Below are 43,688 nucleotides of genomic sequence, written 5' to 3' on the forward strand. Positions count from 1 at the left end.
TCCTCGGCGCCGGTGTCCAGGTGCGGGTCCAGCGGGCGATCCGCGACCGGTTCGCCGGGAGTCTGCCGGTGGGCAGCGCGGTGTGCGTCCCCTCCGGGGCGGCCGTGCCCCGGTATCTGATCTCGACGCCGACCATGCGGGGGTCCTCGCAGAACGTCAGCGACACCATGAACGTGGCGCTGGCGTGCGCGGCCGCGTTCCAGGCGGTGCATCTGCAGAACCGTGCTGAGCCCGGCAGTATCCGGTCGGTGGCGCTCGTGGGGATGGGCGCGCGGACGGGGCGGGTGCCCGCGCGGGTGTGCGCCAACCTGATGTGGACGGGCTACACGCTGTTCCACGACCACGGGTTCGCGGACTACGACGAGTTGAGGGCCGCGGTACTGGGTCAGCTCGACGACATCGAGGGAGCGGGGCCCGCGCAGCGGGTGCGGATCAACGTGCCGCCGCCCCTCGCGAAGGACGCCGGCGTCCCCGCCGCGACGGGGCAAGGGTCTCCGGCGGGGGACCCGTTGGGCCTGGCCGAGCTGTTCACCGGGGGCGGTGAGCCGTGGCTGCCGTTGCTGGGGCCGGTCATCGAGGCGCAGCCGGGGGCCGCCGACGTCATCGGCCCGAAGCGCAGCCCGGAGGTGGTTCCGGTGCGCGAGCTGACGTTCCAGGCGCTGAAGCCGCATCCGCCGCAGAAGTGGAAGGTGGTCGTCTTCGGACAGAACCCTTATCCGCGGGCGGAGAGCGCGACCGGCATCGCGATGTTCGACAACACCTTCAACGACTGGCAGGACAGCCAGTTCGGCCGCGTGGTCAGCATCCGCTGCCTCATCAAGGCCGCCGCGATGTGGAAGTACGGCATAGCGAAGAAGACGCCGATCGCCGACATCCGGGGCCTGTTGAAGAAGGAGGACACGGTCCGGCCGCCGGAGTGGTTCCAGGCGATGCTGACCCAGGGTGTCCTGCTGCTCAACGCGTCCCTCACGGCGAGCGCGGACGGGGCGATGGCGACGGAACGGCACACGTCGTTCTGGCGGCCGGTGGCCGAGCAGATCGTCGAGGAGATCCTGCGGGCGAAGCAGGACGCCGACGAGGAGGACCGGGGGGTGGTGTTCGCCTGGTGGGGCGCCCACGCCCGGAGCCTGAAGCGAGTCGTCCAACGGCTCGAGAAGAAGTACCCGGGGGTCGAGGTCCGGCACCTGGACCACGCGAACCCGGCGGCGCAGGGCGACATCTTCTGCGAGGGGGACCATTTCTCCCAGGTCAACGACGCCTTGGCGGCGGTGGGAGCCGAGCCCGTCGACTGGTTGCCGCGGAAGGGCTGGGACCGGGACACGGCGGGGGCCGGCGGTCCCGGGAGCGGCGGTGGTGTCGCGGAGCGGATGGGGGCGTTCATCGCGTCGACGATGGAGCTGCACCAGCTGTACCTGGAGCGGCTCACCAGCGTCAAGGACGAGGGGCTCGTCCTGCCGCCGATCACCGGCGTGTTCGACACGCCGCTGATGGACTTCCGGAAGGCCGTCGAGCCGGTGTCACGAGTCCTCGTGAACCTGGACCGGCACATCGAGCGGTCCAGCCGGTTCGGCGAGGCCAAGGTCGCGGCGGCGCGGGCCGGAGGCGGGCCGGCCGGGGTGGTCGCGGACGGGTCGGCCGGAGAGGCGGCGGGCGTGGACGGCCTGTCCGCCGACGCGATCTCGGCGCTGTACCTCTACACGTGCGAGTCGGCGTTCTACCGCGAGATCAACGCCGTGCTGCGCTCCCCCGACCGGGAGCGGCTGCTGCCGTATCTGCCGTATCTGCGGCTGTTGTTCTCGGCGATGGCGGCGCTGCCCGCACGGACCGAGCCGCTGTGGAGGGGTGTCGCGCTCGACCTCCGGTCCCAGTACCCGGTGGGAGGCACGGTGACGTGGTGGGGCGTGTCGTCGTGCACGTCCGAGCTGGGTGTGGCCAAGGCGTTCCTCGGGAGCCGCGGCAAGCGGACGCTGTTCGAGGTGACGCCCGCGCGGGCCGTGGGGATCCGGCGGTTCTCCGCCTTCACGGGCGAGGAGGAGTACATCCTCGCGCCCGGCACGCAGCTGGAGGTGACGGAGGTGAAGGCCGAGCGCGGCGGCCTGTGCACCGTCCGGCTGGCCGAGCTGGAGGGGCCGGGGCCGGTGTCCTAGCCGCCGACACGGGAGGGGCCCGGACTCCATGGAGTCCGGGCCCCTCCCGTGTGCCGTGCCAGGCACGGTGTACGGGCCTTCCCGTGTGCCGTGCCAGGGGGTGACGTCTCAGATGAAACCGCCGGGGCGGTGGTAGTACGTGCCCAGCTGATCGCGGTAGTCGGCGTCGCCGAGGTGGGTCTCCCGGTGGAACTCGGGGGAGTCCTTCACCTGTTCCTTGGAGCAGTCGACGTAGATCTTCTGCTCCTGCGGGTCGACGCGGGAGACGAGGCCGGCCGGGAGGAGCACCTCCTTGCCGAAGATCCACACGCCGGTGTCGACCACCAGATAGGCGTCACCGACCTCGTCCGAGTGCTTGTCGACCTTGCCGATGCTGCCATCGGTCGCCTCGACCTTGTATCCGGTCAGGACCGTGCCGGCCAGGTGGCCCGAGGTCGAACCGTAGCTCCACACATGCTCAGTCACGCGAACAACAACTCCTCCGGTTGGTGGAGGACGACGAGGTGTTGCCTGTCGTCCTTCCCTTCTCCGTGTCGGTGCGGACGGACGTTCTGTCCCGCCCAGGGCCCGCCTGCCCTGCTCCCGCACTCCTATGCGTCCTGTGTACTTGTAGATACAGCCAAAGGGGGCGGAACGGCGGCGGAAGTCGGCCCGATGCGTCACGAGCATCGTCCGGTCGACGCGCAGGTGAACAACCGGCTGCCTGTACATACGAGGCCTTGACCGGGGGTGGCGGCGGCTGAAAACGTGCCGTTGCCGGACCGGAAAGGCCAGCAAACTGTTCCAGTTCGACGAGATGCTGACCCACATCCTCGTCGTCCTCGTCCTGATCATGGCGGTCGACCGCCTCTCGGCAGCCGTCCGCAAGCGCCTCTCCCGATCCACGCGCCGATCCCCGATCCGGGGGCCGACCTGCGAAGATCAAGAGATGTCACGAACTTTCGAGGATCTGGTCACCGAGGCCGAATCGGTCTCGGTGGAGGGCTGGGACTTCTCCTGGCTGCGGGGACGGGCCGACGAGCAGCGCCCGTCGTGGGGCTACCAGCGGGCGATGGGCGAACGGATGGCGCGGGCCACGGCCGCCCTCGACATCCAGACCGGCGGCGGAGAGGTCCTCGCCGGGGTGCGGAAGCTGCCGCCCCTGGTCGTGGCCACGGAGTCCTGGCCCCCGAACGTCACCAAGGCCACCCGCCTGCTGCACCCCCTGGGGGCGGTCGTCGTCGCCGACGAGGACGAGCCGCCGCTGCCGTTCGCCGACGAGGCCTTCGACCTCGTGGTCAGCCGGCACCCGGTCACCGTCTGGTGGGAGGAGATCGCACGGGTCCTCCGGCCGGGAGGCACGTACTTCTCCCAGCAGGTCGGCCCGGCCAGCGTCTTCGAGCTGGTCGAGTACTTCCTCGGCTCGCAGCCGCAGGAGGTGCGCCGCGCACGCCACCCCGACGACGCCCGCCGGGCGGCCGAGGCGGCCGGCCTCCAGGTCGTGGACCTGCGCTCCGAGTCCCTGCGCACCGAGTTCCACGACATCGGCGCGGTCGTCTACTTCCTGCGGAAGGTGATCTGGATGGTGCCGGGCTTCACCGTGGACCAGTACCGCGACCGGCTGCGGGAACTGCACGAACAGATCGTGAGCGAGGGCCCGTTCGTCGCGCACACCACCCGCTTCCTCATCGAGGCCCACAAACCGGTCTGACCCCCCTACTCCGCGAACCCCCGAAACATGGGGGACCGTCACCCATGCCGCGCGGGCGCCATCCGTACCAGGATCGGGGCAGGCGCCGAGCGGTCGGCCGGGTGACGGAGGAGGGACGATGGCGGCGGAGACGGGACACGGGCGGGCGGAGACTCCGCTGTCGGCGGTCGAACGGTGGTGGGAGGCCGGACTGATCTCCGGTGAAGGGGACGAACGGCGCCCGGACTGGGCCGCGTTCACCGAAGCAGTGACCGCCGCCGCACCCGCGGAGGCCGTCGCGCCCGAGGGGGAGTATCCGGGGCTCAGCGGTTTCGCGTGGGTACTGCGGCCGTTCACCGCCCGAGCGGGGGAGCGGCTCGAGCGCGGCCTGTCGCCGCGGGCACGGAACCTCGTGGACATCACCGCCGTACGGGGCGACCTGGAGCGGCAGCTCAGCGGCAGGCTCGCACGGGCGGCCGCACGGACGCTGGTCCTCGAACTGCACGAGGCGCGGACCGCCGAACGCCTCGACGGGGCCGACACACGGACCCGGTTCCGGGACTTCCTGGGGCGTACGGCCTCCCGACGCGGCCTCGCGGCCCTGCTGGCCGGACGGCCGGTGCTCGCACGGATCCTGGGACGGGCGGCGCTCGACACGGCGGACGCCGTCGCCGAAGCACTGGAGCGCCTCGCCGACGACCACGACCGGCTGACCGCCGGTCTCCTCCGGGCCCCCGGCGGGGGGCCGGGCCCGCTCGTGGGCGTCGAGACCGGCGCCGGCGACGGGCACCGGGGCGGCCGGAGCGTGCTGCTGCTGCGCTTCGCCGACGGCACCCGACTGGTCTACAAACCTCGCCCGCTCGCCGTACACCGCCACTTCAACGACCTCGTCACCTGGTTCAACGGACTGCCCGACGCCCCCGACCTGCACACGCTGCGCCTGCTCGACCGGGGCGGCTACGGCTGGGTGGAGTTCGTCGCCGCGCGCCCCTGCGCCACCGCCGCAGAGGTCGGGACGTTCTACCGGCGCCAGGGCGCGCTCCTCGCGCTGCTGCACCTGCTCGACGGGACCGACCTGCACCACGAGAACCTGATCGCCGTCGGCGCCCACCCGGTCCTCGTCGACGTGGAGACCCTGTTCCACCCGCCGCTGCCGGGCGCCGCCGCCACGGAGGACCCCGCGGCCCGCGCCCTCCACGACTCCGTGTACCGGGTCGGACTGCTGCCCCAGCTCCTCGTGGGCGACCACTGCGCCCTCGACGTGTCCGCCGTCGGCGGCGGCCACGAGGCCGTGTCGCCCGTGCCCCGGGCCGACTGGGCCGACGCGGGCACCGACCGGATGCGCCTGGTCCGCAGGGCGGGAACCTTCGGCGAGTCCGCCAACCGGCCCCGCCTGGCGGACGGCGGGCCCGTCGAGCCGGGCGCCCACATCGAGGCGCTCTGCGCCGGATTCCGCGCCGGGTACACCGCGATCAGCGCGGCACGGGAGGAACTCCTCGACGGTACGGGCCTGTTGACCGCCTTCGTCGAGGACGAGGTACGGGTGGTGGTGCGCCCCACCTGGATGTACTGCACGCTGCTCGACGAGTCCACGCACCCCGATCTCCTGAAGGACGCGGACGCGCGGCAGCGCGTCTTCGAGACCCTGCGGACCGACGCGTTCGGCACGGCTCTCGCGCCCGGCCTCGTCGACGAGGAACTCGCCCAACTCTGGGACGGAGACGTGCCGTTGTTCACCGCACGGCCGGGCCGGAACCTCCTGTGGGGAGCGCCGGAGCGACCGCCGGCCGGCCGCACCGAGCTGCCGGGGGCCGACCGCGTCGCCGCGAAGCTCGCCGCCCTGGACACGGTCGACCGGCAGGACCAGGAACGGATCGTACGCGCCGCGATGGCGACGACCTCCCGCACGCCCGCGCACCGGCCCGCCGAGGGCCGGCGCACCCGCACCGCGGACCGCGCCCCGGAGCCGGAGCGGCTGCTCTCGGCGGCCCGGTCCCTCGGCGACCAGCTGGTCTCCCTCGCGTACCGCGAAGGCCCCCGCAGCAACTGGATCGGCCTCGAGCTCCTCGACGACCGCTACTGGCGGATCGGCCCGATGCCGGCGGACCTGGCCGGCGGCTACACCGGACCCGCCCTGTTCCTCGCGCAGTTGGCGGCGCTCACCGGGACCGCGCACTACGCGGACGCGGCCCGAACGGCCCTGGCCCCGGTACCCCGCCTGCTCGACGTACTGACCGCCAGGCCCGAGGACCTCGGCGCCGTGGGATCGGGCGCCTTCTCCGGACTCGGCGGCATCGCGTACGCGCTCGGCGAGACGGCACGACTCCTCGACGACCCGGAGGTCGGCTCCTGGGCGTCCGCCGCACTCCGCCTCGCCGGGGAGGCGGCGCGGACCGAGCGGGAGTACGGGGTGGGCGCGGGCGTCGCCGGCGGGCTCGCCGCGCTCCTCGCGGCCCACGGGGCGGGCACCGGATCCGGCCATGAGACACAGGAGACCTGGCGGGCCGCGCGTGCCTGCGCGGACCGGCTGCTCACCGCCGGTCCCACGGCTGCCGGGCGGGGGTTCACGACGGGGGCGGCCGGGATCGGGTGGGCTCTGTTGCGGTTCGCCGAGGCCGCGGAAGCTGCCGGTGATGTGGACGGAGGCGGCGACGGTGGCCGGTACCGGATCGCGGGCCTGACCGCCCTGCGGGCGGCGGTCGACGGGGGCCACGGGGGAGCCTCCGTCGGTACGCCGGCCGGGGAACCCGGGGGAGGGACCCGGGCCTCCGCCTGGTGCCGGGGGCGCGCCGGAATCGCCCTCGCGGTGCTGGACGCGCCGGGCGCAATGGACGACCCACACCTGGCGGCCTGGACCCGGGAGGCCGTCGAGGGGCTGGGCCGGGACCGGCCGGCTCCCGACGACAGCCTGTGCCACGGCGAGGCCGGACTGTGCGAACTGCTCGGCCACCACGCCCTCCCGGAGGCACGCCCGCACTGGATCCGCCGGGCCGGGGCGCTCCTCGCGTCCGTCGAGGAGACCGGCGCCCGGAGCGGCGCGCCGGACGGCGTCGCACACCCCGGGCTGCTGACCGGCCTCGCCGGAATCGGACACGGACTCCTCCGGGCGGGCTTCCCGGAGCGCGTACCGTCCCTGCTCCTCCTGCGGATGTCCGCCGGCCCGGACCCGGGGCCATAGCGCCACGGCCGCCGCCACACCCCCAGAGCGCTCCACGGCACCACTCGCATCACCCCGCACATCGCTCCACCGCACCACCTGGCACGACCACCACTCCTGCGAACACCAAGGACGAGTGAGGACCCATGCAGATCAGCGACTCGGTGATGTACGTCGACGGCGGCGCCGGCGCGGAGACCTCGGCCCACGAGCACCCCGTGGGAGAGGTGACGTTCGGAGCGAGCGGAGCCCTCGGGCTGCGCAGCAGGCTGCTCGGCACGGGCCTCGACGCCGCCTCCTCCTTGGACATGCCCTACACCACCGGCACCGTCCCGCTGTCCTAGGGACTCACCAGGCGGTCGGATCCGTACGTCGCTTCATCCCCTGCGGCCCGCACGACGCGGCAAGCGGTTCGCAGGGGCTGTCCTCCCGGAACACGCGGACCTGCAAAAATGGGTGGACGAGCAAGAGAGTCGCCCTGTTAGGGTGCGCCGATGTCAACGATCAAGCAGTTCCAAGTCACCATCGACTGCGCGGAACCCGAGCGCCTCGCCCGTTTCTGGTGCGAGGTGATGGGGTACGTCATACCGCCGGCGCCGGAGGGGTTCGACACGTGGGACGACTACCATCGCTCGCTGCCGGCCGAGCATGAGGTGCAGTGGTTCGCCTGCGTCGACCCCTCGGGTGTGGCCCCGCGACTGCTCTTCCAGCGCGTTCCCGAAGGCAAGGTCGTCAAGAACCGGGTGCACATCTGCGTGCGGGCCGGCATCGGGCTCGTGGGCGAGGAGCGTCTCGCCACGCTCCAGGCCGAGTGCGCACGGCTGGTCGCGCTCGGCGCGGTACACCAGCGCACGCTGCTCGCCGACGACACCAACGAGTCGTGCATCGTGATGCAGGACATCGAGGGCAACGAGTTCTGTCTCGACTGAGCACTGAGCACTGAGCACTGAGAACTGAGAACTGGTCACGGGGGCAGTACATCGAGAACCCCCGTGCCGACGAACGCGACCTCGCCGCCGACCGTCACGGAGCCGATGTCTCCCCGCGACCGTGCACGCTGATCAGCATCTCGCTGGGGCGCCCGGTGAACCGTCCCTGCCGCAGGACCACGGCCGCGCCGTCGTCGATCCGGCCGTGGCGGCGCAGGTACGCGGCGGCGCATCCGGCGCCACTGCCGGTGGCCACGTCCTCCGTGATGCCGTCGTTGTTCCAGTCCCTCGCCTCCATGCCGCTGTAGGGGCGACCGCTGCAGACGTCGACGTGGAAGTAGTGCGTGGAGCCGACGTCACGAAGGCTACGGACGGGATTCACGTGTCCCCCGAAGAGGCGAGAGGAGCAGGGGGAGTACGGCGAGGAGTTCCCCCAGGGCCCCGACCCACAGGGCCGTCCGGGCGCCGAAGCGCTGTCCCAGGAGGGCGCCGGCGAGTGCGCCCAGAGGCATGGAACCCCACACCACGAAGCGGAACGTCGCCGTCATACGTCCCAGGAGCGGCTCCGGGCAGAGCCGCTGGCGCAGCGCGACCGAGGTGATCTTGAAGGTCATGAAGGCGGTCCAGCCCAGCCCCTGGAGGGCGACCGCGACCGCGAACCGCCAGTCGGCGTGGAAGAGCGGCAGGGCCGACACCCACAGCAGCCCGCTGGTGATCACGGACGCGGCCATCGCGCGGCCTTCGCCGAAGCGCGCGGCGATCCGCAGGGTGAGCAGACTGCCGAGGAATGTCGTCTTGGCGGAGCGTGCGGCGGCCGGGGTGTTCCCCGGCCCCCTGCCGTGAGCGAAAAGGACCAAGTAGCCTGCGCCCATGCGAGCGACGTCGTCGGTCATCGTGGGGCGGGAAACCGAGATCGGGCTGCTTGACGATGCCCTGGAGGGAGTCCGAAGGGGCGCCGGGCGGGCGGTGTTCCTCGTCGGCGAGGCGGGGATCGGCAAATCCCGGCTGGCCGGCGAGTGCGCCCTCCGCGCGTACGACCGGGACATGCCGGTGCTGCGCGGCCGTGCCACGTCCACCGGGCTCGTCGTGCCCTTCCGGCCGTTGATCGAGGCACTGTCCTCACGGTTCCGGGCGGCCGGGGCCCCCGACGACCCGGAACTCGTCCCGTACCGGCCCGCGCTGGCCGGACTCGTGCCGGAGTGGCGGGCCGGCGCGGTGGCTCCCGGATACGCGATCTCGCTGGTCGAGATGGCGGAGGCGCTGCTCCGACTCCTCGCGGTGCTCGGCCGCGAGCGGGGGTGCGTGATCCTCCTGGAGGACCTGCACGACTCCGACACCGAGACGATCGCCGTCGTCGAGTACGTCGTCGACAACGTGGCGGACCTGCCGGTGCTGCTGGTGGGCACGCTGCGGCCGGACCCCGGCCCCGCCCTCGACCTCGCGCTCGCCGCGGAGCTCCGTAACACCGCGTCCGTACGGGAACTGGAGCCGCTCGACGCGGCCGCCGTACGGGAGATGGTGGACGCGTGTCTGGACGCCGGACCGGGCGAGGTGCCCCCGGCCGCGCACCGGCACCTCGCGAGGCGGGCGGGCGGCAACCCGTACCTGGTGGAGGTCCTCCTCGCCGACCTCCTCGACACGGGCCGGCTGAGCAGGGCCGAAGGCTGGTGGCAGCTCGCCGATCAGGGCGAGGCGACGGTGCCGACGGGCGCGGTCCGCAGCTGGGCGCGCCGGCTCGACCGGCTCGACGAACCCGTGCGCGACCTGCTGCTCATCGCGGCGACGCTGGGCGGCCGGTTCTCCGTCGGGGCGCTCAGGGCGGTCACGGGGCTCGACGACCGCGCGCTCTTCGCCCATCTTCGGTCGGCCTCGGAGGCGGGGATCATCGCCCCGGACGGCGCCGCCCACGACGACTACACCTTCCGCCACGTCCTGACCGCGGACGCGCTCAGGGCGTCACTGCCGCCCGCCGAGCAGGCCGCGCTCGCCCGGCGGGCCGCCTCCGCCATCGAGGAGTCCGCCGGCGTACTCTCTGGCGAGGAGCGCCAGTTGGTGGCGACCCTCTGGCTGGCGGCGGGTGACAGGGCGACGGCCTCCCGGCAGTACGCCCAGGTCGGACGCCAGATGCTGGAGGCCGGAGCGTCAGGCTCGGCCGCCGTGCTCCTCGAACGCGCCCGGGGGCTCGCGGCCGAGGAGGAGCGGGACGCGATCACCGTACGGCTCGCGATCGCCCAGGCCGAGTCCGGGCAGCTCGACGCGGCCTCCACCCTGCTCGACGACCTGCCACCGGCGACCCCCGGTTCACGTGCGGCGGAGGAACGGGCCCAGGCGCACACCCAGGTCGCCTGGGTCGCGACCATGGAGGAACAGCAGGAGGAGGCACACCGCCGCATCCGGGCGGCCCGCGCCCTCTTCGGGGGCGCGCCGAGCCCGGAGCAGGAGGCGGCGCTCGTGGTGGTCGAGGGCCATCTCGCACTGCTGCCGGGCCGGGACGGCGCGTATGACCGGGGCGGTGCGTACGACCGAGGCGGCGAGGCGGGCCGAGACGACCGACGTGGCCAGGGCGGATCGGGCGGCCAAGGCGGCCAAGGCGGCCAAGGTGGCTGGGTCGGCCCGGGCGACCGAGGCGGGCGGCGCGACCCCTCCGACCCGGGCGAGGGGCGGCGTGAGCGGCTCGCGGAGGCGGAACGTTCCGCCAGTCTCGCCGCGCTCACCGCGGAACAGGGCGACCAGCCCGTCGTGGCCTGTCGCGCATGGCAGCTCCTCGCCCTGCTCTCCCGCGAGCGAGGCTTCGACGAGGCCGACGCCTGCCTGGTGCGGATGCTCGAAGTCGCCGAGAAGCACCGGCTCGCGGTGTGCAGGGCCGAGGCCCTGGTACGGCTCGGCACCAACGCGTTCATGCGGACCGGGGAGGCGACCCAGCTGGAGACCGCCCGCGCGGCGGCCCATGAACTCGGCTCGCTCGCCCTGCTCCAGACCGTCGACGGGCTGCTCGCCATGCAGAGCGTCCTCACCGGGCGCTGGGACCGGGCCCGGGCGATCGTCGAGCGGTCCGTGGACGCCAGCGCCCGCCTCCAGAACCTGTCCGCGCACCGCTATCTGCTCCTCGTCGACGCCATGCTCGCCGCCCACCGGGGCAAGGGCCGCGAACAGGAACGGGCCCTGCTCCGGTTCCGTCGCGCGGGCGGCGAGGAGTCGATGCTCGTCCCCGTGCAGCGCGGACTGTGCCAGGCCATCGGCGCGCTGATGGCGGAGGACCGGAGACGGGCGGCGGCCGAGCTCGACGCGGTGGCGGTCTGGGAACGGGAACACCCCAGCTTCTTCTACCTCAGTGGACGGTACGGGCTCCGCCCACTGCTGCGGATCCTCGACGGCGACGGCGACGGCGACGACGGCGGCCGCGAGGCGTACCACGAGGCCCTCGCCTCGCCCGGCGGGCAACTGGCCTGGAACCGGATGTTCCTCGGCATGGCGGACGCGGTGCTGCGCGGCCGCGACGGCGACCCGGACGGCGCGCGCCGCGCCGTGGAGGAGGCCGGCCGCGCGGCGGCGGTGTTCCCGCAGGCGTGGCATCTCGCCCTGCGGCTCGTCGCCGAGGCGGCGCTCCACGACTCCTGGGGCGAGCCGGTCGCGTGGCTCAGGACCGCGGAGGAGTACTTCCACGAGGCAGGCGTGCAGCCGGTGGCCGGGGCCTGCCGGGCCGTCCTGCGCCAGGCGGGCGTGAGCGTCCCGCAGCGCAGGGGCGGTCGGGAGCGGATCCCCACGGAGCTGCGCACCGCGGGCGTCACTCCGCGCGAGTACGAGGTGTTCGCCCTCCTCGGGGAGCGGCCGGGCAACCAGCAGATCGCGCAGCGCCTGTGCATCTCGCCCCGGACCGTGGAGAAGCACATGGCGAGCCTGATGGCCAAGACCGGCTGCGCGGACCGCTCGGCCCTGTGCGCGCTGTCGGCGGAACGGGCGGAGGACCAGGAGCCGCCACCCGGTGCCGCCTTACGGGCGCGGCAGGTCTGACCGGGACAGATGGGGGGCGGCGGGCCCGGCGCCTGGGGGCCGGCGGACCCGGGATGGGGGACGCCTCCGTCCGTATGGGGGTCCGTGCCCCCATGACCCGGTCGCCGGTCCCGCGACTCTGCGGGCCCGGCACCGATGCGCGACGGATCCGGTCGGCGGATCATCGAGCGGACCGATCAACTCCCGTCAGCCTACGGAGGTTCGCTCGATGCCGCGTCCGTCCGCGAGACCCGCAGCCCTACCCGGCACACTCCGGTTCTCCGTCCTCGGCCCGCTGGCCGTGCACCGGGACGACCGGGCGCTTCCCCTCGGCCCGTTGAAGCAGCGCGTCGTGCTCGCGACGCTCCTCGGTTCCGCCAACTGCCCGGTGTCCGTCGACGCGTTGACCGACGCGGTCTGGCCGGAGGAGCCCCCGCGGACCGCCCGCAAGAACCTCCAGGTGTACGTGAGCGCCCTGCGCGCGCTGCTCGGCGAGGACGACGGGGACCGGCCGCGGCTCGCCCACACGGGTGGGGGCTATGTGCTGCGCGCGACGGAGGACGAGCTCGACCTCCTGCGGTTCCGTTCCCTGGTGCGGGCCGCCGAGGGGCAGCGGCCCGCGCCCGCCGCCCGGCTCCTTCGGCAGGCCCTCGGCCTGTGGCAGGGCCCGCCGCTCGGCGACGACCTGCGGCAGTCGCCCCGGCTCGCCGAGGAGGCAGAGCGGCTCGAACTGCGCCATCTGACGGCGTACGAGAACTGGGCGGAGGCGGAGCTGGGACTCGGCGGCGCGCCGGCGGTGGCCGAAGGGCTGCGGGACCTGGTGGAACGGCACCCGTTGCGGGAGCGCCTCAGGTCTGCCTGGATGTGCGCGCTCCACGGGTCCGGCCGGCAGGCCGAAGCGCTCGCGGTGTACGACGACTACCGGCAGCTCCTCGCCAGGGAACTGGGCCTTGAGCCGAGCGCCGCCATGGCGGCCCGGTACCGGGCGATCCTCGCGGGTGACGGCCGCGCCGGGGCGGCGGTCGGCGCCGGCGGCCAGGCCGCTCCGGCCCCCGCCGCCCGTCGACCGGCCCCGGTCGTCCTGCCTCCCGATCTCGTCGACCTCACCGGCCACGGCGAAGAACTCCGGTACCTCGTCGACGCGTTGGAGGACGACGGCGCCGGTGGGGTCGTGCTGCTGTCAGGACCCGCCGGGGCCGGGAAGACCACGCTCGCGGTCCGCGCCGCCCACCTGCTCGGCGACCGGTTCGCGGACGGACGGCTCTGCGTGTCCCTGCGGGCGGCCGACGGGCGCCCCCGCCCGCAGGCCTCCGTGCTCGCGGAGCTCGGCGAACGGACGGGGCAACCCGGACTGTCCGGACCCGGGGCGTGGCGCGAGTGGCTCGCGGAGCACCGCGTCCTGGTGATCCTGGACGACGTGCCCGAGGAGCGCGCCGTACGGCCCCTCCTCCCGTGCGGAGGCCGGGGCAGGGTGCTGCTCACCGCACGCGGACAGCTGGGCGGCATCGCACCGGTCCACCGGGTGCCCGTCCCGCCGCTCGGCACCGCGGAGGCGCTGCAACTGCTCACCGGGCTCGTCGGCGGGAGCCGGGTGCGGGCCGACCGGGAGGCCGCGCTGCGCATCGTCCGTGCCTGCGGCGGGTCGCCGCTCGCGGTCCGGGTCAGCGGCATGCGGCTCGCGGTGCTCCGCCACGTACCGCTGAGGGAGTTCGCGGACCGGCTCACCGACCCCGCCGGGGCCCTCGACGAGCTGACCTCGGGGGACGTGTCCGTGCGGCGGTGGCTCGCCGACGGCTGGGAGGCGCTGCCGGAGGAGTGCGGCCGCGATGCGGGGCGCCTCGCGGCGGGCACGGGGGACGGCCCGTTCGGCCTGAGCGAGGCGGCCGAGGCCCTCGGGTGCGACGAGCGGCACGCCGTACGGGTGGTGGAGGCGCTGATCGACGCCGGAATGGTCACCTCACCCGGCGGCGAGGTCACCGCCCACGCGGCCCAGTACGAACTGCCGTACCTGATAAGGCTGTACGCCCGCGGCACCCGCACCGGAACACCGGTCCTGACCCCCGGCTGAGGGAGGGACCGGCGCCGCCCGGATATCCGGCGAGGGCCCGGGGCGGGCAGGGCCAGGTCCGCGCCCCCGCCCGCCCCTCAGGTCCCCGCCCCCGCCCCCCGTTCCGGAGCCCGGAGTCCCACCTGTCCCGCGAGGAACGCCAGGCACTCCGCCTGTAGTGCCACCGCGCGGGAGGCGGCGCGGTCTCCGTGGCCGACGCCGCGCTCGAGCCGCAGCAGAATCGGTCCGGCGCCCGACGTGGCGTGCTGGAGCGCCGCGCACATCTTGCGGGCGTGCAGCGGATCGGTCCTGGTGTCGCCGTCCGCGGCCGTGAGCAGCACCGCCGGGTACGGGGTCCCCGGTGTCACGCGGTGGTACGGCGAGTAGCCGAGCAGCGTCGGCAGCTGCGCCGGGTCCCGCGCGCTGCCGTACTCGGGCGTCCAGCTGGGGCCGAGGCCGGACAGCTCGTACCGCACCATGTCCAGGAGCGGGGCCATGCACACCACGGCCGCGTACTTCCCCGGCTGCTGGGTGAGGGCGGCGCCGACGAGCAGCCCGCCGTTGGAGCCGCCCATGATCGCGAGCCGGCCCGGTTCGGTCCAGCCCGCCGAGACCAGCCGGTCGGCCGCGGCGGCGAAGTCGTCGAAGGTGTTCTGCTTGTGCGGCCCACTGCCGGCCCGGTGCCACGCCTCGCCCTCCTCGCCGCCCCCGCGCAGCCCCGCCCAGGCGAACACCCCGCCCGCCCTGACCCAGGCGAGGACCTGGGCGCGGTAGCGGGGCGACATCGTGCGGCCGAAGCCGCCGTACCCGGTGAGCAGCGTCGGACGCGGCACGTCCGGGCTTCCGGTGGGGGAGATCACGAACATGCGGACCGTCGTCCCGTCGCCCGAGGGGAAGGCGACCTGCCGGGTGACCGCGCCGCCGACCGCCGGGCCGTCCGGGGCGTCGCGCTCCCAGCGCGTCACCCGGCACGTGCGCGCGTCGAACCGGAGCACCCGCGGCGGCGTGACGAAGTCGGTGTACGCGAACCAGGCCTCGTGACTGCCGGGCGGCCCGGCCGAGAAGTCGCCGACGGCGCCGGTGCCGGGCAGCGGGACCGTGGCCACCTGCCGCCCCTCGACCAGGTCGTGCACGGTCACCTCGGCGACCGTGTCCCGGGTCCAGGCGGCGAGGCCGAGCGGGTGGTCGAGCTCGGGCCCGGACAGCACGACGAGGTGGGTGAGCACCGCGTCCGGCCGTTCCGGGACGACCTCCTGCCAGGCGTCGGGGCCCAGGTGGAGCGCGTCGGGCCGGCAGGCGACGACGCGGCCCCGGGCGGCGTCGCGGTCGGTGCGCAGCCACACCCGGTCCTGGGGACCGGTGCCGGGCACGACGTGCAGCCGGGTGGCGGCCTCCCTGCCCTCCTGGACCGGCCGCAGCGGCGGACGCTCGGGCGGTCCCGCGGTCAGGTCGGCGAGGTAGAGGTCGGTACCGCGGCCGGTGCCGAGCGTGGCCGTGACGCCGAGCCACCGGCCGTCCGCTGTCACGGAGACGCTGTAGAACTGGGTCTTGTCCCGCCCCTCACCGAAGACGACGGCGTCCGCGTCGGCCGCCGTCCCGACCCGGTGCAGACAGACCCGGCGGTGGTAGCGCTCCTCGCCGGGGTGGAGCCGGGGGTCCAGACGTCTGACGTAGTAGAACGCCCCGCCCCCGGGCAGCCAGCCGACCGACGACTTCCGCACCCGGTCCACCGGCCCGTCGACGACCTTCCCGGTGGCCACGTCCATCACGTGGAGCAGCGAGTCCTCCGTGCCGTCCCGCGACACCTGAAAGGCCAGCAGATCGCCCTCCACGGAGGGTTCCCAGGCGTCGAGCACGGTCCGCCCGGACGGGTCGAGGACACCGGGGTCGAGCAGCACCCGCTCCACCGCGCCCGGGCCGGTCTCCGCGACCACGAGCACCGGATGCTCCTGGCCGGCGTCCTGCCGCAGCCAGAAGACCCGGTCGCCGCGGACCTTGGGCGACCTGGCGCGGTCGACGGCGTCGAGCGCCGCGACCTCCGCCTCCCACCGCTCCAGGCCGGGCAGGGCCGCGCGCTCCGCCTCGTACAGGGACTCCTGCTCCGCGCTCCACCGGAGCGTCGAGGGGGCGTCGGCGTCCTCCAGCCAGCGGTACGGGTCGGGGATCCGCAGCCCGTGGAGTTCCTCGACGATGTCCTGCCGCTCCGCAAGGGGATAGGGGCGCGGGGTCGGGAGCCGTCTCGGTCGGGCGTCGTCGGGGGTCACTCGCTGCTCCCTCTCTCGGGGCGGGGCGGACGGGGGTCGGGTGCCGCGGCCGTACCGACACCGGCCTTCTCGACGGCGTCCGCGTCGTCCCCGGCGTCCCCGGCCGCGCTCTCCGTACCGGGCAGGGACAGCCAGGCGTAGACGCCGGACACCACGACGATCAGGCCGGACACCGCGAAGATCGTGTCGATCGGGCCGAACCGGATGCCGCCGACCGAGCCCGCGAAGCCGTGCAGCACGGAACCGGCGAGCCAGCCGGACAGGACCGCCGAGAGCATCGACGCCAGCTTCGTCACCGGGTAGAACACGGCCATCACCCGCCCCCGGTACTCCGGGGGCGCCGCAGCGAGCAGCAGCGGAGCCATCGCGGTGTTCAGGACGGTGAGCGGCACGGTGAAGACGAACAGCACGGCGACGCCGGCGAGGAACCCGCTCTGACGGGAGTACGCGACGAGCAGTACACCGCTCACGAGCAGGCTGATCCAGGTGCTCCGCCGCGCCCCGAACCACTGCACCACCCGGCCCGCGCACAGCGCGCCCGTGATGCCGCCGACGCCCATGGCCATGCCGACGTACCCGTAGAGATGGGCCTCCGCGTGGAGGTTGTCGGTGGTGAAGAAGACGTTGAGGGTGCTCAGCGCGCCGATGCCGAACTGGCCGATGACGGCGAGCAGGAGCAGCGCCACCAGGAACCTGCTGCGGGCGAAGAAGCGCAGGCCGTCCGTGAACTCCCGCCGCAGACCGCCCTTCGGCCGCTTGGCCGCCTTCCGCGCGGCACCTTGCCCGTCCGCGCCCGAGGCCGCCGGTCCCGCTCCGATGGAACGGATGGCGAGGTACGACACCCCGTACGACAGCGCGTTGAAGAGCAGGGCCCACTGGAGTCCGGCGGTGAACAGCAGCGGTGCGGCGAGGGGCGGCCCGATGATCCACGCCGTCTCGCCGGTCGCCTGAGCGATGCCGGCCGCGCGGGCGCGGTCGGCGTCCCCGGTGACGAGGTCCGCGAGGATCGCGAAGCGCGCCGGCGAGAAGAACTGCCCGGCCGCGTGCAGCAGGAGCACCGTCACGTACACGAGGGCGAGCCAGACGCCCGTCGGCAGAGCGTCGGTCGGCAGGAAGGAGACGACGGTCAGGAGGGCCACGAGCGCGCCGCGGACCGCCTCGCTCAGCAACATCGTGGCGCGCTTGTCCCAGCGGTCGACGAAGACGCCCGCGAGCGGACCGATGACGAGGACGGCGGCGCTCGACGCCATCAGGACGCCGCTGACCGCCATCGGCGCCCAGGTCTCGTCCTTCGCCAGGACGGTCGCCACCCACAGCACCAGGGTGGTGCTGAAGACGGCGTCGCCGACGGACGAGACGGCCTGGCCGAACCACAGCCGGGTGTAGTCGCGGTTGATCAGCGTCAGCCGTGGACGCGGGCGCGGACGCGTTGTCATGACGGCCCCGGCGACGTGACGGCGAGCGCCATGAGGGCGGTGACCAGGGTCGTGTGGTACGCCTTCCGGAAGAACTCTTCTGCGGGGGCGGAGGGCGGCGCCGTGAGTGCCGCCGAGCGGCCGGGGATCGCGCCGTCGGGCCGCTGGGCCCGGGCCAGGCACTCCACGGCGGCGGCTCCCGAGGGCGTGCGCAGCGGATCGCTCCCCAGGATGAACTGGGTGAGGACGAGTTCCGCGGCCAGGTCCCACCGGTCGTGCGCGACGCAGTGCCGCAGCATCCGGTCGACCAGGTCCTCCGCGTGCGCCCGTTCACCCTCGGAGAGACCGGGCGCGGTCCGGCCGAAGTCCCCGAGATAGAACGCGGTGTGCGTCAGGGCGTACGCCTCCGGGGTGGTGAGCGGCGCCGCCTCGTCCTGCGAGCCCGCCTCTCCGGGGCCGGCGGCGCGGAGGGCGACCAGCGGGCTCCGCGGGACGAGTTCGGCGTACGGCTCGATGGTGTGGCGGACACCGGCCTTGTCCGCGTAGTGGCGGAGCTCGATGCGCCGGTACGGAGACCTCCCCGGCGACGAGAGGAACCCCGGGTCCAGCCGGGCGAGCGTGCCCCGGCACAGGGTGTCGTCGATCCCGTCGGGCGCCAGGGCGGCGAAGATCAGCCCGTACGTGGAGGCGTACGCGGGGTCCTCGTCGAACAGCGGGGGGAAGTCCGGGTGCTGCCACAGCTTCCGGACGAGGGCCGTCGCCCCGTCGAGCGCGCCGTCGAGCGCCTCGGGGGCACGGCCCGGGCGGGCCGCGCAGTGGCAGAGCAGTGCCAGCTCCAGCGCGGCCTTCGCCTGGCCGGCCTTCGTCCTGCCGGGCGTCGCGCTGTCGGGCGTCGCAGGCCCGGCGCTCGCCGAGAACGGATCGAAGTGGTCCAGATTCCTTTCCAGCCAGTCGAGCGCGCCGGCCGCGAGCTGCTCCAGGGGTGAGGCCATGGCTACAGGCGCCCCGTCTCCTGCATATGGTCGAGCAGGGCCGTGTCCACGACGTCACGGAACCGCGCGAGCGTCCGCGCGTTCTCGTCGTAGCGGTACAGGTCCTGGCAGGCGATCCAGCGGTCACGGGTCTCCGCACCGGGCAGATAGCCGTCGGCGACCGTACCGACCTCCCAGTCGGGCTTTCCCGCGGTCTCCCAGCAGCTGGCCAGAGTGCCGTCGGCGCTGACCACCGCCCCGTAACGGCCGTCGGCGTGACCGCAGGTGACGCAGGTCTTCCGGGCCCCGGGGCGGCTCACGGTGAAGCCGAGGTCGAGCGCCCTGCGCTGCCACCGGGTGAAGGCGGCCGACAGTTCACCGGTGTGCAGCAGGCTGTTGGCGTATCCGACGCCCACGTCCCCGACCCGGGCGAAGTACAGGGTGCACCGCGCCGGGTCGACGGCGCCCACGAGCCGGTCGATCAGTGCGTCGACGCCGTGGAAGGTCTCCTGGGAGACGTTGACCCGCAGCGTCCACTGGAGCGGGGTCACCTCGGAGGCCTTCACGATGTTGCGGACGATCTTGTCGAAGGTCCCGCTGCCGTCCGCCCTGCCGATCCGGATCCGGTCGTGATCGGCGCGGTCGCCGTCGAAGGTGACCTGGACGGAGGTCAGGCCGCGGTCGGAGAGCCGCCGCGCGAGCGAGGGGGTGAGCAGCGTCGCGTTGGAGATCATCCAGGCCGATGTCGGCGCGATGTCCGCGGCCCGCTCCAGGAGTTCCAGACAACCGCGCGGGTTGAGCAGCGGCTCCCCGCCGAAGAGGAGGATCCTGAGCTTCTCCAGGCCGACGGCGGCCATCTGCCGCTCGGTGAAGCCGAGGATCGAGGTGATCGTCTCGGAGGAGAGACGGGTCCTGGCGATCCGGGGCGGCCGGCTGCCGCCCGCCTCGTCCTGCGCGGTGTTCTGGAAGCAGTAGCCGCAGCCCAGGTTGCAGTGGGTGCTGGTGAGGACGGTGAGGGCGTACGCCCGTACGCGGGCGGGGGTGAACATGCCGCTGTCGCGCAGCCGGTCCGCCGCCTCGGGGCGCAGGGCCCCGTCGTCGGAGACGTGCCGGTCACCGAGCCGGGCCACCCCGCCGGGCCCGAGGAACCACCAGTTCCGCTCGCCCCGGAGGAGACGCGCGCTGGAGGGGATGGGGCTGGTGGTCGGGGCCGGCGCGGGGGTCAGGACCGGCCCGGTCGTCGGGGCCGGCGCGGTGACCGGGGCCGACACGGTGGTCGGGGCCATCTCAGTCGTCAGGGTCCCCTCAGCGGTCAGGGTCCGCTCAGTCGTCAGGATCCGCTCGGTGGTTGTGGCCTGGTCCGTGGTGGTCATCGCCTGGTCCGTGGTCATCGTGTCTCCTCCCGCACTGCCGAGGCCCCCGCCGTGGCGAGTCCGCCGGTCCGGTGTCCGCCGCTCGTGGCGATCAGCGTGGCGAGCGCCGTGACGAGGGTCGCCTGGTAGGACTTCCGGAAGAAGTCCACCGGCGTCGCGTCCGCCGGCGCCCGCCGGGCGACGGACCGTCCGGGGATCGCGCCGCCCGGCGTCTGGACCTCGGCGAGCATCCGGAAACCGGCCGCCCCCGACGGGGTGCTCAGCGGGTCCGCACCCAGGCAGAACTGGGTGAGCAACAGCTTGCCCACCAGGTCCCATTCGCCGAGCCCCACGCAGCGCTCCGTGAGCCGCTCCACGACACCGAGCAGCTGCCCCCGGGCCTCCTCGGTCAGGCCGGGGTCCCGCAGGCCGAAGTCACTGAGGTAGAAGACGGTGTGGGTGACCACGCACACGTCGAGGTCGGCCGAGGGCAGCGTGGCGGCCCTGGCCGGAAGGCTGGCCGCGTACAGCTCCCGGTACGGGGCGAACCGGTGCTCGACGCCCGCGAGATCGGCGTAGTACCTGGCCTCCAGGTGCAGGTACGGCGACTTCCGTCGCGGCGCCAGGTAGCCGTCGGCCGTCAGCCGGGCCAGCACGGCGCGCGGCGCGTCGGTGTCGGCCCCGGCCGGTGTGAGCGCCGCGTACATCAGCTCGAACTGCCGCGCGTACCGCCGGTCGAGAGTCAGGAGCTGCGGGAACTCCGGTCGCTCCCAGGCCCGTCCGACCACGTCGGCGACCCCGGCGAGCGCCGGGTCGTCGGGCACCGCGTGCCCCCAGTGGCGGCGGAGCAGCGCGAGCTGGAGGAGGGCCTTGACGCGCGGGGTCACCGGCAACTCGGCGCGCCCGGCGGGTGAGTCGAGGTATCCCGCGTGCTGCCCGATCCAGTGCCGCACACCCGCGGACAGACTCGTCACGGCCTCATCGAGACCGGCTGATCGCGTACTCATGGTCCTCCTTCGGGGTTGCGGATGCCTGGGCGACGCGCTCGACGACGTCGGCCGCGCGCGCCGCGCTGTCCGGCGCGGCCAGCCTGCCGCCGAGCGCGCGGGCGCGGCCCCGCAGACCTTCGTCGTGCCACGCCCGCTCGAGCAGCGCCGACGGATCATCGGCGGACGGGCTGTTCGGTACGCGCACGGCCACGCCGGCCCGTACGCAGGCACCGGTGAGCAGCGGCTGCTCGGAGCCGTTGGGCGAGAGCGCGAGGGGCCGGCCGCGCAGGAGGGCGGCCAGGACCGGAGCGGAGGTGCCGTTGGCCAGCACCATCCCGGCCAGGTCGACGAGCGGGCCCATCCACGGCTTGCGGACCAGCAGGATGTCGGCGCCCGGCGCGGGCCGGGGCTCGGTGGACCGGCCCTGCTCGACCACGGCCTGGAACCGGCCGCCGGTGAACGCCTCGTTGAGCCGGGGCCACAGGCTGTTCCCCCCGAAGAAGCGGCCCAGGTGGACGTAGACGACGGGTTTTCCGGACCGTGCCACGTGGTCCGCGACCGCCTCGACCTCCGCCGGATCGGGCTTCGGTTCCCACGCCAGCGGGCCCACGTGTCGTACGCGCTCGGGGAGTTCCGCGCCCGGATACTCGAGCGCCGGGTCCCCGCGGAGCAGCAGTGCGTCACCGGGCAGCGGGTCGTCCCATCGGGGCGCGCGCCCCGCCAGGCCGACCTCCTCGCGCGTGGCGGTGTGGATCTCCCGGCTGTCGAGGGTCCTGCTCGCCCGGGTCCTGCCGAGGTGCGGTTCGTCGTCGCCGCCCGTCCGGTAGTCCCAGAGGTGGACCGAGAGCCCGATCACGACCACGGGAACGTCCAGGGCCTCGGCGGCGAGCAGGGCGCCGTTGCACAGCACGGAGGTGACCAGCACGTCGGCGCCCGCGTCGCGGGCGGCGCGCAGGGTGGCCCGGTACTGTGCCGGGCCGGTCTTCCCCCACCAGGTGGCGGAGAAGGCCTGGCGGCCGCCGAAGTCCTCCGCGGCCGCGAACGGAAGTCCGGCCTCCGCCACGAAGGGCGCGGCCGTGGACCGGCAGAGGACGCTGACCTCGTGGCCACGGCGCCGCAGTTCACGCCCGGCCGCGATCGCCGGGTAGAGGTAGCCGCCGTCGCTGAGCGGGCAGAGCAGGATCTTCACGACGTGCGTGCTCCCTCGGGCGGTGGCGGGCGGGTAGGGGGAATGGGCCCGGGTGGGCCGCGGGCCCCCCGGTTCCTGGCACGATCTGCCGAGAACCGGGTGGCCCGCGCGGTGCTTCAGAACTCGGCGATCTCGGTCAGGAGAGGTCGCTGGAGTTGTTGACGACGCAGCCGGCCTCGGCCTCCTCGTCCTCGCTGTGGGCGACGACCTCGATGTCCTCGTCCTCGGGCTTCGGGTTCGTGTTCTCGGGCATGTTCGTCCTCCTTGGTCGGCGGCGTCGCTGCGCCGGCTGGGAATGAACGTACGGATGCTCGGTATGGGAACGCCTGGTCGTCGGTTCGAGGCCGGTATACGGCGACGACGGGGGCGCGGAACGCCTTCCGGGGAGCCGGCCGCGCACGCCGACGCACGACATGCTCGCTCCCGAGCACCCGCCCCGGCCTGCGAATTAACCGATGACCAGGCGTTTCCGAACCGGAAGTCTGGCGGCCCGCGTCACGATCCGTGCGACGCCCTGCGCGACGACGAGCGACGCACGAGCGACGCCCCCGCGTGGCGTACGAGCGGCGCCCCGCGTGGCGTACGAGCGGCGCGCGAGCACAGAGGCGCACGGAGGAGGCGACATGGACCTGGCGGAGCTGATCGGCCTGCGGCCGGTGCCCTGCGGCGGCCTTCTCGTGGCGCTCACCCGCCGCTGCCCCCTGAGCTGCGCGCACTGCTCCACCGACTCCTCCCTGTCGGTGTCCGAACGGCCCGACCCCGAGCAACTCCTGCGCTTCGTCGACTCGTTCGGTACGGACGACCGCCCCGAAGTGGTCATGCTCACCGGCGGCGAACCACTGCTGCTGCCGGAGCTGGTCGTCCGCCTGGCGGGACGCGCGCGCGAAGCGGGTTCCCGGGTCGCGCTGCTCAGCGGGATGTTCTTCGCCCGTGAAGGGCGCGTCCCGGACCGGATCATGCGGGCGATCACGGCTCTCGACCACTTCTCGGCGAGCCTCGACGTCCACCACGAGCGCGAGGTCCCGCGCGCCGACGTGCTGCGCGTCCTGCGGTCCGTCCTCGACGCCGGCACCCCCGTCAGCGTCCACCTCACCGGGACCGGCCCCGACGACCCGTATCTCGCGGAAGCGGTCGCGGACATCGGCCGCGTCTTCGCCGGCCGGGTGCCGCTCCTCGTCAACGAGGTCCGGCCGCTCGGCCGCGCCGCGGGCCTCGTCCGCGGTACACCGCCCGGACCCGGCGGCTCCCTGACGGCGCCGTGCGCCCTCGCCGCCTGGCCGGTGGTCGCCTTCGACGGGACGGTCGCGGCCTGCTGCAACCAGTGGACGGTGGACCGGCGCCCCGTCCCCCCGCACCTGCGGCTCGGCCACATCGCGGAGGACGACTGGCCGGCCGTCCGCGCCCGCTCCCTCGGCTCCCCGGTGCTGCGGATGCTGCGGGCCGTCGGCCCGCAGCGGCTGCACGCCCGTTACGCGACCTCGCCCGCCCCGGCCGGCTATTGCCGCAGCTGCCACGCACTCGCCGACCGCCCCGAGGTCCTCGCGGGCGCGGCCCGTGACGCCGGCGGCCGGGTCGGTGAACTGCTCGACCGGCTCAGCGCCCAGGAGCAGCTGGCCGCCGGACCCACCGCCCTGGTACGCCGCCTGGGCTGCGCCCGCTACGCGCACCTGGTCGAGTCGCCTCCCGCAGAGGAGCGGAGCAGCCGATGAACACGTGGAGCCGCCGATGAACACCACCGCGTCCCTCACCCTCAGGACCACGCTGACGCCCACCGCGCCCGTTCTGCGGGCCGCGATCGCGTCCCTCTGGCGGCCGGACGGCCTGCGGCAGCGCTACCCGCGCTATCTGGCCGCCATGTACCCGCTCGTACGGGCCTCGGTGCCGCTCCTCCAGCGGGCCGCCGCGCGGTGCGCCGAGCTGGACGACCCGGCCGCGCGGCTCCTCGCGGCGTACTGCCTCCGCCACGCCGAGGAGGAGCGCGGCCACGACCTCTGGCTGCTCGACGACCTGGCCGCCACCGGTGCCGGGCCGGACGTCGTGCCGCACCCCGTCGCCGTCGAACTCGCCGGGGCGCAGTACTACCGGATCGAGCACGAGCACCCCGTCGCCCTGCTCGGCTACATCGCGGTCCTGGAGGGCAACGCCCCCGGGCCGCGGCTCGCCGACCGCCTCGCCGCGGCCACCGGGTTCCCCGACGGCGCGTTCCGCACCCTCAGGGAGCACGCGGAACTCGACGGAGGCCACCTCGACGACCTCTACCGCGTACTCGACGCACTCGCGCCGACCCCCGCCCGGCGGACCGCCGTCTCCGTCAGCGCGCTGCACACGACCCACCTGCTCACCCGGCTCTTCCTCTCCCTCGCCACGACCCCAGGAGGACACCCGTGACCGACGACACCGCTCCGCCCTCCCTGGAGGCGCTCGCCGCCGCGGGCTTCGACCTGGACGCCCTCAGCGACGAGCAGCACGAGGTCCTGCGCGCGCTCACCCCCGAGGAGCTGGCCCTGCTCGTCGACATCAGGGGACGGCTCGACGCGGCGGCCCCCGAGGTACAGGCCCATGCCGACGTCGCGGGCGGCGCCCTCTTCTGAACCCCGGCCGCCCCGCCGTCCCGCGTCCACCGGAGGAACCCATGTCCTGCGCCTCGTGCCGGAGCGCACTGCCGCCCGGCGCCCGGTTCTGCCCCTCGTGCGGCAGCCCGAGCACCACCGGGCCGGTCATGGCCAGACCGACCGGCCGCAAGGTGGTGACCGTCCTCTTCTGCGACCTGGTGGGCTCCACGGCGCTCTCCGGAGCGCTGGACGCGGAGACCCTGCGCTCGGTGACGCTCCGCTGGTTCGACCTGATGCGGCTGCGGATCGAGGACCAGGGCGGCACCGTGGAGAAGTTCATCGGCGACGCCGTGATGGCCGTCTTCGGCGTGCCGGCCGTACGGGAGGACGACGCCCGCCGGGCGCTCGCGGCAGCCCTCGCCATGCGCGAGGCGCTCGCCGGGCTCAACGCCCGTCTCGAACCGGCCGTCGGCGTACGCCTCCAGATGCGCATCGGCGTCAACACCGGACAGGTGGTGGCTGGTTCGGCGAACCTGCGACAGGCGATGGTCTCCGGCGAACCGGTCAACGTGGCCGCGAGGCTTGAACAGAACGCCGCCGCGGGGGAGATCCTCATCGGCCCCGACACCCTGGCGGCAGCGGGGCCGGGCATCCGGACGACGGAGACCGGCCCGCTGCTGCTGAAAGGCAAGAGCGACCGCGTCCCCGCGTACCGCCTCCTCGGCCTGGACGAGGGGGACGGCCCGGAGGCACTGCGCCGCTTCGACCTCGGGTTCGTCGGCCGGGCCAGTGAACTCGCGCTACTGGAGCAGGCGTTGGGGCAGGTGGTACGGACCCGCCGGGCCGGCCGCCTGGTGGTCGGCGGGGAGGCGGGCCAGGGCAAGACGAGGCTGGTACGGGAGTGGATGCACCGGGCGAGGACGACGACGGCGCTGGTGACGACGGCGACGACGCCGACGGCGCTGGTGACGACCGCGACGACCGCGACGACCGCGACGACGCCGACGACCCCGCAGGAGGCCACGAGGGCGACGAGGGTCACGAGGGCCACGACCATGCCCGGTCCCGGCCGCCCGCACCACGGAGTCGGACGCTGTCGGGCCCGTGGCGAACAGCCCAGCCTCGGACCGCTCGCCGACGCCGTGGCGGACCTCCTGAAGACCGGCGGCAGGCCCGCTCCGTCGCCCGAACTCGACCTGCTCGACGGAGGTCTGCTCCTGGACGGGACGCCCAACCCGTCGCCGGCGGACACCTGCGCGGCACTGGCCAAGGTCCTCGCGGAGCTGTCGGCGACGCACCCCGTCGTGCTGGTGATCGACGACTGCCACTGGGCGGCGCGGCCGCTCTTCGAGGCCCTCGACCGGTTGCTGCGCGCGCTGACGGACGCCGCCGTCCTGATCGTTCTCCTCACTCGCCCCCAACTGTTCGACATCCGTCCCGAACTGGCCGTGGACGCGGTGCCGCTCGGCGGGCTCTCCGACGCCGAGGCCCAGCTGCTCGCGGCCGAGCTGACCGGGGGGACGGCGAGCGGCGAGCCGCTCGACCCCGGGGTTCTGGCGCGGGTGGGCGGGAATCCGCTGCACCTGGAGCAGCTGCTGGTCGCGGGGGACGCGGTCGACGCGGACAGCGTCCCGCTCCAGCTCCAGGCCCTGATCGGTGCCCGGATCGACGCGCTCGACCCGCCGGAACACCGGGCGCTCGGCCTGGCGTCCGTCGTCGGCGGCGACTTCACCGCGCAGGAACTGACCGCGCTCGCCGGCCCTCCGGCGGAGGCGTGGACCGGTTCCGAACTCCGCTCCACGCTGCACCGACTGGTCCTGCACCGTCTGATCAGGCCGGACGGCGAGGCGTTCCGCTTCGCCGGAGGGCTGATCCAGGAGGTCGTCTACGCCAGCCAGTCCAAGATGGACCGGGCCGACCGGCACGAACGGGCGGCACGACTCGACTCGGTCCGGGAACGGGGCAGCGCCGCGGTCGGCGCCCACCTGGAACACGCGTACCGCTACCGGGTCGAGCTGGGCGCGCAGGACCCGCACACCGACGGGCTGCGCCGACGCGCCGCGAACGCTCTCGCCGAGGCCGGCCGGCTGGCACTCGCCCACGCCGACCCCGTATGGGCCGCCGACCTCCTTTCGAGGGCCACGGCCCGCTACGCACCGGGCGAACCGGGCAGCACGTCGGCCCGCCGGCGACTGGGCCAGACGCTCCTGGACCTGGGTCGCGGCCCGGAAGGCAGGACACTGCTCGAAGAGGTCCTGGCGGAGGCGGCGCACACACCCGGCGCCCCGACCGGCACCCCATCCGCGAGCGCACGCAACGACGCGACGGACGCCCCATCCGGCGCCCAGTCCTGCGGCGCCTCCGGCGCTTCCGGCGACCCGTCCGGCCCCTCACCCCTCCACGACGACGGCGCCGTCGTCGCGGAGGTCGTCGTCGAGGCCGCGCACGCCCGGCTCGCCCTGGCCTCCGTCGGGCCGTCCGCCGGAAGGGACGAGTCGGCCGCCGAAGCCGCCGGCGCCACCCTCCCGGTCTTCGCCGCGGCCGGCGACGACCTCGGCCAGGCCAAGGCCTGCCTCCGGCTCGCCCAGCGCGCCCAGGAACAGGGCCGGCACCGGGCGGCGGAACGGCTGCTCACCCGTGCGCTCGACCACGCGGTACGCGCGGACGCGGAGCCGGAGCGGGCCGCGGCCCTCGGGGCGACGGGGGTCTCGCTGTGGCGAGGCCCCCAGCCCGTCGCGGACGCCATCGCCCGCTGCCGTGGACTCCTCGCCGACCAAGGCGCCGGGCGCCGGGCCGTCCGGCTGACGCTCAACTGCCCCCTGGCGGTGCTCCTCGCCCTCCACGACGACCGTGACGGGGCCCTGGCCTGCCTCGCCGAGGCGGATCAGCTGGCGAAGCGGCTGGGGTACGCCGAGGCCGACGCGTTCCTGCCGATCTTCGCCGCGACCGTCGCGGACCTGACCGGCCGCCCGGAGGAGGCCCTCCGGAGCCTGGAGCGGGCCGCCGCTTCCGCGCGGGAACTCGGCGCCACGGGGCTGCTGCACGGTGCCCTGCTCGACGCCGCCCGCATCCGGCTGGACCTCGGCGACTGGCGTACCGCCCACCGCACCCTCGCCGAACTGGAGGGGGAGGAGCGGGACGAACCGGCCCGAGCACGCGCCGAGTCGGCCGACCTCGACGGCCTGCGCGCCCGGATCGCCGCGGCGCGAGGGCAGTCGACGGCCGCCACCAGGCTGGCCGCGCGGGCGCTCGCCACCGCCGGTCGGACCGACTCGCCCATCGTCCAGGGCCTCGCCGCCCTGGACCTCGCCCGCACGGCCCTCGCGCTCGGCCGCCCGGCCGACGCGGCAGAAGCGGCGACGCGGGCCCGCGGCTGCTTCGTGGCCAAGGGCCATCTCCCCGCCGCACGCCAGGCGGAGGCCGTGGCCGAGGCGTCCGGTGTACGCGTAATCGAAGCGCCCGGCGTACGCGAAAGAGCGCCCGGCCTACGAGAGGTCGAAGCGCCCGGCGTACGCGACGCCACAGCAGCCCCCGTACGGGAGACCGACGCGTCGGGTGCCTGGGACGGGGTCCGGAGGCGTACGCCGGGTGCGGCGGGAGCCCCCCGGCCCGAGCCCGAGTCCGCCCCCGACTCCCGCGACGCCGTCGAACCGCTCACCGACGCCGGAGAGGAGGCACCACGATGACGACCCTGCGGCCACCGGCGACGCCCGGACTCACCTGGGGACTGCGCGGGCGTGGCCCCGCGGACGTACCCGTGGAGGCCGACGGGCCACCGGACGCGCCCGAGGACGGCCTCGGCCTCCTCGGGGGTACGGGGCGCGGCATCCGCGTCTGCGTCGTCGACTCGGGTGTCGAGCGGGACCACCCCATGGTCGGCCGGGTCGACGGCTCCTGGCGCGTCTTCAAGGACGACGAAGGCGTCCACGTCGAGGAGACGGACGAGGGCGACGCCTGCGGTCACGGCACCGCCTGCGCCGGGATCATCAGGCGCACCGCGCCGGACTGCGAGCTGACCAGCGTCCGGGTCCTCGGTGAACGTTTCTCCGGCAGCGGGGACGTCCTGCTGGAGGGCATCCGGTGGGCCGTACGGCAGCGGTTCGACGTGGTGAACCTGAGCCTGTCCACCAGCAGCGACCGCTTCGTGGAGGAGCTGCGCCGGCTCGCCGACGAGGCGTACTTCCAGCAGACCGTGATCGTCGCCTCCGCGCACAACACCCACGTGGAAAGCTTTCCCTGGCGCTTCTCCTCGGTGATCTCGGTGGGCAGCCACCAGGAGGACGACCCGGACCTCCACCTCTACAACCCCGATCCGCCGGTGGAGTTCTTCGCCCCGGGCCAGCGGGTCCAGGTGGCTTGGCTCGGCGGCACGTCGATCCGCAGCTCCGGCAACAGCTTCGCCACCCCGTTCATCGCGGGCCTCTGCGCGCGGATCCTGTCGAGTCACCCCCGGCTGACGCCGTTCCAGCTGAAGAACGCCCTGTACCTGTCCGCAGCCAACGTCCGTGTCCACGGGCGCCGGTAACGCCCGGCGCCGGAAGGGAACCCCCATGGCCCAGACGATCACCCCCGTCGCGTCCGCGGCACGTCAACCCGATCCGGCCATGGAGGAGCTGCTCCAGTCGGTGGTGGACACCGCGCGCGCCCTCTTCGGCGCCCAGGCGAGCTCCATCCTGCTCCTGGAGGCCGCGGCGGACGAGCTCGTCTTCGAGGCCGTCTCCGGGCAGGGGCAGGACTTCCTGGTCGGCCGGCGGTTCCCGGCCGGCCGGGGGATCGCCGGGTGGGTGGCCGCGTCGGGGGAGCCGATGGTGGTCGACGACCTGCACGACAGCGCGCCCTTCGACCGGGACATCGCCGAGTCCACCGGCTACGTCCCGAACGCGCTGATGGCCGCCCCCCTCATCCACGGGAACCGCGTCCTCGGCGTCCTCGAGGTACTCGACCCGTCCCCACAGGCCCGGTCCAGCCTGACGGAACTCGACCTGCTGTGTCTCTTCGCCCGTCAGGCCGCCGTCGCCCTGAACGTCCTCGTCACCCACACCCGACGCCTGCCGGCCCCGGACGCGCCCGACGACCCCTCCCGCACCGAACTCCTCCGCCTCCTCTCGGAGGCCCGCCGCCTCCTCGGCGACTGACCGCGTCCTCACTCCACCCGGATCGCCAGCACGCACGCGTCGTCCCCGTGGCCCGCGATCTCCGGATCCGCCAGCAGGGCGTCGATCACCTGCTGGGGGACCGCGGGCGACGACGCCTCCACCGCGCGGGCGAGCCGGTCGATCCCCACGGTCACGTCCTCGTCCCGGCGCTCGACCATGCCGTCGGTGTAGAGCACCAGCAGATCGCCCGGCAGGAGCGGGGTCGACGAGGTCTCGTACGCGTACCCCGGCAGCGCGCCGAGGAGCGGGCCGCGCTGCTCCGTCGCCAGCGGCTCGGCGTGCCCGTCGCGCAGCAGCAGCGGCGCGGGGTGGCCCGCGTCGGCCCAGTGGAGGACCTTGTCGTCGTCGAGGTGGCCGGCCACCATCGTGGCCGTCTGCCCCGCGGGATCGCTGCACACCAGGTCGTTCATCCAGGTCGTGATCTCCCCGGCGGACGAATCCGTCTGCGCGAGGCCCGCCAGCGCGTGCCGCTGCTGCGCCATCCGCGCGACGGCGTCAAGACCGTGCCCCGACGCGTCACCGATCGCCACGAGCACCCGGCCGTCCGAGAGCAGCCGGCACTTGTACCAGTCGCCGCCCACCGCGGCGTCGGGCTCGGCCGGCCGGTAGGAGGCGGCCACCGTGAGGCCGACGGCCGCCAGCGCCTCCGAGTGCGTGGGCAGGATCGCCTCGCGCAGCGCGTCGGCGACCCGCCGTTCCGCTTCGGTCTGCCGGCGCAGCCGGTCCGACTCCCGCTCCGTCTCGGCGAGCCGACGACGGCTGCGGATCTGCGGGGTGAGGTCGCGGGCCACCAGGTTGACGGCCCACGTCCGGCCGTCCGTACCGGTGACGGGCCGCCCGAGGAGGTCGAGCGTGCGGAGCTCGCCCAGGACCACGAAACGGATCCGGGTCCAGGCGGGCTCCTCGCCCGCGAGAACCGAGGTGAGGAACTCGGAGAACGCCGTCAGGTCGTCCGGCAGCAGCGCGTCGCACAACTGGTCCAGGGTCCACGGCATGCGCACATCGGCGTGGAAGATCCGGCTCAGCCCCTCCGACCAGGTCACCTTCCCGGAGAGCAGATCCCAGTTCCCCCACCCCATCGACGCCAGGAACTGCGCGTCGATCGTCAGCAGCTCCGCCTGGCTCTGCACGGGCCGCCACGTCGCGAGGACCTGTTCGCCGCAGCGGGCCGCGGAGTACAGGAGCGGAGCGCGGTGGATCCGGCCGAGCCGCTGCTCCGTGTAGTCGACGACGAGCCCGTCCAGGGGTTTGCCGGACTCCACGACGTCCGCGAGGGCGGCGAGCAGCCCCGAGTTCGCCGCGCCCGGCCGTGCCTCCAGGAACCGCTGGCCGACCTGATGGTCCGGCGCCTCAAGCCAGTCAGCCGACCGGACCCGGTTGCCGGCCACGATCCGGAAGTCCAGGACGGAGCCCGACGCGTCCCCCACCGGTTCGAGCAGCACGGCGGAGACCGGGATCGCGGCGAGCACCGAGCAGATCCCGCTGCCGCCCGGCTCGTGGGTGCTGCACAGGCACCGCGTCGCCCCGTCCACCTCCGCGGAGGGCGGAAGCACCGCCAGGGACTGCAACGGCGACGCCATCTCGGCACCGGCCGTCTTGCCCAGGGGCCGTTCCGTGTTCCGGCGTACCGTCGCGCGCAGTGCGGTGACCTCGCGCCCGATCATGCCCTTGAGGGCGTGGACGCTGTCGGGCAGGGGAAAGCTCATCGATCGCCTCCGAGTACCACATGACGTACCGCTCACCTCCGAGCACCGGCGGCACATCGCTCGGTTCCGCGGACCACTCGACTGACGGCGGCGGCTGTACGGGTGCCAGGGCCCCGACCGCCAGGAGGCGGCTGCCCGCCCGCCGACCGCTTCATGCGCAGCGGGTGCCGGGCATACGGGTGACAGCCACCCAGCGCGCGGAGCCATACTGAAGGTGTGCCTCGGTCACCGTCGTGCGTCGGCGCCTTGCGGGAGCGAGCCGGTGAGTCCCTGCTCCACCGGGTCGCGGGCCCCGAGGCGCACCGGAAACGGGCGCGCATCCACGGCACACCGGGCCCGCGCTGGTTCGGCCCCGACCGTCCCATCCGGGTCGTGCACGGGGACGCGTCCATGTACATCGGCGGCCTCGCCGCCCTCCTGCTCCAGTCCCTGCACCCGACCGCGATGGCGGCGGTCGCGGCCCACTCCGGCTTCCAGGGCGACCCCTGGGGACGGCTCCAGCGGACCAGCACGTTCCTGGCCGTCACGACGTTCGGGACCAGCGAGGACGCGGAAGCCGCCGTGGCACGGGTACGGGAGGTGCACGGCCGCATCCACGGGACGACGCCCGAGGGCGTGCCGTACCACGCCTCTGACCCCCACCTCCTCGGCTGGGTGCACGTCGCGGAGACGGCCTGCTTCCTGAGGGCCCACCAACGGTACGGACGTGCTCCGCTCGGCCCGGTCGCGGCGGACGGTTACGTGGCCGACATGGCCCAGGTGGCGCGGCGCCTGGGGGTGGAACGGCCGCCCGGGACCCGCGCCGCGCTCACGGCTCGCCTGACCGAGTACCGGCCCGAGCTGCGGGCCACGCCCGCCTCCCGGTCGGCGGCCCGTTTCCTGCTCTCGGAACCACCGCTGCCGGCGCTCGCCAGGCTCCCCTACCGCTTTCTGGCGGCCGCGGCGGTCGAGCTGCTGCCCGCCTGGGCGAGGGCGGCCCTGGACCCGCCGGCCGCCACCCGGCTGATGCTGCCGCTGGCCCGTCCGGGAGGCCGGGCGATCACGGGGGCCCTCCGCTGGGTGATCATGGCCCCTCCGTCCCCACGGGCGTGACCGGCGCACGACGGCGGGTTCCGTAGGGCGGGTAGAGTTGCCGCGGGTGAGAGTGGCGCGCCGCCGCCTCCCCGATGACGTGTCGGGGCCGATGGGGCCCCCGGCTCCTCCGCGTCCCGCACGCCCCGGCCGGCCCGAGGCGTCTCGCGCGTCCCGGCCGCCGACCAGGGGTGTGCCCGAGCCCGACAGGTTTCCGTTCTTTGTCCTCTCCCGCTTCCGCCATGTCCCCGGCCGCGTACCTGCGCGGTCTGAAGCCCGACTGGCTGCGTGATCCGAAGGTATGGCGCACCGAGGTGCTGGCCGGCCTCGTCGTCGGGCTCGCGCTGATCCCCGAGGCGATCTCTTTCTCGATCATCGCCGGCGTCGATCCGGCGGTCGGTCTGTTCTCCTCGTTCACGATGGCCGCCGTCCTGTCCGTCGTCGGCGGTCGCCGCGCGATGATCTCCGCGGCCACCGGCGCCGTCGCCCTGGTGATCGCCCCGCTGAACCGTGAGCACGGTCTCGGCCACCTGGTCGCCGCGGTCATCCTCGCCGGTGTCCTCCAGGTCGTGCTCGGCGCGCTCGGGGTGGCGAGGCTGGTGCGGTTCATCCCCCGCTCGGTGATGGTCGGCTTCGTCAACTCGCTCGCGATCCTGATGTTCATGGCCCAGGTCCCCGAGGTACGGAACGTGCCGTGGGCCGTGTATCCGCTGGTCGTCGGCGGCCTCGCCCTCATGGTGTTCTTCCCGAGGATCACGACCGTCGTCCCGGCGCCGCTCGTGTCGATCGTCATCCTCACGGCGATCACCGTCGCGGCCGGGATCGCCGTACCGACCGTCGGCGACAAGGGCGCCCTGCCCTCCTCCCTTCCGGTACCGGGCCTGCCCGCCGTGCCGTTCACCCTGGACACCCTGACCACCATCGCCCCGTACGCCTTCGCCATGGCGCTCGTCGGTCTGATGGAGTCGCTGATGACCGCCAAGCTCGTCGACGACATCACCGACACCCCCTCCAACAAGACCCGCGAGTCCATCGGCCAGGGCATCGCGAACATCGTCACGGGCTTCTTCGGCGGCATGGGCGGCTGCGCCATGATCGGACAGACGATGATCAACGTGAAGGTCTCCGGCGCCCGCACCCGCCTGTCGACGTTCCTCGCCGGCGCGTTCCTGATGGTGCTCTGCGTCGTGTTCGGGCCGGTCGTCTCCGACATCCCGATGGCCGCCCTGGTCGCCGTCATGGTCATGGTGACCTTCGCGACCTTCGACTGGCACTCCGTCGCCCCGAAGACGCTCCGGCGGATGCCCGCCGGGGAGATCGCCGTCATGGTGATCACCGTCGTCTGCGTCGTGACCACCCACAACCTCGCCGTCGGCGTCGTCGTCGGCTCGGTCACCGCCATGGTCATCTTCGCCAAGCGCGTCGCCCACGTCGCCGAGGTCACCCCCGTGACCGCCCCCGACGACGCCACCGCCGTCTACCGCGTCACCGGCGAACTGTTCTTCGCCTCCTCCAACGACATCGTCGGGCGGTTCGACTACGCGGGCGACCCGGACAAGGTCGTGATCGACCTGTCCGCCGCCCACATCTGGGACGCCTCCTCGGTCGCCGCCCTCGACGCCATCGAGACCAAGTACGCCCAGCGCGGCAAGACCGTCGAGATCACCGGCCTCAACCACCCCAGCGCCGACCTCCACGGCAGGCTCACCGGCGAACTCGCGGGCCACTGACCGGCCAGGGCCGGCCACGAACCGGCCCCTGGCCGGCAGGACGGCCCGTTCTGCCCCCCCGACTGGTCCCGTCGACAGGGAGGGAGGACGCTGGAACGAAGGGCGTCCGGGTATCGAGGGCGTACCGAACGGCGTGCCTGCCCGGTCGCGAAAGGCCGCGCCATGCGCATGCTGCTGAAGGTTCAGATGGACACTCCGGCCTCCAACGAGGCCATCAGGCAGGGCACCCTGCAGAAGCTGATGGAGAGCGCGCTGAGCGAGCTCCGTCCCGAAGCCGCCTACTTCGGCGCCGAGAACGGCTGCCGGACGGCGTACCTCTTCTTCGACCTGGCCGATCCCTCCCAGATGCCGAAGATCTCCGAGCCCTTCTTCATGGAACTGGGCGCCAAGCTCTCGTACACGCCGGTCATGAACCGCGAGGACCTCAGCAAGGGTCTCGGCGCGCTCTCGGCCGGCAGGTGAGGGCGTCCGCCCTTAGCGCCGCCGGTGCTCACCCCGTGGGGTGACCCGCGCTGTCCGTACGTCCCGCCTGGCTGGAGAACGCGTTCAGGAAGACGTCGTACCGGCCGTCGGGACGCTGGGTGAGCGTCGCGCCGTCCTGCCAGATCCCGTTCTCCGCCCACCACTGGGAGCCCGCCGGGTCGCCCTGGTTCTGGTGGATGTTGTGCATGCCGAGGTCTCCCTCGGGATCGTCGTCGAACGGTTCGCCGAAGACGAGGACCCGCCGGCCCGGCACCAGCATCGGTTCCAGCGCGTCGGAGGCCTCGACGTTGGAGCCCGCGTGCCAGGGCCGCGAGCCGAGCAGATCGAGGAGGTCCTGCAGCCAGGACGGTGGGCGGCGCTGGAACAGGACGCCGGCGCGGTCCACCAGTTCCGGGTGGCGCAGGTAGTCGAGCGCCCCGGAGCCGGGCGTGGGGGCGAGGTCGTGGTAGCCCGGTGCGAGGGCCGCGGCCGGGCCGATCAGCGCCGCCTCCAGGGTGAAGGTCTTCCACCGCACCCCGACGTTGGACTTGTGGCTGTCGACGTCGATGGCGCAGTGGTAGCGCCCGTCGGGCGCGTCCACCTCCAGATTGACGTGGAACCAGCGGCCCTGGCTGTCCGGCTGGTCGCGGAAATGGCGGTGGAGGGTTCCCGCGAGCACGCCGTAGCTGTCGAAAGGCATACCCCGAGTGAAGCATTCGCGGACACGGTGAGCATGTCGGCGGTGACGTACCGTACACGAGCCGTCGGCATGCCTCTCCACCGCGCTGACCACGGGAAACGCAGATGAATCGCACGCCTGACCCCTGATATATTCATCTCCGTCGCCCCCACGGATGATCACCGAGGGGGACGACACACGCCTTGTCCAAGTGGCGGAATGGCAGACGCGCTAGCTTGAGGTGCTAGTGCCCTTTATCGGGCGTGGGGGTTCAAGTCCCCCCTTGGACACGATGTTTCACCCTCGCAGTGGTGGTCGGGAGAGATCCCGGCCACCACTGCGGCGTTTCCGGGCGCCGCGCCAGGGCGTCGCATGAGCGCCCGCCCCGGCCTCACCTGAGCAGCGCGCCGGGGTCCCGGACCAGCGGGGCCGTGCCCACCGAGTTGCTCACGTTGAACGTGACGCTGCCCGCCCGGTAGCGGTCCTCGGTCCACTCGATGGGGCGGCCGTCCGGATTGCTGGTGAGGTGCCGCTGGCGCAGCAGAGGGCTTCCCCGGCGGACGCGCAGGAGCCGGGCGTCGTCGCTCCCGGCGGGGACCGCGTCGATCAGGTGCTCACCGTAGTGGGCGACGATCCCGGCCCGCTCCGCCATGCTGTCCAAAAGGTCAAGGCGGCCGAGCGGCGCGCTCGCCCCCGGCGCCCGCGTCACCCTCGGCCTCGCCCCGCACCCCGTGCTCGTCGCGCCGAGGGCGGAGCGGTGAGCGAACTCGCCGCCGTCCTCTTCGACATGGACGGCACCCTCGTCGACACACCGGACGCGGCCAGGGTCGCGACGGAGCTGACCGCCGCCTTCCAGGAGCGCGTCGACCGGGGCGCGCCGCTGCGCCCTGGAGCGGCACGGCTCCTCGCCGAACTGGAGCGCGCAGGCGTGCCGTTCGCCCTGGTGAGCGCGTCACCGCGGTCGGTGGTCGACTCGGTGACCGGCGGCGCGCTCGCGCACGTCCCCTTCGCCTTCACCCTCTCCGTCGACGACACCGTACGCACGAAGCCGCACCCCGACCCGTACCGCGAGGCCGCCCTGCGCCTCGGTGTACCGGGCGCGGCCTGTGTGGCCGTCGAGGACTCACCCGACGGGGCGGCCTCCGCCTCCGCCGCGGGCTGCGCCGTCCTGGTCGTCCCGTCCCTGCTGCCCGTGCCTCCGGGCCCGGGACGGGTCTTCGCGGACAGCCTTGACGTGGTGTCCCTCGCGTCCCTGCGCCGGTACGTCGCCGGAGGGGCGGCCGCCACCGGCCCCGTGTGAGACGGCGACGGCCGCCGCGAAGGAGGGCCCGACCGGCACGTCGGTGAGGGACCAGCCCGGCACGGCGGCCGGCTCGGGACCCGTGCCCACGTACGTCCGCTCGAGCCCGCCGGCGAGCCCTTCGCCCGTGCCCTTGAGGTACGCCTCCTTGCGCACCCAGCACCGGGTGAACGCGGTCGGCCGCAGGTCCATGGGCAGTCGGCCGAACTCCTCCCGCTCCCTCGGGTGCAGGCTGCCCGCGACCAGGTCCGACACCGCGGCCTCCGGATACGCCTCGACGTCCACGCCCACGGGCCTCGCGGCGACACCGACGAACACCAGGTCCCCGCTGTGCGAGAGGGAGAAGTGGATCCCGCCGCCCCGCACGGCCGGCCGGCCGTGCGGCCCCCCGCAGAGCGGGCAGTCCTCCCTGACGAACGCGACCTTGCCCGAGGGCATGTCCAGATAGCGCCCGAGCAGGCGCCGCAACCCCCCGTGCGCGGCCAGGTACCGCGCCCGGTCCTCCGCCCGTACCAGCGCCTTCCACCGCCGCCGCTCCTCGGCGTCGAGGAGGCCGTACGCCTCGGGGTCCTCCGCCACCCGCAGCAGCCAGAGCGCCACCGTCCCGTCGGCGAGGGGCGGCACGGCCGGTTCCGGTCCGGCGCCGGCTCGCAACACCCGCACGGGGGTGATCTCCATGGTCATGGCGTCATTCTGCACCGGGCCGCCCGGCCGGAAGGGAGGGGGACGGCGGCCGAACCCCTCGCGTGTTACCGGTTGGTAGGGCATTCTTGCGGGCAACCATCCACACGGCCGGGGGCTGAGGCAGCGGTGACGACTTTCGAGGAACGGGCGACGGTGCACGCCTTCCGGGACGACGCGCTGGGGGAGTACGACGCCGTCGGGCTCGCCGAGGCGATCCGGCGGGGTGAGGTCGGCGCAGCGGAGGCCGCCCGGGACGCGGCCGACCGGGTACGGACGGTGGAGGAGCGGCTCCGTGCGGTCCAGGTGCACCTCGACCCTCCCGCGCGGGCTGTCGGCGGGGGAGGGGGAGCGCTCGCCGGGGTGCCGACGTTCGTCAAGGACAACACCGACTACCTGGGCCTGCCCACAGGACACGGCAGCGCCGCCTTCACCCCGCGGGTCGCGCGGCGGCACGCGCCCTTCACACGGCAGTTCCTGAGCAGCGGCGTCACCGTCCTCGGCAAGACCCGGCTGCCCGAGTTCGGATTCAGCCCCGCCACGGAGTACGAGGGCGCCGAGCCGGTGCGCAACCCGTGGAACACGCACTACTCGGCGGGTGGTTCGTCCGGCGGCAGCGCGGCGCTCGTCGCCGCCGGGGCGGTGCCGATCGCCCACGCCAACGACGGCGGCGGCTCCATCCGCATCCCGGCCGCCTGCTGCGGACTCGTCGGCCTCAAGCCGACCCGCGGCCGGGTCGTGACGAACGCCCAGAGCCGTCAACTTCCCCTCGACATCGTCTCCGACGGCGTCGTGAGCCGTTCCGTACGGGACACCGCCGCGTTCCTCGCCGCGGCCGAGACGCACTGGCGCAACCCGAAGCTGCCGCCCCTCGGCCTGGTCGAGGGCCCCTCGGACCGACGGCTGCGCATCGGGTTCCTGCTCGACTCACCGAACGGCGTCCCCGCCGACACCGCCACCCGGGCGGCCGTCACGGAGACGGCGGCCACGCTGGAACGGCTCGGCCACACGGTGGTACCCGTGGAACTGACCCTCGACCCCCGCTTCACCGAGGACTTCCTCACCTACTGGGGGATGCTGTCGTTCCTCCTCGGCGTCACCGGCCGGTCCTTCGGCGCCGACTTCGACCGGCGCCGGATGGACGGCCTCAGCCGGGGGCTGCGCGAGCACTACCTGCGGAGCTGGCGGCGCACTCCGGGCGTGCTGCGGCGGCTGAGGCGTACGAGGGAGGCGTACGCGGCGGCGTTCCGCGGGCTCGACCTGGTCCTCACACCCGTACTGGCCCACACCACGCCCGAGATCGGCCACCTCAGTCCGGCCGTCCCCTACCGGGACCTGATCGAACGGATCCTCGCGTACGTCGCGTTCACCCCCGTGAACAACGTCGTCGGTACGCCGTCGATCTCGGTACCCGCCGCGCGCGCGACGGAGGCGGGGCTGCCCATCGGCGTCATGTTCTCGGGCCGGCCCGGCAGCGAACGGACCCTCCTGGAGGTCGCGTTCGCGCTGGAGGCGGACCGCCCGTTCCGGCGCGTCCAGGATCTCTGACCACGCCCGGGAGCGTCCGCCTCCAGCGACCGGTCGGGCCACCTCGGCCAGCGGGCCACCTCAGCTGTCGCCGCCGAGGGCGCGCTTGAGGTCCGCCTTGTTCATCTTCGAGCGGCCGTCGATGTTGCGGCGCTTGGCCTCCTCGTAGAGCTGGTCGTACGTGCGCCCCTGGGCGCCGCTGTGCGAGCGCCGGCCTCCGCGCTCACCGGACGACATGTCCTCCCGGGAGAGCTTGCTGGAGGTCTTGGACTCGCCGTGCCGGGCCCGTTCCTTGTTCACGGTGCGGGCGGCGATCTCCTTGGCGCGCTCCGTGCTCTCGCCGCGGTCCTCCGCGCTCTCCTTGATGTGCTCGTACTGCCGTTCCCGCTTGGGGCTGGATCCGCGAGGCATGATGGTGCTCCTTCCGGCGTGTTCGGCGGGGTACGCCGTGCGGCTACCCGCCCCCGGGTGCGTCACTCGTCACCGTTCGAGCCGTGGCGGCGCCGGGCCCAGAGCGGCAGGGCGAACCAGCACAGCAGGTACCAGGCGAGCACCGGCGCCACCAGCCAGGCGACGAGGGAGTCGTCGATCGCCACGCGCAGGATGAGGAAGAGCGCGGAGGTGAGGGTGGCGACCAGGAGCAGGATCCCGATCATGACGAGCCGGGACGCCCAGACGACCGCCTGGGGCTTGAGCCGCCGTCCGGAGACGAGACGGTGGAAGGAGACAGGGCCGATGAGCGCGCCCGTGGCCAGGGACCCGAGGATCACCGTCACGACGTAGATCCCCTTGTCCGTGGAACCGAGGCCCGCGAACCTGGGGGTGAAGACGACGGTCAGCAAGAACCCGAGAAGGATCTGCACACCCGTCTGCGCCACCCGTATCTCCTGCAGCACGTCCTGCCACTGCCGGTCCGCGCGTTCATCCGCGGTCTCGTCACGTCCCCGCCCGTTCGCACGGTCGCTCATACCACTCACCCTCCGGTCCGACGGCCCACGTCACCCGGAAGGCCGTACGGCGCGTCTGCCCCACCCGCCCCGCAACATCCCCCCCGCCAGCGTCTTTGTGTCATCGCACGAGAACGTCCACCACCCGGACGAGGGGCAGGGGGAATGCGACGCGTGGGTCGGGGAAGGGGCCCCGTGAACGATGGGAAGAGCCGGGCGGAACGAGAGACCGGGTGGGCAGAGCTGTGACCTCAGGACATCGCACGTCGGACAGCGTCCGGTCATGGGTCCCGCGCGACGCCGCCGACGCGCGGGCCCGGGTGACGGAAGCGTTCGCACGAGCCGGAGCCGGAGCCGGAGCCGGAGTCGGCGCCGGGGCCGGTACGGGACGATCGCCGTCCCCGACAGCCCTGGGCGACGCCCTCCTGGTGACCTCCGAGCTGGTGAGCAACGCGCTGCGGCACGGAGGAGGCCTCACCGGCTTCGGAGTCGAGAGCGACGGGGGCACGGTGACGATCACCGTCGCGGACACGAGCGGTGAGCTGCCCCACCTCACGGACGCGCGAGGGCGGAAACGTGACTTCGGCCCGGGGGAGGGCGGCTTCGGCTGGCCCCTCATCAGGCTGCTCGCGCTGGAGATCCGACTCTGTCTCCTGCCGCAGGGCGGCAAGACCATCGAAGTACGGCTGCCCCTGCGCTGACCCTCAGCCGAAATCACCCGTCAGGCCCGCGCGGAGCGCGCCGGCCCGCTGGGGTCAGGATCCGCCGCGGCGGATCCTCGCGGCCTGGCGTGCCTCGGCCGTCTTACGGGCCTCCGCGGCCCGCCGGGACTCGTTCTTGGCGCGGCCGGGGCGGCCCGGGACGGTGCCGATGCCCCGGAAGGCGGCGCCGCCGCGCTTGGGCTTCTCCTGGCTCGGCGCGCTGCCGTCGACGGGTACGCCGGAGGGCGTACGCGCGCCCGTGAGGCGGCTCAGTTCGGCCTCGCCCGAGCGGACCGGGGTGACCTGGGCGCGGATCCCGGCCTCCGCCATGAGACGGGCCACGTCCCGCCGCTCCTCGGAGGTGACGAGGGTGACGACGGCCCCGGACTCGCCGGCCCGCGCGGTGCGCCCGCCCCGGTGCAGGTAGTCCTTGTGGTCGGCGGGCGGGTCGACGTTCACGACGAGGTCGACCTCGTCGACGTGGATGCCGCGCGCCGCGACGTTGGTGGCGACGAGGACCGGGACCTCGCCGCTCCGGAAGCGGTCCAGGGTGCGGGTCCGCAGCGGCTGGGACTTCCCGCCGTGGAGCGCGGCGGCGCGCACGCCGCTGCCGAGGAGGTGCTTGGTGAAGCGGTCGACGGCGGCCTTCGTGGCCAGGAACATGATGACGCGTCCCTCGCGGGCCGCGATCTCCGTGGCCGTGGCGAACTTGTCCGCCCCGTGCACCTGGAGCACGTGGTGGTCCATGGTGGAGACGGTGGCGGCCGACGGGTCGACGGAGTGGACGACGGGGTCCGTGAGGTAGCGCTCGACGAGCAGGTCGACGTTGCGGTCGAGCGTCGCGGAGAACAGCATCCGCTGGCCCTCCTGGCGCACCAGGTCGAGCAGCTCGGTGACCTGCGGCATGAAGCCCATGTCGGCCATCTGGTCGGCCTCGTCGAGGACGGTGACGCTCACCCGCTCCAGACGGCAGTCCTTGCGCTCGACGAGGTCCATGAGCCGGCCCGGCGTGGCGACCAGGACCTCGGCCCCGTCGCGCAGCGCCGTGGCCTGCCGCCCGATCGACATACCGCCGACGACGGTGGCCAGGCGCAGCTTCAGGGCACGTGCGAAGGGGTCGAGCGCGTCGGTGACCTGCTGGGCCAGTTCACGGGTGGGCACCAGGACCAGCGCGAGCGGCTTCCGGGCCTCGGCACGCCGTCCCGCGAGGCGTACGAGCAGGGGCAGGCCGAAGGCGAGGGTCTTGCCGGAGCCGGTGCGCCCGCGCCCGAGGACGTCACGGCCCGCGAGGGCGTCGGGCAGCGTCGCGGACTGGATCGGGAAGGGCTCGTCGACGCCGAGACCGGTGAGTACGGCGAGGACCTCGGCCGGCAGGTCGAGCTCGGCGAAGGTGGCGGCCGGCGGCAGGGCGGGGGTGACGGAGGCCGTCACCGCGAATTCGTCCCGCGCCGCGGCGGCGCGTCGTGCCTTGTCCGTACGGGAGGTGCTGTGCGTGCTGTCCATGGGGGCCTTCCTCGAGACGGTGCGCTTCGAGGAATTCGCGGCGGGCTGGCGGCCCAATGAATTACAGGAACGTACCGAACGCCATATGCGTGCGGATCCGGCCATGCCGAAGGGGTGGGAATCGGCTTCCGGTCCGTGAAAACGTCTGGAAAATGCAACGAGCCGGGGCCCTCACCACACGGGTGAGGACCCCAGCTGCGTCGGACGTGTCAACGTCAGGCGGGGAGAATGTTCTCCGCCTGGGGGCCCTTCTGGCCCTGCGTGACGTCGAAGGTCACCTTCTGGCCTTCCTGGAGCTCACGGAAGCCAGAGGTGGCGATGTTGGAGTAGTGGGCGAAGACGTCCGGGCCGCCACCCTCCTGCTCGATGAAGCCGAAGCCCTTTTCAGCGTTGAACCACTTCACGGTGCCGTTAGCCATGTCAAATCTCCTTCGGGGCGTAGCCCTGGGAACCGCACTGTGCGGACCCCGGAGTCGCGCGTGATGATTGCCCCGTCCGGAAAACTGCACCGAAAACACAGAAAGTGCCTGACGATGTCGAATCGTCAAAGGCACTTGTAAGTTTCTTTGGGAACCACGACTGCAACTGCTGTTGACTGTAGCACGTCGTCGCGAGGAGTGCACGGAATGCCTATTCCGAGCTCCGGCGGGGCGCCAGGACATTCCCCCGGTGGGCCGTCAGGACGAAGGTGACCGTGATCAGCAGCGCCCACGCGCCGAACTTGGCGAACGACACCGGCCGCCAGCCGTCCAGCTGGTTCGGGTAGCTCCAGGCGCCGACGTACGTGGCGGCGTTCTCCGCGACCCACAGGAAGAAGCCGATCAGGACGAACGACAGGGCCAGCGGCATCCGGTGGTCCCGCTCGCCCACCCGGAACCGCACCCAGGTCCCCGCCGTCGCGGCGAGGAGCAGCGCGGCCAGGGCCCAGCGGGCGTCCGGCAGCCAGTGATGACTGAAGAAGTTGACGTACACGGCGCCGGCGAGGACCGCCGTCACCCGCGGCCGGTAGCCCGTAAGACGCAGGTCGAGCAGCCGCCACGCCCGGCAGACGTAACTGCCGAGTGCCGCGTAGAGGAAGCCGCCGTACAGCGGCACCCCGCCGATCTTCGTCAGCGCCGCCTCCGGGTAACTCCACGACCCCATCCGCACCTTGACCAACTCGAAGAGCAGACCGATGACATGGCAGCCGGCGATGACGGCGACGTCCCGCCCGGTGTCCCAGCCGACCTTCCAGGCGAGCAGGGTGAGCCCGATCCCGTACAGCAGCAGCAGGTCGTAGCGGCCTATCGGCAGTTCGGGCAGCAGGGTGGAGACGGCGATGCCGCCGATGAGCGCGAAGGCGAAGGCGCAGCAGCGGGCCTGGAGGATCCCGAAGAGCAGGAGCTGGCGTATCCCGTGCGTGAACGTCTTCATGGGGGGAGGGACGCCGGGCCGCCGTGGCCGGTTCGCCGGCCGCCCGTACGACGAGCGGCGGGGGGGCCCCCCCCCCCCGGGGGGGGGGGGGGCGCGGGGGCGGGGGGGGGGGGGGGGGGGTGTATACACCCCCGCGCGGCC

Annotated in this window: 36 protein-coding genes, 1 tRNA gene and 3 pseudogenes (1 of these 40 running past the window's edge); 22 read left to right on the forward strand and 18 right to left on the reverse strand. The window is 73.6% G+C overall.

Annotation, left to right across the window (positions count from 1 at the left end):
• A pseudogene (locus ACIRB7_RS11235) lies at nt 1–302 on the forward strand (macro domain-containing protein) (its annotated part extends 61 nt beyond the left edge of the window); the annotation flags it as partial.
• Nucleotides 303–509: 207 nt separating this feature from the next.
• Nucleotides 510–2,147: an ADP-ribosyltransferase domain-containing protein gene (locus tag ACIRB7_RS11240; protein ID WP_403596205.1), complete on the forward strand. Its 1,638-nt coding sequence runs from the start codon at nt 510–512 to the stop codon at nt 2,145–2,147.
• Between the two features lie 108 nt (nt 2,148–2,255).
• On the opposite strand, the gene ACIRB7_RS11245 is transcribed toward ACIRB7_RS11240, so the two are convergent.
• On the reverse strand, nt 2,256–2,612 hold the full coding sequence (locus ACIRB7_RS11245) for a PRC-barrel domain-containing protein (protein WP_403595629.1): 357 nt from the start codon (nt 2,610–2,612) through the stop codon (nt 2,256–2,258).
• Between the two features lie 463 nt (nt 2,613–3,075).
• Here ACIRB7_RS11245 and ACIRB7_RS11250 point away from each other — a divergent pair, with 463 nt between their 5' ends.
• From ACIRB7_RS11250 to ACIRB7_RS11265, 4 genes are all read left to right on the forward strand, one after another.
• The gene (locus tag ACIRB7_RS11250; protein WP_403596208.1) at nt 3,076–3,837 is read left to right on the forward strand and encodes a class I SAM-dependent methyltransferase; all 762 of its coding nucleotides are present in this window, start codon (nt 3,076–3,078) and stop codon (nt 3,835–3,837) included.
• 118 nt (nt 3,838–3,955) lie between these two features.
• Nucleotides 3,956–6,994 carry a type 2 lanthipeptide synthetase LanM family protein gene (locus tag ACIRB7_RS11255; protein ID WP_403595631.1) on the forward strand — a complete coding sequence of 1,013 codons (3,039 nt, stop codon included), beginning with the start codon at nt 3,956–3,958 and terminating at the stop codon, nt 6,992–6,994.
• A 125-nt stretch (nt 6,995–7,119) separates the two neighbouring features.
• Nucleotides 7,120–7,317, forward strand: a complete 198-nt coding sequence (locus tag ACIRB7_RS11260; protein WP_403595634.1) for a hypothetical protein — start codon at nt 7,120–7,122, stop codon at nt 7,315–7,317.
• A 150-nt stretch (nt 7,318–7,467) separates the two neighbouring features.
• On the forward strand, nt 7,468–7,902 hold the full coding sequence (locus ACIRB7_RS11265) for a VOC family protein (protein WP_403595637.1): 435 nt from the start codon (nt 7,468–7,470) through the stop codon (nt 7,900–7,902).
• A gap of 94 nt (nt 7,903–7,996) precedes the next feature.
• On the opposite strand, the gene ACIRB7_RS11270 is transcribed toward ACIRB7_RS11265, so the two are convergent.
• Nucleotides 7,997–8,284, reverse strand: coding sequence for a PhzF family phenazine biosynthesis protein (locus ACIRB7_RS11270; protein ID WP_403595640.1), 288 nt, complete (start codon nt 8,282–8,284; stop codon nt 7,997–7,999).
• Nucleotides 8,268–8,759: a hypothetical protein gene (locus ACIRB7_RS11275; protein ID WP_403595643.1), complete on the reverse strand. Its 492-nt coding sequence runs from the start codon at nt 8,757–8,759 to the stop codon at nt 8,268–8,270. The genes ACIRB7_RS11270 and ACIRB7_RS11275 overlap by 17 nt, the downstream gene beginning before the upstream one ends.
• A 13-nt stretch (nt 8,760–8,772) precedes the next feature.
• Between ACIRB7_RS11275 and ACIRB7_RS11280 the strand changes: the two genes are divergently transcribed.
• Together ACIRB7_RS11280 and ACIRB7_RS11285 are read left to right on the forward strand one after the other, a co-directional pair.
• Nucleotides 8,773–11,913 (forward strand): helix-turn-helix transcriptional regulator, encoded by a 3,141-nt coding sequence (locus ACIRB7_RS11280; protein WP_403595646.1) that lies wholly within the window; start codon nt 8,773–8,775, stop codon nt 11,911–11,913.
• Nucleotides 11,914–12,121: 208 nt separating this feature from the next.
• A complete protein-coding gene (locus ACIRB7_RS11285) occupies nt 12,122–13,960 on the forward strand; it encodes a BTAD domain-containing putative transcriptional regulator (protein ID WP_403595649.1) in 1,839 nt (612 codons plus the stop codon).
• A gap of 77 nt (nt 13,961–14,037) precedes the next feature.
• On the opposite strand, the gene ACIRB7_RS11290 is transcribed toward ACIRB7_RS11285, so the two are convergent.
• From ACIRB7_RS11290 to ACIRB7_RS11315, 6 genes are all read right to left on the reverse strand, one after another.
• Nucleotides 14,038–16,203 (reverse strand): prolyl oligopeptidase family protein, encoded by a 2,166-nt coding sequence (locus tag ACIRB7_RS11290; RefSeq protein WP_403595651.1) that lies wholly within the window; start codon nt 16,201–16,203, stop codon nt 14,038–14,040.
• Nucleotides 16,200–17,639: an MFS transporter gene (locus ACIRB7_RS11295; RefSeq protein WP_403595653.1), complete on the reverse strand. Its 1,440-nt coding sequence runs from the start codon at nt 17,637–17,639 to the stop codon at nt 16,200–16,202. The genes ACIRB7_RS11290 and ACIRB7_RS11295 overlap by 4 nt, the downstream gene beginning before the upstream one ends.
• Nucleotides 17,636–18,610 (reverse strand): DUF6895 family protein, encoded by a 975-nt coding sequence (locus ACIRB7_RS11300; protein WP_403595655.1) that lies wholly within the window; start codon nt 18,608–18,610, stop codon nt 17,636–17,638. Before ACIRB7_RS11300 ends, ACIRB7_RS11295 begins: the two co-directional genes overlap by 4 nt.
• Before the next feature lie 2 nt (nt 18,611–18,612).
• Complete coding sequence (locus tag ACIRB7_RS11305; RefSeq protein ID WP_403596211.1) at nt 18,613–19,875, reverse strand: radical SAM protein; 1,263 nt, start codon at nt 19,873–19,875, stop codon at nt 18,613–18,615.
• A gap of 101 nt (nt 19,876–19,976) precedes the next feature.
• Nucleotides 19,977–20,948, reverse strand: a complete 972-nt coding sequence (locus ACIRB7_RS11310) for a DUF6895 family protein (RefSeq protein WP_403595657.1) — start codon at nt 20,946–20,948, stop codon at nt 19,977–19,979.
• Nucleotides 20,920–22,119: a glycosyltransferase gene (locus ACIRB7_RS11315; protein WP_403595659.1), complete on the reverse strand. Its 1,200-nt coding sequence runs from the start codon at nt 22,117–22,119 to the stop codon at nt 20,920–20,922. The genes ACIRB7_RS11310 and ACIRB7_RS11315 overlap by 29 nt, the downstream gene beginning before the upstream one ends.
• Nucleotides 22,120–22,742: 623 nt before the next feature.
• Between ACIRB7_RS11315 and ACIRB7_RS11320 the strand changes: the two genes are divergently transcribed.
• From ACIRB7_RS11320 to ACIRB7_RS11345, 6 genes are read left to right on the forward strand one after another with little or no spacing between them, the layout of a single operon-like run.
• Entirely contained in the window at nt 22,743–23,828 is a 1,086-nt protein-coding gene (locus tag ACIRB7_RS11320) for a radical SAM protein (protein ID WP_403595662.1), read from the forward strand.
• 16 nt (nt 23,829–23,844) lie between these two features.
• Nucleotides 23,845–24,507 carry an iron-containing redox enzyme family protein gene (locus ACIRB7_RS11325; RefSeq protein WP_403595665.1) on the forward strand — a complete coding sequence of 221 codons (663 nt, stop codon included), beginning with the start codon at nt 23,845–23,847 and terminating at the stop codon, nt 24,505–24,507.
• A complete protein-coding gene (locus ACIRB7_RS11330; RefSeq protein WP_403595668.1) occupies nt 24,504–24,710 on the forward strand; it encodes an aroma-sacti cluster domain-containing protein in 207 nt (68 codons plus the stop codon). Before ACIRB7_RS11325 ends, ACIRB7_RS11330 begins: the two co-directional genes overlap by 4 nt.
• Nucleotides 24,711–24,751: 41 nt before the next feature.
• Nucleotides 24,752–28,357, forward strand: coding sequence for an adenylate/guanylate cyclase domain-containing protein (locus ACIRB7_RS11335; RefSeq protein WP_403595671.1), 3,606 nt, complete (start codon nt 24,752–24,754; stop codon nt 28,355–28,357).
• On the forward strand, nt 28,354–29,196 hold the full coding sequence (locus ACIRB7_RS11340; protein WP_403595674.1) for a S8 family peptidase: 843 nt from the start codon (nt 28,354–28,356) through the stop codon (nt 29,194–29,196). Before ACIRB7_RS11335 ends, ACIRB7_RS11340 begins: the two co-directional genes overlap by 4 nt.
• 25 nt (nt 29,197–29,221) lie before the next feature.
• Nucleotides 29,222–29,806: a GAF domain-containing protein gene (locus ACIRB7_RS11345; protein WP_403595676.1), complete on the forward strand. Its 585-nt coding sequence runs from the start codon at nt 29,222–29,224 to the stop codon at nt 29,804–29,806.
• Between the two features lie 8 nt (nt 29,807–29,814).
• Here the strand turns inward: ACIRB7_RS11345 and ACIRB7_RS11350 are convergent, their stop codons facing one another.
• A complete protein-coding gene (locus ACIRB7_RS11350; protein ID WP_403595678.1) occupies nt 29,815–31,533 on the reverse strand; it encodes a PP2C family protein-serine/threonine phosphatase in 1,719 nt (572 codons plus the stop codon).
• A gap of 216 nt (nt 31,534–31,749) precedes the next feature.
• Between ACIRB7_RS11350 and ACIRB7_RS11355 the strand changes: the two genes are divergently transcribed.
• The 3 genes from ACIRB7_RS11355 (at nt 31,750) to ACIRB7_RS11365 (ending at nt 34,796) form a co-directional block, all read left to right on the forward strand.
• A complete protein-coding gene (locus ACIRB7_RS11355) occupies nt 31,750–32,625 on the forward strand; it encodes an oxygenase MpaB family protein (RefSeq protein ID WP_403595681.1) in 876 nt (291 codons plus the stop codon).
• 221 nt (nt 32,626–32,846) lie between these two features.
• Nucleotides 32,847–34,334, forward strand: a complete 1,488-nt coding sequence (locus ACIRB7_RS11360; RefSeq protein WP_403595684.1) for a SulP family inorganic anion transporter — start codon at nt 32,847–32,849, stop codon at nt 34,332–34,334.
• A 162-nt stretch (nt 34,335–34,496) separates the two neighbouring features.
• A complete protein-coding gene (locus ACIRB7_RS11365; protein WP_403595686.1) occupies nt 34,497–34,796 on the forward strand; it encodes a hypothetical protein in 300 nt (99 codons plus the stop codon).
• A gap of 28 nt (nt 34,797–34,824) precedes the next feature.
• On the opposite strand, the gene ACIRB7_RS11370 is transcribed toward ACIRB7_RS11365, so the two are convergent.
• Nucleotides 34,825–35,496 (reverse strand): DUF2278 family protein, encoded by a 672-nt coding sequence (locus ACIRB7_RS11370; protein WP_403595688.1) that lies wholly within the window; start codon nt 35,494–35,496, stop codon nt 34,825–34,827.
• 184 nt (nt 35,497–35,680) lie between these two features.
• Here ACIRB7_RS11370 and ACIRB7_RS11375 point away from each other — a divergent pair.
• A tRNA-Leu gene (locus tag ACIRB7_RS11375) sits at nt 35,681–35,765 on the forward strand.
• A gap of 101 nt (nt 35,766–35,866) precedes the next feature.
• Here the strand turns inward: ACIRB7_RS11375 and ACIRB7_RS11380 are convergent.
• A pseudogene (locus tag ACIRB7_RS11380) lies at nt 35,867–36,133 on the reverse strand (UTRA domain-containing protein); the annotation flags it as partial.
• Nucleotides 36,134–36,232: 99 nt separating this feature from the next.
• On the opposite strand from ACIRB7_RS11380, the gene ACIRB7_RS11385 reads away from it, so the two are divergent.
• Nucleotides 36,233–36,775: an HAD family hydrolase gene (locus ACIRB7_RS11385; protein ID WP_403595691.1), complete on the forward strand. Its 543-nt coding sequence runs from the start codon at nt 36,233–36,235 to the stop codon at nt 36,773–36,775.
• A gap of 108 nt (nt 36,776–36,883) precedes the next feature.
• Here ACIRB7_RS11385 and ACIRB7_RS11390 read toward each other — a convergent pair.
• Nucleotides 36,884–37,543 (reverse strand): annotated as a pseudogene (locus ACIRB7_RS11390) (4'-phosphopantetheinyl transferase family protein); the annotation flags it as partial.
• 42 nt (nt 37,544–37,585) lie between these two features.
• Here ACIRB7_RS11390 and ACIRB7_RS11395 point away from each other — a divergent pair.
• On the forward strand, nt 37,586–39,004 hold the full coding sequence (locus tag ACIRB7_RS11395; RefSeq protein ID WP_403595693.1) for an amidase: 1,419 nt from the start codon (nt 37,586–37,588) through the stop codon (nt 39,002–39,004).
• Between the two features lie 60 nt (nt 39,005–39,064).
• Here the strand turns inward: ACIRB7_RS11395 and ACIRB7_RS11400 are convergent, their stop codons facing one another.
• Together ACIRB7_RS11400 and ACIRB7_RS11405 are read right to left on the reverse strand one after the other, a co-directional pair.
• Nucleotides 39,065–39,394, reverse strand: coding sequence for a plasmid stabilization protein (locus ACIRB7_RS11400; RefSeq protein ID WP_403595696.1), 330 nt, complete (start codon nt 39,392–39,394; stop codon nt 39,065–39,067).
• A 62-nt stretch (nt 39,395–39,456) separates the two neighbouring features.
• Nucleotides 39,457–39,951 carry a DUF6328 family protein gene (locus ACIRB7_RS11405; protein ID WP_403595699.1) on the reverse strand — a complete coding sequence of 165 codons (495 nt, stop codon included), beginning with the start codon at nt 39,949–39,951 and terminating at the stop codon, nt 39,457–39,459.
• 224 nt (nt 39,952–40,175) lie between these two features.
• On the opposite strand from ACIRB7_RS11405, the gene ACIRB7_RS11410 reads away from it, so the two are divergent.
• Nucleotides 40,176–40,631, forward strand: coding sequence for an ATP-binding protein (locus ACIRB7_RS11410; protein WP_403595702.1), 456 nt, complete (start codon nt 40,176–40,178; stop codon nt 40,629–40,631).
• A 54-nt stretch (nt 40,632–40,685) separates the two neighbouring features.
• Here the strand turns inward: ACIRB7_RS11410 and ACIRB7_RS11415 are convergent, their stop codons facing one another.
• Nucleotides 40,686–42,134, reverse strand: a complete 1,449-nt coding sequence (locus ACIRB7_RS11415) for a DEAD/DEAH box helicase (protein WP_403595705.1) — start codon at nt 42,132–42,134, stop codon at nt 40,686–40,688.
• Between ACIRB7_RS11415 and ACIRB7_RS11420 the strand changes: the two genes are divergently transcribed.
• Entirely contained in the window at nt 42,124–42,273 is a 150-nt protein-coding gene (locus tag ACIRB7_RS11420) for a hypothetical protein (protein WP_403595708.1), read from the forward strand. The genes ACIRB7_RS11415 and ACIRB7_RS11420 overlap by 11 nt on opposite strands.
• A 76-nt stretch (nt 42,274–42,349) precedes the next feature.
• On the opposite strand, the gene ACIRB7_RS11425 is transcribed toward ACIRB7_RS11420, so the two are convergent.
• Together ACIRB7_RS11425 and ACIRB7_RS11430 are read right to left on the reverse strand one after the other, a co-directional pair.
• A complete protein-coding gene (locus ACIRB7_RS11425) occupies nt 42,350–42,553 on the reverse strand; it encodes a cold-shock protein (RefSeq protein WP_030218719.1) in 204 nt (67 codons plus the stop codon).
• 211 nt (nt 42,554–42,764) lie between these two features.
• Nucleotides 42,765–43,547 (reverse strand): DUF817 domain-containing protein, encoded by a 783-nt coding sequence (locus ACIRB7_RS11430; protein ID WP_403595711.1) that lies wholly within the window; start codon nt 43,545–43,547, stop codon nt 42,765–42,767.
• Between the last annotated feature and the right edge of the window lie 141 nt (nt 43,548–43,688).

The organism is Streptomyces sp. NPDC093795, from assembly GCF_044764665.1.
Classification (GTDB): domain Bacteria; phylum Actinomycetota; class Actinomycetes; order Streptomycetales; family Streptomycetaceae; genus Streptomyces.

Excerpts from the sequence above, each read along its gene's own strand:
- ACIRB7_RS11250 (WP_403596208.1), top strand. The coding sequence starts at position 3,076 with ATGTCACGAACTTTCGAGGATCTGGTCACCGAGGCCGAATCGGTCTCG.
- ACIRB7_RS11255 (WP_403595631.1), top strand. The coding sequence starts at position 3,956 with ATGGCGGCGGAGACGGGACACGGGCGGGCGGAGACTCCGCTGTCGGCG.
- ACIRB7_RS11260 (WP_403595634.1), top strand. The coding sequence starts at position 7,120 with ATGCAGATCAGCGACTCGGTGATGTACGTCGACGGCGGCGCCGGCGCG.
- ACIRB7_RS11265 (WP_403595637.1), top strand. The coding sequence starts at position 7,468 with ATGTCAACGATCAAGCAGTTCCAAGTCACCATCGACTGCGCGGAACCC.
- ACIRB7_RS11280 (WP_403595646.1), top strand. The coding sequence starts at position 8,773 with ATGCGAGCGACGTCGTCGGTCATCGTGGGGCGGGAAACCGAGATCGGG.
- ACIRB7_RS11285 (WP_403595649.1), top strand. The coding sequence starts at position 12,122 with ATGCCGCGTCCGTCCGCGAGACCCGCAGCCCTACCCGGCACACTCCGG.
- ACIRB7_RS11295 (WP_403595653.1), bottom strand. The coding sequence starts at position 17,639 with ATGACAACGCGTCCGCGCCCGCGTCCACGGCTGACGCTGATCAACCGC.
- ACIRB7_RS11300 (WP_403595655.1), bottom strand. The coding sequence starts at position 18,610 with ATGGCCTCACCCCTGGAGCAGCTCGCGGCCGGCGCGCTCGACTGGCTG.
- ACIRB7_RS11305 (WP_403596211.1), bottom strand. The coding sequence starts at position 19,875 with ATGGCCCCGACCACCGTGTCGGCCCCGGTCACCGCGCCGGCCCCGACG.
- ACIRB7_RS11310 (WP_403595657.1), bottom strand. The coding sequence starts at position 20,948 with ATGAGTACGCGATCAGCCGGTCTCGATGAGGCCGTGACGAGTCTGTCC.
- ACIRB7_RS11320 (WP_403595662.1), top strand. The coding sequence starts at position 22,743 with ATGGACCTGGCGGAGCTGATCGGCCTGCGGCCGGTGCCCTGCGGCGGC.
- ACIRB7_RS11325 (WP_403595665.1), top strand. The coding sequence starts at position 23,845 with ATGAACACCACCGCGTCCCTCACCCTCAGGACCACGCTGACGCCCACC.
- ACIRB7_RS11335 (WP_403595671.1), top strand. The coding sequence starts at position 24,752 with ATGTCCTGCGCCTCGTGCCGGAGCGCACTGCCGCCCGGCGCCCGGTTC.
- ACIRB7_RS11340 (WP_403595674.1), top strand. The coding sequence starts at position 28,354 with ATGACGACCCTGCGGCCACCGGCGACGCCCGGACTCACCTGGGGACTG.
- ACIRB7_RS11345 (WP_403595676.1), top strand. The coding sequence starts at position 29,222 with ATGGCCCAGACGATCACCCCCGTCGCGTCCGCGGCACGTCAACCCGAT.
- ACIRB7_RS11350 (WP_403595678.1), bottom strand. The coding sequence starts at position 31,533 with ATGAGCTTTCCCCTGCCCGACAGCGTCCACGCCCTCAAGGGCATGATC.
- ACIRB7_RS11360 (WP_403595684.1), top strand. The coding sequence starts at position 32,847 with ATGTCCCCGGCCGCGTACCTGCGCGGTCTGAAGCCCGACTGGCTGCGT.
- ACIRB7_RS11365 (WP_403595686.1), top strand. The coding sequence starts at position 34,497 with ATGCGCATGCTGCTGAAGGTTCAGATGGACACTCCGGCCTCCAACGAG.
- ACIRB7_RS11370 (WP_403595688.1), bottom strand. The coding sequence starts at position 35,496 with ATGCCTTTCGACAGCTACGGCGTGCTCGCGGGAACCCTCCACCGCCAT.
- ACIRB7_RS11400 (WP_403595696.1), bottom strand. The coding sequence starts at position 39,394 with ATGCCTCGCGGATCCAGCCCCAAGCGGGAACGGCAGTACGAGCACATC.
- ACIRB7_RS11405 (WP_403595699.1), bottom strand. The coding sequence starts at position 39,951 with ATGAGCGACCGTGCGAACGGGCGGGGACGTGACGAGACCGCGGATGAA.
- ACIRB7_RS11415 (WP_403595705.1), bottom strand. The coding sequence starts at position 42,134 with ATGGACAGCACGCACAGCACCTCCCGTACGGACAAGGCACGACGCGCC.
- ACIRB7_RS11425 (WP_030218719.1), bottom strand. The coding sequence starts at position 42,553 with ATGGCTAACGGCACCGTGAAGTGGTTCAACGCTGAAAAGGGCTTCGGC.
- ACIRB7_RS11430 (WP_403595711.1), bottom strand. The coding sequence starts at position 43,547 with ATGAAGACGTTCACGCACGGGATACGCCAGCTCCTGCTCTTCGGGATC.